45 protein-coding genes and 1 pseudogene (2 of these 46 cut by a window edge) are annotated in these 57,671 nt (G+C 59.0%); 40 read left to right on the top strand and 6 right to left on the bottom strand.

Annotated features, from left to right (window positions below):
• From PTZ19_RS16925 to PTZ19_RS16860, 14 genes are all read left to right on the top strand, one after another.
• Positions 1 to 719, top strand: the 3' portion of a protein-coding gene (locus PTZ19_RS16925) for a sialidase family protein (RefSeq protein WP_276356256.1). The gene continues 430 nt to the left of window position 1, outside the view; the window shows 719 of its 1,149 coding nt (coding positions 431–1,149); its start codon lies beyond the left edge, outside the window; the stop codon is at positions 717 to 719.
• 19 nt (positions 720 to 738) lie between these two features.
• Positions 739 to 1,425 carry a TerC family protein gene (locus tag PTZ19_RS16920; RefSeq protein ID WP_276356255.1) on the top strand — a complete coding sequence of 229 codons (687 nt, stop codon included), beginning with the start codon at positions 739 to 741 and terminating at the stop codon, positions 1,423 to 1,425.
• On the top strand, positions 1,391 to 2,665 hold the full coding sequence (locus PTZ19_RS16915) for an MFS transporter (RefSeq protein ID WP_276356254.1): 1,275 nt from the start codon (positions 1,391 to 1,393) through the stop codon (positions 2,663 to 2,665). The genes PTZ19_RS16920 and PTZ19_RS16915 overlap by 35 nt, the downstream gene beginning before the upstream one ends.
• Complete coding sequence (locus PTZ19_RS16910) at positions 2,662 to 3,612, top strand: phosphoglycerate dehydrogenase (RefSeq protein ID WP_276356253.1); 951 nt, start codon at positions 2,662 to 2,664, stop codon at positions 3,610 to 3,612. Before PTZ19_RS16915 ends, PTZ19_RS16910 begins: the two co-directional genes overlap by 4 nt.
• Positions 3,613 to 3,809: 197 nt before the next feature.
• Positions 3,810 to 4,859 carry an Ldh family oxidoreductase gene (locus tag PTZ19_RS16905; protein ID WP_276356252.1) on the top strand — a complete coding sequence of 350 codons (1,050 nt, stop codon included), beginning with the start codon at positions 3,810 to 3,812 and terminating at the stop codon, positions 4,857 to 4,859.
• Positions 4,860 to 4,891: 32 nt separating this feature from the next.
• Positions 4,892 to 5,803 (top strand): 4-hydroxy-tetrahydrodipicolinate synthase, encoded by a 912-nt coding sequence (gene dapA / locus PTZ19_RS16900; RefSeq protein ID WP_276356251.1) that lies wholly within the window; start codon positions 4,892 to 4,894, stop codon positions 5,801 to 5,803.
• Positions 5,804 to 5,925: 122 nt separating this feature from the next.
• Positions 5,926 to 7,008 carry a sialidase family protein gene (locus PTZ19_RS16895; protein WP_276356250.1) on the top strand — a complete coding sequence of 361 codons (1,083 nt, stop codon included), beginning with the start codon at positions 5,926 to 5,928 and terminating at the stop codon, positions 7,006 to 7,008.
• A gap of 16 nt (positions 7,009 to 7,024) precedes the next feature.
• Positions 7,025 to 7,498 (top strand): NanQ anomerase/TabA/YiaL family protein, encoded by a 474-nt coding sequence (locus PTZ19_RS16890; RefSeq protein WP_276356249.1) that lies wholly within the window; start codon positions 7,025 to 7,027, stop codon positions 7,496 to 7,498.
• A 374-nt stretch (positions 7,499 to 7,872) separates the two neighbouring features.
• Entirely contained in the window at positions 7,873 to 9,573 is a 1,701-nt protein-coding gene (locus PTZ19_RS16885) for a cadherin-like beta sandwich domain-containing protein (RefSeq protein ID WP_276356248.1), read from the top strand.
• A gap of 216 nt (positions 9,574 to 9,789) precedes the next feature.
• Complete coding sequence (locus tag PTZ19_RS16880; protein ID WP_276356291.1) at positions 9,790 to 11,031, top strand: PQQ-dependent sugar dehydrogenase; 1,242 nt, start codon at positions 9,790 to 9,792, stop codon at positions 11,029 to 11,031.
• A gap of 78 nt (positions 11,032 to 11,109) precedes the next feature.
• On the top strand, positions 11,110 to 11,427 hold the full coding sequence (locus tag PTZ19_RS16875) for a type 1 periplasmic-binding domain-containing protein (protein ID WP_276356247.1): 318 nt from the start codon (positions 11,110 to 11,112) through the stop codon (positions 11,425 to 11,427).
• Between the two features lie 134 nt (positions 11,428 to 11,561).
• A complete protein-coding gene (locus PTZ19_RS16870; protein ID WP_422615011.1) occupies positions 11,562 to 12,989 on the top strand; it encodes an ABC transporter substrate-binding protein in 1,428 nt (475 codons plus the stop codon).
• A gap of 108 nt (positions 12,990 to 13,097) precedes the next feature.
• Positions 13,098 to 14,189: a carbohydrate ABC transporter permease gene (locus PTZ19_RS16865; RefSeq protein WP_276356246.1), complete on the top strand. Its 1,092-nt coding sequence runs from the start codon at positions 13,098 to 13,100 to the stop codon at positions 14,187 to 14,189.
• 1 nt (position 14,190) lies between these two features.
• A complete protein-coding gene (locus tag PTZ19_RS16860) occupies positions 14,191 to 15,285 on the top strand; it encodes a carbohydrate ABC transporter permease (protein ID WP_276356245.1) in 1,095 nt (364 codons plus the stop codon).
• Positions 15,286 to 15,826: 541 nt separating this feature from the next.
• Here the strand turns inward: PTZ19_RS16860 and PTZ19_RS16855 are convergent.
• Positions 15,827 to 16,900, bottom strand: a complete 1,074-nt coding sequence (locus PTZ19_RS16855) for an RluA family pseudouridine synthase (RefSeq protein ID WP_276356289.1) — start codon at positions 16,898 to 16,900, stop codon at positions 15,827 to 15,829.
• Between the two features lie 19 nt (positions 16,901 to 16,919).
• Positions 16,920 to 18,347, bottom strand: coding sequence for an S-layer homology domain-containing protein (locus tag PTZ19_RS16850; protein ID WP_276356244.1), 1,428 nt, complete (start codon positions 18,345 to 18,347; stop codon positions 16,920 to 16,922).
• A gap of 339 nt (positions 18,348 to 18,686) precedes the next feature.
• Between PTZ19_RS16850 and PTZ19_RS16845 the strand changes: the two genes are divergently transcribed.
• From PTZ19_RS16845 to PTZ19_RS16770, 16 genes and pseudogenes are all read left to right on the top strand, one after another.
• The gene (locus tag PTZ19_RS16845; protein WP_276356243.1) at positions 18,687 to 19,412 is read left to right on the top strand and encodes a hypothetical protein; all 726 of its coding nucleotides are present in this window, start codon (positions 18,687 to 18,689) and stop codon (positions 19,410 to 19,412) included.
• Between the two features lie 55 nt (positions 19,413 to 19,467).
• Positions 19,468 to 19,881: a GntR family transcriptional regulator gene (locus PTZ19_RS16840; protein ID WP_276356242.1), complete on the top strand. Its 414-nt coding sequence runs from the start codon at positions 19,468 to 19,470 to the stop codon at positions 19,879 to 19,881.
• Entirely contained in the window at positions 19,874 to 20,791 is a 918-nt protein-coding gene (locus PTZ19_RS16835) for an ABC transporter ATP-binding protein (RefSeq protein ID WP_276356241.1), read from the top strand. The genes PTZ19_RS16840 and PTZ19_RS16835 overlap by 8 nt, the downstream gene beginning before the upstream one ends.
• Before the next feature lie 28 nt (positions 20,792 to 20,819).
• Entirely contained in the window at positions 20,820 to 21,722 is a 903-nt protein-coding gene (locus tag PTZ19_RS16830) for an ABC transporter ATP-binding protein (protein WP_276356240.1), read from the top strand.
• Positions 21,715 to 22,989 carry an ABC transporter permease gene (locus PTZ19_RS16825; protein WP_276356239.1) on the top strand — a complete coding sequence of 425 codons (1,275 nt, stop codon included), beginning with the start codon at positions 21,715 to 21,717 and terminating at the stop codon, positions 22,987 to 22,989. Before PTZ19_RS16830 ends, PTZ19_RS16825 begins: the two co-directional genes overlap by 8 nt.
• 304 nt (positions 22,990 to 23,293) lie before the next feature.
• A complete protein-coding gene (locus PTZ19_RS16820; RefSeq protein WP_276356238.1) occupies positions 23,294 to 25,105 on the top strand; it encodes a cache domain-containing sensor histidine kinase in 1,812 nt (603 codons plus the stop codon).
• Complete coding sequence (locus tag PTZ19_RS16815; protein WP_276356237.1) at positions 25,102 to 26,697, top strand: response regulator; 1,596 nt, start codon at positions 25,102 to 25,104, stop codon at positions 26,695 to 26,697. Before PTZ19_RS16820 ends, PTZ19_RS16815 begins: the two co-directional genes overlap by 4 nt.
• A gap of 205 nt (positions 26,698 to 26,902) precedes the next feature.
• Entirely contained in the window at positions 26,903 to 28,225 is a 1,323-nt protein-coding gene (locus PTZ19_RS16810) for an ABC transporter substrate-binding protein (RefSeq protein WP_276356236.1), read from the top strand.
• 66 nt (positions 28,226 to 28,291) lie between these two features.
• Positions 28,292 to 29,203 (top strand): carbohydrate ABC transporter permease, encoded by a 912-nt coding sequence (locus PTZ19_RS16805; RefSeq protein ID WP_276356235.1) that lies wholly within the window; start codon positions 28,292 to 28,294, stop codon positions 29,201 to 29,203.
• Between the two features lie 13 nt (positions 29,204 to 29,216).
• Positions 29,217 to 30,047 (top strand): carbohydrate ABC transporter permease, encoded by an 831-nt coding sequence (locus PTZ19_RS16800; RefSeq protein WP_276356234.1) that lies wholly within the window; start codon positions 29,217 to 29,219, stop codon positions 30,045 to 30,047.
• Between the two features lie 106 nt (positions 30,048 to 30,153).
• Positions 30,154 to 31,452: an ABC transporter substrate-binding protein gene (locus tag PTZ19_RS16795; protein ID WP_276356233.1), complete on the top strand. Its 1,299-nt coding sequence runs from the start codon at positions 30,154 to 30,156 to the stop codon at positions 31,450 to 31,452.
• A 139-nt stretch (positions 31,453 to 31,591) separates the two neighbouring features.
• Positions 31,592 to 32,746, top strand: a complete 1,155-nt coding sequence (locus tag PTZ19_RS16790) for a response regulator (RefSeq protein ID WP_276356232.1) — start codon at positions 31,592 to 31,594, stop codon at positions 32,744 to 32,746.
• Positions 32,747 to 32,906: 160 nt separating this feature from the next.
• Positions 32,907 to 33,893 carry a WD40/YVTN/BNR-like repeat-containing protein gene (locus tag PTZ19_RS16785; RefSeq protein ID WP_276356231.1) on the top strand — a complete coding sequence of 329 codons (987 nt, stop codon included), beginning with the start codon at positions 32,907 to 32,909 and terminating at the stop codon, positions 33,891 to 33,893.
• Positions 33,866 to 37,291, top strand: coding sequence for an S-layer homology domain-containing protein (locus PTZ19_RS16780; protein WP_276356230.1), 3,426 nt, complete (start codon positions 33,866 to 33,868; stop codon positions 37,289 to 37,291). The genes PTZ19_RS16785 and PTZ19_RS16780 overlap by 28 nt, the downstream gene beginning before the upstream one ends.
• A gap of 82 nt (positions 37,292 to 37,373) precedes the next feature.
• Positions 37,374 to 37,625 (top strand): annotated as a pseudogene (locus PTZ19_RS16775) (transposase); the annotation flags it as partial.
• Between the two features lie 435 nt (positions 37,626 to 38,060).
• Entirely contained in the window at positions 38,061 to 40,883 is a 2,823-nt protein-coding gene (locus PTZ19_RS16770) for an S-layer homology domain-containing protein (RefSeq protein ID WP_276356229.1), read from the top strand.
• Between the two features lie 103 nt (positions 40,884 to 40,986).
• Here PTZ19_RS16770 and PTZ19_RS16765 read toward each other — a convergent pair whose 3' ends face one another.
• On the bottom strand, positions 40,987 to 41,898 hold the full coding sequence (locus PTZ19_RS16765; RefSeq protein ID WP_276356228.1) for an AraC family transcriptional regulator: 912 nt from the start codon (positions 41,896 to 41,898) through the stop codon (positions 40,987 to 40,989).
• A 164-nt stretch (positions 41,899 to 42,062) separates the two neighbouring features.
• Between PTZ19_RS16765 and PTZ19_RS16760 the strand changes: the two genes are divergently transcribed.
• From PTZ19_RS16760 to PTZ19_RS16735, 6 genes are all read left to right on the top strand, one after another.
• Entirely contained in the window at positions 42,063 to 42,905 is an 843-nt protein-coding gene (locus tag PTZ19_RS16760) for a sugar phosphate isomerase/epimerase family protein (protein WP_276356227.1), read from the top strand.
• A 3-nt stretch (positions 42,906 to 42,908) separates the two neighbouring features.
• A complete protein-coding gene (locus PTZ19_RS16755; protein ID WP_276356226.1) occupies positions 42,909 to 43,922 on the top strand; it encodes a Gfo/Idh/MocA family protein in 1,014 nt (337 codons plus the stop codon).
• A 76-nt stretch (positions 43,923 to 43,998) separates the two neighbouring features.
• The gene (locus PTZ19_RS16750) at positions 43,999 to 45,015 is read left to right on the top strand and encodes a LacI family DNA-binding transcriptional regulator (RefSeq protein ID WP_276356225.1); all 1,017 of its coding nucleotides are present in this window, start codon (positions 43,999 to 44,001) and stop codon (positions 45,013 to 45,015) included.
• Between the two features lie 448 nt (positions 45,016 to 45,463).
• Positions 45,464 to 46,984 (top strand): extracellular solute-binding protein, encoded by a 1,521-nt coding sequence (locus PTZ19_RS16745; protein WP_276356224.1) that lies wholly within the window; start codon positions 45,464 to 45,466, stop codon positions 46,982 to 46,984.
• A gap of 11 nt (positions 46,985 to 46,995) precedes the next feature.
• Entirely contained in the window at positions 46,996 to 48,711 is a 1,716-nt protein-coding gene (locus tag PTZ19_RS16740) for a sensor histidine kinase (protein WP_276356223.1), read from the top strand.
• Between the two features lie 20 nt (positions 48,712 to 48,731).
• Positions 48,732 to 50,348 (top strand): response regulator transcription factor, encoded by a 1,617-nt coding sequence (locus tag PTZ19_RS16735; protein ID WP_276356222.1) that lies wholly within the window; start codon positions 48,732 to 48,734, stop codon positions 50,346 to 50,348.
• Between the two features lie 12 nt (positions 50,349 to 50,360).
• Here PTZ19_RS16735 and PTZ19_RS16730 read toward each other — a convergent pair whose 3' ends face one another.
• The gene (locus PTZ19_RS16730) at positions 50,361 to 51,635 is read right to left on the bottom strand and encodes a Gfo/Idh/MocA family oxidoreductase (protein ID WP_276356221.1); all 1,275 of its coding nucleotides are present in this window, start codon (positions 51,633 to 51,635) and stop codon (positions 50,361 to 50,363) included.
• A 263-nt stretch (positions 51,636 to 51,898) separates the two neighbouring features.
• Between PTZ19_RS16730 and PTZ19_RS16725 the strand changes: the two genes are divergently transcribed.
• The 3 genes from PTZ19_RS16725 (at position 51,899) to PTZ19_RS16715 (ending at position 55,050) form a co-directional block, all read left to right on the top strand.
• Positions 51,899 to 53,245 carry an ABC transporter substrate-binding protein gene (locus PTZ19_RS16725; RefSeq protein ID WP_276356220.1) on the top strand — a complete coding sequence of 449 codons (1,347 nt, stop codon included), beginning with the start codon at positions 51,899 to 51,901 and terminating at the stop codon, positions 53,243 to 53,245.
• 82 nt (positions 53,246 to 53,327) lie between these two features.
• A complete protein-coding gene (locus tag PTZ19_RS16720) occupies positions 53,328 to 54,197 on the top strand; it encodes a carbohydrate ABC transporter permease (protein ID WP_276356219.1) in 870 nt (289 codons plus the stop codon).
• Between the two features lie 13 nt (positions 54,198 to 54,210).
• Positions 54,211 to 55,050 carry a carbohydrate ABC transporter permease gene (locus PTZ19_RS16715; protein ID WP_276356218.1) on the top strand — a complete coding sequence of 280 codons (840 nt, stop codon included), beginning with the start codon at positions 54,211 to 54,213 and terminating at the stop codon, positions 55,048 to 55,050.
• A 263-nt stretch (positions 55,051 to 55,313) separates the two neighbouring features.
• On the opposite strand, the gene PTZ19_RS16710 is transcribed toward PTZ19_RS16715, so the two are convergent.
• Positions 55,314 to 55,481 (bottom strand): hypothetical protein, encoded by a 168-nt coding sequence (locus tag PTZ19_RS16710; RefSeq protein WP_276356217.1) that lies wholly within the window; start codon positions 55,479 to 55,481, stop codon positions 55,314 to 55,316.
• 188 nt (positions 55,482 to 55,669) lie between these two features.
• Positions 55,670 to 56,539, bottom strand: a complete 870-nt coding sequence (locus PTZ19_RS16705) for a helix-turn-helix transcriptional regulator (RefSeq protein WP_276356216.1) — start codon at positions 56,537 to 56,539, stop codon at positions 55,670 to 55,672.
• 115 nt (positions 56,540 to 56,654) lie between these two features.
• Here PTZ19_RS16705 and PTZ19_RS16700 point away from each other — a divergent pair, with 115 nt between their 5' ends.
• On the top strand, positions 56,655 to 57,671 hold the 5' portion of the coding sequence (locus PTZ19_RS16700) for a glycoside hydrolase family 31 protein (RefSeq protein WP_276356215.1). It continues 507 nt past the right edge of the window; the window shows 1,017 of its 1,524 coding nt (coding positions 1–1,017); its start codon is at positions 56,655 to 56,657; its stop codon lies beyond the right edge, outside the window.

Below are 57,671 nucleotides of genomic sequence, written 5' to 3'. Positions count from 1 at the left end.
GGTTGTCTTTGGACAACGGACGCACTTGGGAGCCGACGCGGACCTTCTCGGAAACGCCGGGTTCTTTTTGCCGGGCGCCGATCGTGGCGCTGAGCAACGGGGAATGGATTTTCCCGATGTGGATCAGCCGCAGGGACGCCGGCACCGTGTTCGGCAACGACACCAGCCTGGTCCGGATTTCGGGCGACGAAGGCCTTACCTGGCAAGAGTATCCCATTCCGGGAAGCCGGGGCCGGGTTCACCCGAATATCATCGAATGGGGCGAAGGGCGGCTCAGCGCTTTCTTCCGCAGCCGTTCCGCCGACTGGATTTACGTGAGCCGCTCGGACGACTGGGGCCGCACCTGGACGGAGCCGGAGCGCACGACGCTTCCGAACAACAACGCCTCGATCCGGGCGATCAAGCTCCAGAGCGGCAGGCTTGCCGTCATTTACAATCATTTTCAGGCCGGGGACGATCCGACGGCGACGATCTGGCCGAAAACGCGGTTCCCCGTCTCGATCGCGCTGTCCGAAGACGAAGGCCGCACCTGGCCGTACATCCGGCAGCTCGAGCAGGGCGACGGGTTTACGGGCGAGGCCAATAAGCATTTGAACCGCACTTACGAATATCCCTGGCTCCTCCAGACGAACGACGGGTTGATCCACGCCGCTTACGCGTACGGCAACCGGCAGGCGATGAAGCATGTCGTGCTGACCGAGCAGTGGATTACCGGTTGATCGGATCGGGAGGGAGCGCATGGAAGGGGATTGGCTGCTCGGTCTGCTGAAAATCATGCTGGTCAACATCGTCTTGAGCGGGGACAACGCGGTCGTGATCGCCTTGGCGTGCCGCCGCTTGCCCCCCGCGCAGCAGAAGCGGGCCATCTTCTGGGGCACGATGGGGGCGGTGCTGTTGCGGCTAGCCCTGACCGGCGTCGCCGTGTGGCTGCTTAAGGTGCCGCTCGTCGAAGCTTGCGGGGGGATTCTGCTCCTCTATATCGCCGTCAAGCTGCTGACGGGTCAAGAGGACGAGGAGGGCGAAGGCCGATCCGGCCTCTCGATCCGCCAGGCGATCCGCACGATCATTGCCGCCGACGTCGTCATGAGCTTGGATAACGTCGTGGCGGTCGCGGGAGTGGCGCAGGGCGACTGGCTGCTCATCGGAATCGGCCTCGCCGTCAGCATCCCGCTGATCGTTTTCTGCAGCAGCCTGCTGACGCGGCTCATGAAACGGTTTCCCGTCATTGTCTGGTTGGGCGCGGGACTGCTCGGCTACACGGCCGGCGAAATGCTGGTGAAGGACGAATGGGTGCACGGCCTGCTGGAGCCGGTGTTGGCGGGCGGCCTGCCGATCGTCCCCGCGGTGCTGACCTTGGCGGTCGTGGGCTGCGGGGCGATTTTGGCCAAACGTGCCGCCTCCAGGAGCATGCAGGAAAGAGGGTGAGGGTCTGGACTCGGTTTCCCGCAGGCAGCTCTGGGCGATCGTGGGCATCTCCTCGCTGCTGTCCGTCGTTTTCAGCGGTCTGGATGTCGCGTTTACCGTATTTTCCGTTAACCGTCTGGAACTGCCGGCTTCGGATTTGGCGCTGCTTCGTTCCTTGCGCCTCGCGGTTACGATTCCGTTCATTCTCCTGATGGGCGGGATCGCCGACGCGTGGGGACAGAAAAAGACGGCGACGGCCGCTATCGTCGTTCTGGCCGCCGCATCGGTCCTCACGGTCGCAAACCCCGGCAAAGGGATGTTGTTCGCGACTTTCCCGCTGTACGGAGGCGTGTCCGCCATCCTGCTCGTCAGCATGAACGTGTTCTCGCAGGGCGTAAAGAACGAGCTGAGGGGCTTGTCCAACACGTTGTACCGCTCCACGTTCATCGGATTCGCGATCGCCGGTCCGCTGTGCGCCGGCCTTCTCATCGAATCCGGATTCGCCGCCGCCTTCTTGGCTTTCGCCGCGATCGCGCTTCTCAGTCTGGCCGCCTTGTCGCTCTACCCGCAAGACCGGAGAGAGGCGGGGACATCCCGGGAGACGGTCCGGCAGACCGCGGCGCGGATGGCCGACGGTTGGAAGTCGCTGCTCCGCGACAAGCCTTTGCTGGCGTACATGTTGATGAACGGCCTGCTCAACCATACCCTCATGGTCAACTTGGTGCTGATTCCGGTCAAGCTGATGGACGACCTCGGCGTCAGCAGCGGCGACTACTCCCGGGTCATGACGCTGAGCTCGATCGTCGGGCTGCTGTTCACGATCGCGGCAGGCTTTCTGATGAAGAAACATTTATCCAAGCTCATTACGGTGCCGATGCTGCTGAGCGCGGCGTGCAATCTCGCTTCGGGGCTGGAGTCGAGCGCGTGGCTGACGATCGCGCTGTTTATCCTTTCCTCCGCCCTGTACACGGTGACCATGGCGCCGACCAGCCTGTGGCTGGGCGAAATGGCCAGGCGGCAGTTCGGCACCATTTTCGGCATCTTCAAAGTAATGTCGGCCGGCATCGGCTTCCTGGTGTCGGCCTCGCTGTCCGTCGTCCAGTCGGGGCTCGGCATCGATATGGCGCTCGTCGCCTACGGAATCTTCGGCGTGCTGGCGAGCTTGCTCTTCATGCGGCTCATGTCCAAGTGGCAAGCCGCGGCAGGCCGCACGGTTCCGGATTCCATTCGGCAGACCTCTCAGAAGGACGTGACAACATGAAAGTCGTGTCGACCTCATCTACGTTCGCCCGTTATTCCGACGAACCGATCCGGCTGCTCGAGGCGGAAGGGATCCAAGTGGTCCGGATCCCGCCGCAGGCCGAAGGGCCGGAGCTCTGGGAAGCGGTTAAGGACGCGGATGCGATGATCGTGGCTTACACGCCGGTCGACGATCGCCTGTTGGAGCAGGCGCCGCGGCTGCAAATCGTCTGCAAGCACGGCGTCGGCGTGGACAATATCGATTTGGAAGCGGCGAAGAGGCGGGGCGTATGGGTGACCAACGTCCCGGACGGCAACGCGACGGCGGTGGCCGACTTCACGTTCGGCCTCCTGCTTGCGCTGGCGAGGCGAATCGAGGAGACGAGCCGCCGCACGAAGGCCGGCGAATGGCCGCAAGTGTTGGGCGGGGAAGTCGGCGGCAAAACGCTCGGCGTCGTCGGCTTGGGGCGGATCGGGAAAGAAGTCGTGCGGCGGGCTCGAGGCTTCGGGATGAGCATCTTGGCCTTCGACCCGTACCCGGACCAGCGGTTCGCCGAGGAGTACGGCGTGTCCTTCGTGACGCTAGAGGAGCTGCTCCGGCAAAGCGACTATATCACGCTGCACATGCCGCTCACCGAGACGACCCGTCATCTGATCGGGGCCGCGGAGCTCGGGGTGATGAAGCGGGGCAGCTTCTTGGTCAACGCTTCAAGGGGCGGATTGGTCGACGAAAGCGCGCTCTACGGCGCCTTGAAGGAAGGCCGGTTGGCCGGGGCGGCGCTCGATGTGTTCGAGCATGAACCCGCCCGGGAGCATCCGCTGTTCTCGCTGGACAACTTCATCGCGACTCCCCATGCGGCGGGTTACACCCGGGAAGCGATCACGAACGTGGGCGTCGCCTGCGCGCGGAACGTCGCGGACGTCTTGGTGCGCCGGCTCCGTCCCGCGTCCGTCGTGAACGGTTTGTAAGGGGAATTTATGTTGCCCAGGACTGATGGATCGATATTTCCGGATCTCGCCGATCTGACTCGCGGGAAATAGCGGATGTGATCCACTAAATCGGGTCAGTTGGGTTGATTCCTGAGAATCACCCATTTTCACCCCCTTGGTGACGGGCGAGCGGCATGGATGAACTTTTGGGGATTCATTAGAAAGGGGGGCGAGCGATGATCACCATTCCGGTCGACTCCGTCCGTGGGTTTATCGAACAATGTCTGATCCGCCTCGGGCTCGAGCCCTTGCACGCGGAAATTTCCGCCCGGCATATGGCGTTCGCCGACGCCAGGGGAACGGATACGCACGGGATCATGCAGCTCCCCGTCTACGCGCGGCGAATCCGGGACGGCGGCATCAACCGCAAGCCGAACCTGGTTTGGGAGCGGGAGACCGAGCAATCCGCGGTGCTGGACGGGGACCACGGCATGGGCCACTATTCGGCCCATCTGGCGATGGAGAAGGCGATCGAAAAGGCGCGTTCGCAGACGATCAGCTTCGTGACGATCCGCAATGCCAGCCATTTCGGAGCCGCCTCCTCTTATGCCAAAATGGCGTCCGACGCGGGGATGATCGGGTTCGTCACGTCCAACGCCGCCGCCCTCATGGCCGCGACCGGCGGGACGGAGCGCGTGCTCGGGAACAATCCGGTGTGTTTCGCCGTTCCGAGGAAGGACGGCGACCCGGTCATCCTCGACATGGCTTGCAGCAACGTGGCGATGGGGAAGCTGGTGATGGCGCAGAACAAAGGGGAGTCCATCCCGCTGGGGTGGGCGCTGGACAAGAACGGCAATCCGACCTCGGATCCCTATGAAGGCTTTCAAGGCGGGGGCACCCTCGTGCCGATCGGGGGACATAAAGGGTACGGATTGGCGCTCATCATGGACATTCTGGCAGGCGTGCTCTCCGGCTCCAACTACGGAAAAAACGTCGGACGGATGGCGGATTCCGCCGTGCCGACCGGCATCGGCTGTTCCATGATCGTCTTGAACCTGGCGCGGATCCTTCCGTCGGACTTGTTCGGCGAGCGGCTTGAGGATTTGCTCGGCATGGTGCTCTCCTCCGGCAACGGGGAGAACCGGATTTATTTGCCGGGCGAGAAAGGCGCGGAGACGGCACGCGAACGCCGGGAGACCGGCGTGCCGATTCCGGAGGCGCTGATCGCGCAGCTGTCGGGCATCGCGGAAGAATTGGGCATCGACACGTCCGCTTACGGCTTTTAACCTGACCTGAGAGTGGAGAAAGGAAGACGAACATGACGAATCCAATCGAGCTGTCCACCGGCATCATTCCCGCCATGGTGACGCCGTTTAACGAGCGGGAGGAACTAAACGAGCCCGCGCTGCGGGCCATGACGCGGCGGTTGGTCGCGGCGGGCGTTCACGGCCTGTTCTGCCTGGGGACGAACGGCGAGTTTTTCAACCTCTCGTTCGAGGAGAAGATCCGCATCGCGGAAATCATCGTCGAGGAAGCCGGGGGCAAGGTGCCGGTGTACGCCGGGGCGGGGTGCGCGGGCACCGCGGAAACCGAGGCTTTGGCCGTACGGCTGGAGAAAGCCGGCGTCGACGCGCTGTCGGTCATTACGCCGTATTTTCTCTCCTATACGCAGCCGGAGCTGATCGCCCATTTCGAGACGGTCGCCGCCTCCGTGTCCATCCCGGTGATCCTGTACAACATCCCGGCCCGGACGGGGAACGCGCTGGCGCCCAAAACGGTCGGCCAGCTGGCGAAGGTGCCGAACATCGTCGGGATCAAGGACAGCAGCGGCAGCTTCGACAACATCCTGCAGTATATCGACCAGACGCCGGACACGTTCTCCGTGCTCGCCGGCACGGATTCCCTGATCCTGCCGACCCTGATGGCCGGAGGCAAGGGCGCGATCGCCGCCACGGCGAACGTGTTCCCCGAAGCGGTGGCGTCCATTTACGAGTTTTGGAAAGCGGGCCGTTTCGCCGAGGCGGAGGAAGCCCAACGGGTTCTCCGCGACTTGCGGAGCGCCTTCGGTCTTGGCACGCTGCCTTCCGTCCTGAAGGCGGTGCTGAATTACATCGGCGTGGAAGCGGGACCGGCGAGACGTCCGGTGGCTCCGCTCACGCCCGCGGCCGACCAAGAGGTTCGGCAGATGGTCGAGAATTACAAGCGGAAGGGATTGCTCGCGGATTCGTAAGCGGCGGAGCCGCAAGAGCCAAGAGCCGTTATCCGAACAGCCGATATTCCGAACAACCGAAGTCCGAACAACCGAAGTCCGAACAACCGAAGTCCGAAGATATCAAGCGGGAGGGGAACAACTTGAAATACGCGAAACCGTTCAAACCAGAGGGCATGGTGCAGGTCGAGCTTTACCGCAACGACAAGGAATTCTGTTCGTGGCCGTTCAACGCGGGCATGTGGAAAATCGACGAAAACAACATCCTGGTCGGCTTCATGAACATTCCGTGCGACTACTCCGTACCGGGGACGCTGAACCACGACCGGGTGGAGACGTTCGGCAAGATCAAAGCCGTCCGCACCCGAGACGGCGGTCGGACGTGGAGCGGCCCGATCGAGATCGCGGACAACATCCGCTTGCAGGACGAGCTGCGTTACGGCCGGCGTCATGAATTCTCTGAACCGTTCGATTTCCGGGACAAGAACACGCTGCTCGAGTGCTGGTGCACGCCGAACTCGGCGGTCGACTGGGCGCAGCCTTGGGTGAAAATGTCCCGGGACGGCGGGGAGACGTGGAGCGAAGCCGTGATGCTGCCCGATTGCGGAATCCCCCGGTATCAAGGCCGGCCTTCCTACATCGTAAGGCCGGACGGCGTCGTGCTGCTGTTCCTGACCGCGCGGCCGAAAAACAACCCGCACGACCGGCCGGTCGTGTTCGCTTCCTTCGACGACGGGCGGAATTGGTCTCTCGTGTCCATGATGCCGAACGCCCAGGAATACCGGATGATTTGCCCGTCTCCCGTGATCCTGAAGGACGGGACGATCCTGGTCGCGGTCCGGGTGAAGCCGGCCATGACCGCCGCTTGGGACGAGTTGTTCGCGTCGGACGACGGGGGGCTGACCTGGCGCTTCGTCTCCCGCATCAACGACCATGGCGACACGGTGCATCTGACTTTGCAGGAGGATGGCAGACTGTTCGCCGTATACGGTTATCGCCGACCTTCGTTCGGCATCCGGGCGAGGGTCAGCGAGGACAACGGCTTGACCTGGGGACCGGAAATGATCCTGCGCGACGACGGCGGGAGCATCGACCTGGGCTACCCGCGCGCCGTCGAAGTCCGGCCGGGCGAAATCCTCGCGACTTATTATTTCAACGACAAGGATGACCCGATTCAGCAGCGGGGCGGCGTGCGCTACATCGGCGGGACGATTTTGAAGGTGTGAGGAGGCCGGTTCGTTCATGATCATCGGGGATTTGAAGCACTGGAGGGACGAGATCGCGGGGTTGAGCCCGGTTCTGCGGCAAGCGTTGGAGTGGCTGGAGCAGAACGTGACGGCGGAAACCCCGGCTGGACGATATGAGATTGACGGGGACCGGATGTACGCCATGGTACAGCATCTGACCACCGAATCCGAAGAGCGGCGGTTCGCCGAGAGCCATCGCCAGTACGCGGACATTCAACTGCTGCTCAGCGGGCGGGAGCTGATCCTCGCCGCCCGGGACGACGAATCGGCGGAGATAGCGGCGGACGAGCTCGCGGCAAAGGATAAGCTGTCCTACCGCGAGGTGCCGGGCGAATCCCGAATCGTCCTGAATCCGGGCATGTTCGCGGTTTTCTTCCCGATGGACATTCACCGGCCCTGCTGCAGCATCGGGGAACCCGGCGACATCCGCAAAGCGGTGGTCAAGATCGACCTCGCGTCGTTCGCATAAGAAAGAACATATTGGGTAAAGCGAATTGCACCTCGCCAATCGAGGTGCTTTTTTTACTACGACTGATCTATTGACGTGCGATCGCCATGTTATGCAGGGGTAAGCGGGTTGTAGGCGCAAAATTTGGAGTTCGAACGGATGGACGAAGGAGTGGCACACCAATCCCACGCTGTAACCGGTTAAAATCGGGTTACGGTTCAAAGCAATTGCGCTTTAATGCGATACAGCGCGATTTTGGACGGGAGTGACCCCAATTAGTTGACCGATTCGCAAGCGATTGAGCAACGGGCGCTCCGGGAAAAGGCCGAAATGCCCGCCAGGAGGAAGAGAAGCTTCGACAGGCGGAGGAAGCGGAGCGTCAGCGGAACGCGGCATTGCTGGATGAGCTGAAGAAGCGGGAATCGGAGAAGGGACAAGCCAACCGGGAAGCAATCCGGAAGGCGCAGGAACAGGCGGAAAAGGCGTATTTGGAGCATCTATCGCAGGCGGAACGCGAGCGGTTTGCGGACAATAAGCAGAAGCTGACGGAATCAACCCCCGCTCCGGCTCCTTCAACTTCGCCGACGAACGCTTCGGAATCCCGTTCCCGCGAGGCGGGACTCAGCGGGCTATCGCTAGAGGACGGCGTGCGGGACGAGGCGATTCCCTTGGCCGGTTTCGATGCGGAAACGCTGAACTACGACGTCACCGTTCCATACGAAGTTTCGATCGTTCGAGTCGTGCCGACCGCCAAGCACGCCAGGGCGTCGATCCTCGTAAACGGCGCCCATACGGCGAGCGGAACGGCGAGCGACGCGATCGCGCTCCCTGCAATATCGACCACGGAGCTGGCGGTTCAAGTCACCGCGGAGGATGGCGCGACCAAGCGGACCTACAAGGTGAAGGTGACGCGAGCGCCTTCGACGAACGCCGCGCTCGCCGGCATCGCCGTGAACGGAGCAAGCATCCCGTCTTTCACGCCGTCCGTCACTTCCTACAGAGTCGAAGTGAACTACGAAGTGGAGACGGCCGTATTGACGGCGGAACCCGTGGACGGCGCGACGGTCGTCTCCGGAACGGGGACCGAATCGCTCGAACCGGGGGACAATATCTTCACGATCGTAGTGCAGGCCATGAACGGAGCGACGAAAACGTACCAACTGAACGTGCACAGGGGTTCGAACGAAGCCGCGCTGAGCGACCTCAAGCTGCTGGACCCGAACGGTGCCGAAATCGCCTTTGCCCCGACGTTTGAATCAGGCATCACCGATTACACGGTGTCCGTTCCTCATGATATCTGGAGGATTCGCGTTCGTCCCCAAGCAAGCCAGACGCATGCGGTGCTTTCCCAACGGCGCTACGGTCGCTGGAGGGGGCCAGTCGGAACCGATCCTTCTGACCGCGGCGCGGAGACGGTCGTCGAAACGGCAGTCACTTCGGAAGACGGAACGGCAACCCGCACCTATCGGGTCGCGTTCACGAGAGAAGAGCTGGAGACGGATGCGGCGTTAATCGGATTTACGTTTACCGATGACAAATCGAATCCGATTCCGCTCGCGCAGACAATCGATCCCGCTACAACCGACTATACGGTCGCGGCTGCCGTGTACGCCGTGAACTATACGGTGGACACCGTCAAGCTCACGCCGGTGGCGAGCGGATCCCATGCGACCATTAAGGTGAACGGGACGCATGTGGCTAGTGGGGGTACGATCTCCCTCCCGATCAACCCCGGAACGAATACGATCTCGATCGTCGTTACGGCCAAATATGGAGTCACGACCCAGACGTATACGTTAACGGTGAAACGCAAACCTTCGCTTAACTTTCAAATTAGCCAGACGCCGAATCAGAAGATCGTATCAGGATGGACGGGACTCGATCCTGACGTCTATGTTTACCATGTTACGATTGACACGACAAAAAGCCAACTCACGGCTGGCTGGGGTCCAGTGCCGGGTTGCACGAATACAGGTCTCTCCAATTCCGGGATTCTGACCGGCACGACAACGGAACTGACGATTACCGCTAAATCCCAGGACGGCACGATTGAACAGACGTATACGTTCTACGTTACGAAAGCAAGCACAAGCTGATCATGGGCGCTCTCGCGGGAACACGGCGGGAGCGCTTTTTTACGTGTGTGAACAAGTGGACTATGAGAAATTGCACGATGTGCACCCCGTCATTCGGGGTGCTTTTTTTTGCCGAAAGGATTGGGGGCGTACCTAGGGTGCATAAAGGCCCCAAATGTGAGAGAATGGAAGAAGATTCCATTTCAAAACCGAAAGGCGGCGATCGGATTGATCGGGATGAAAAAACGGTTTTTGGCGGTTGCGTTGCTGCTGGCATTCGCGCCGGCTTGCGATTCGGATCGGAACGGCGGTACGTCGGCCTCGGCTGTGCCCGACGATCCGGGCGTCTCGGCCTCGACCGCCTCCGACGATCCGGTCTCTTCGGCCTCCGCCGTTTCCGACGATTCGGCCGTGCCGGTTCTCATCCGGCTGGAGGAGATCGCGCCTAAGGGAACGTACGACCGGCCGACGGGACTAGAGAGACGCTTCGACCGTCCGGATGTCCTTTACGTCGTGGAACAGGCGGGCCGGATCCGCCTTCTCGATCCGAGCAGCCGGGAGGCGACGCCGGAGGCTGTGCTGGACATTACGGACCGCGTGAGCGACGACGGCAACGAACAAGGGCTGCTCGGTTTGGCGTTCCATCCCTCCCGTCCCGGCGAAGCGTACGTGAATTACACGACGAAGACGCATACGGTCGTTTCGCGTTTCGCCGCGGATCCGTCCGCTTCCGATCGGTTAGATCCTTCCAGCGAGAAGGTGATCCTGACGTTCCGCCAGCCGCGTGCCAACCACAACGGAGGCCAGCTCGCCTTCGGACCGGACGGTATGCTGTATATCGCGACGGGCGACGGCGGAGGCGCGGGAGACCCGCAAGGCAACGGGCAAGACAAGCACTCGCTGCTGGGCAAAATCCTCCGCATCGACGTCGACCGCACGGACGGGGAACTCGCCTATTCCATCCCCGGGGACAATCCGTTCGCCGGAGGAGGCGGGGCTCCCGAGGTATACGCATACGGCCTGCGGAACCCATGGCGGTTCAGCTTCGATCCGGCGACCGGACGGCTGTGGGCGGCGGATGTCGGGCAGGACCGATGGGAGGAAATCAACCTCGTCGAGAAGGGCGGCAACTACGGCTGGAACGTACGCGAAGGCCTGGACTGCTACAAGCCGGCCGAGGGCTGTCCGTCGGACGGCCTGATTCCGCCGATCCACCAATACGGCCGTGAAGACGGGGTCTCCGTCACGGGAGGATACGTCTACAGGGGCTCGTCCATTCCTGAGCTGAAAGGCTGGTACGTCTTCGCGGATTATGCGTTCGGAACGATATGGGGGCTGCGCCTCAAGGGAGACGGAACCGCTTCCCATCGGGTGCTTGCGGAATCGGGTCTGCAGATCACTTCTTTCGGAGCCGGCTCCGACGGGGAAATTTACGTATGCGCGCAGGACGGCGGCATATTCAGAATCCGAAACGGATAGCTTTTCGGACAAGCCGAGAAAGATTGGGCTTGACAGTCTTGTTTCGGCCATCGACGCATCGGATACATCGGGCTCGGTTTGACCGACAGCATCGCCGGACAAACCCGATATCGCGGCTACCTTCGCACGCTGCGAGAATATGAATCGGAATACGCGCGGGAGCATATCGTGTTCATGGACGGATGGATGTACGATCCGTACGAGGCCGCGGCGGAGCTGTTCGCCCAGTGCTTCGGCTTAACCGCCGTCTTCACGACGTCCGACGAACTCGCGATCGGGTTTGTACAAGATCGGCACCCGGGCGGTCGACAAGCTGCACGCCGCATCAGCGGGCTGGAAGATCCGGTCCTTATGCTTGAGGTTGAAAGGCCTTTCACGATCGCGGACGACCCATGAACTCTATAAGGAGGTGGGGCAGGGACATCCGATTTCCCGAAACCATTCGCATGCGACTGACGGCAGGCACAAGGGGCCTTGAAACGGAAAGGCCGCAGCATCACTTTATTATTCCCATAAAGGGGCTGAGTCGATTGATCAGACAAAAGAAATTCGTGATTGGACTCATTTTGGTCATGGCGTTCTCCATGCTGCTCGCGGCATGCGGCGGCAAGAAGGACAACACGGAAGCGTCCCCGAGCGCAAGCTCCCCGGCGCCCGCGAGCTCCCCGGCGGCATCCCCGAGCGATTCGCCTAGCGCGTCTCCGAGCGCCAGCGCGGCGGACGGCGGTCCGCTCGCCGACGCTTACGCCGGCAAATTCAAAGGCACGAAAGTGACGATGGCCGGTCCGTTCGTCGACGTGGACCAAGTGAAATTCGAAGAAGCGATCAAAGACTTCGAAACGAAAACCGGCATCGATATCGCCTACGAAGGCTCCAAGGAATTCGAAGCGACGATCTCCGTCCGCGTGAACGGAGGCAACGCGCCGGATATCGCCGACTTCCCGCAGCCGGGCTTGCTGGCCAGCCTCGTCAAGGCGGGGAAAGTCATCGACGTCACCACCTTCATGGATAAAGCGAAGCTGGAGAAGAACTACAACAAGAGTTGGCTGGACATGGCGACCATGGACGGTCCGAACGGCAAAGTCATGGCCGGCGTCTGGAACCGCAGCAGCGTGAAGAGCCTGGTCTGGTACAACAAGAAGGAATTCGACGCGGCAGGCTACAAAGTGCCGCAGACGTGGGACGAACTGCTCGCGCTGACCGAACAGATCGCCAAAGACGGCGACCCGGCTTGGTCGATCGGCATCGAATCCGGCGCCGCCACCGGCTGGCCGGCGACCGACTGGATCGAGGACATCATGCTGCGCACGACGACTCCGGAAAACTACGACAAATGGGTGAAAGGCGAGCTTCCGTTCACCGATCCGATCGTCAAAAACGCCGTGCAGAAAATGGCCGACCTGTGGTTTAAGGACGGAGCCGTGTACGGCGGACGGAAGTCCATCGTCACGACGGCGTTCGGCGACGCGCCGAAGGTGCTGTTCGACAACCCGCCGAAGGCATGGCTGCATCGCCAAGCGGGCTTCATCACGAGCTTCTTCCCGGAAGGCCTGAAAGCCGGCGAAGATTACGACTGGTTCCCGCTGCCTTCGATCGATCCGCAATACGGCACTCCGGCTCTCGTCTCCGGCGACATTTACGCGATGTTCAACGACCGTCCGGAAGTCCGCGCCGTCATGGAATTTTTCACGACGGGCGAGTCCATCAAGACCTGGGTGCAATCCGGCGGCGTCATCGCCCCGATGAACGACGCGGATCCGTCCTGGTACACGACCGACGTCGAACGCCGCATGGCCGAATTCATCCAGAAAGCTTCGGCGCTCCGCTTCGACGGTTCCGACCTGATGCCGGGCGCGGTCGGCGCGGGCACGTTCTGGAAAGGCATGACCGACTTCGTCAGCGGAACGGTCGACCTGGATAAAGCGATGGAAGAAATCCAAGCGGGCTGGAAGAAGTAATCCGCCGCGAATAGGAAACGTGAGGGCGCTGAAGTATCCGAGTTTTCGGCGCCCTTCGTCCGGCGCGACGGCCAAGAAGCCGCAGCGATTGGAGAAAGGAAGATTCCGATGACGACATCTGCCGCCGCAGCAACCAAACGGAGCGTACCCGGAATCGTTTTTTGGTCGATCCTGGTTCCCCTGTTGAACGCCGCCCTGCACGCCGGTATTTTCATCGTGCTGCGCGACGCCCAACTTCAACCGATCCTCCACGCGATCCTTGCCATTCTCTGGGGAGTCGGAGGCGTATATACGATTTATTGGTCCCTGAACTTGGTGATCGAGCTGTATCCGGAGAAGTGGAAACGGAGAATCCAGCCGTTCCTGTTCATCGGTCCCGCGATCGGCCTGCTCGGCTGGCTGCTGCTCGTCCCGACGGTGCGCACGCTCATCATGAGCTTTCAGGACGCCGGTTCCAGCAAGTTCGTGGGATTTGCCAACTATGCCGCCGTTTTCACCAACCGCCTGCTGCTCACCGCGCTTCGGAACAACCTGCTGTGGGTCGTCTTCGGCGCCACCGCGTGCATCGTGTTGGGACTGCTGATTGCCGTCCTGGCCGACCGGAGCAGCTTCGAACGGCTGGCCAAAGCGATCGTGTTCATGCCGATGGCGATATCGTTCGTCGCCGCCGGCGTCATTTGGAAATTCATCTACTACTATCAACCCGGCGATGAGCAGATCGGCTTGCTGAACGCCATCGTCGTCGCCTTCGGCGGAGAGCCGCAGGCCTGGACCAGCATGACGCAGCCCTGGAACAACCTGTTCCTGATCGTCATCCTGATCTGGATGCAGACCGGATTCGCCATGGTGATTTTGTCAGCCGCCCTGAAAACGGTGCCGGAGGACATTCTCGAAGCGGCCCGCATGGACGGAGCCGGCGAAATCCGCATCTTTTTCCGCATCATCATCCCGTTTATTTCCGGAACCTTGTTGTCCGTCACGACCACGATCATCGTGTTCACGCTGAAAATTTTCGACGTCGTCATGGTCATGACCGGCGGACAATACGACACCGAGGTCGTGGCGACCCAGTTCTACCGCCAGTTCTTCATGTACCAGAATTTCGGCTACGGTTCCACGCTGGCGATCGTCCTTCTGATCGCCGTCATTCCCGTGATCGTGTTCAACCTGCGCCAGATCCGGAAACAGGGGGAGATCTGACATGAGAAGAAAATCCCGCCGCACCGGCTCGAAGACGCTGGTCAACGCGATTCTGGCTTTCATTTGCCTCATCTGGCTCGTTCCGACGGTCGGACTGCTCATTTCGTCCTTCCGCCCCGCCAGCGACATCCTGAAAACCGGTTGGTGGACCGTGATCCCACATCGGGAGGACGTCACGCAGGACCGAATCCAGCTGCCTAAGGATACCGATCTTCGTCAGCCGATCGAAGTAAACGGCAACACCTACACGGACGAGCAGCTGCGCAGCGGGGTCAAAGCCCCGGACGGTTCCACGCTGATTTGGGAAAACCGGCGCGGCCGGCTGATCGACGTGCAGAAGCCGGGGTGGACGATGAGCAAAAACTTTACTTTGGACAATTACGCGGGCGTACTGACCGGCAAAACGTACGTGCTGAAGCAGCCGGACGGAAGCGAGCGGACGGAGAAGGGCAGCAACATGTCGCGGGCGTTCCTCAATACGATCGTCGTTTCGATCCCGGCGACGGTCATTCCGATCCTGATCGCCACCTTCGCCGCCTACGCGTTCGCGTGGCTGAAGTTCCCGCTGCGCAAAACGCTGTTCATCGTCGTGATCATGCTGCTGGTCGTTCCGCTCCAGGTGGCCCTCATACCGGTGTCGAACGATTTCGCGGCGCTTCACTTGAACGGCACGTTCCTGGGCATCTGGATCGTACACGCCGGCTTCGGCCTCCCGCTTGCCACTTATTTCATGTATTCGTATATCAGTCAGTTGCCGAAAGACCTGTTCGAGTCCGCCTTCATGGACGGAGCGTCGAATTTCACGATTTTCACCCGGCTCATCCTGCCGTTGGCGGTTCCGTCCATCGCTTCGATCTGCATTTTCCAGTTCCTCTGGGTGTGGAACGACTACCTCGTCTCGCTGATCTTCCTCGGCGGACAAGAAGACGTGCAGGTACTGTCGATGCGGATCGCCAACCTGGCCGGTTCCCGCGGCGACGCTTGGCACCTCATGACCGCGGCGGCGTTCGTGTCGATGCTGATGCCGCTGGCCGTATTCTTCGGCATGCAGCGGTACTTCGTCCGCGGATTGATGGGCGGCGCCGTGAAGGGATAAAGCCTGAGTATTGCGTCAAGAAATAAGCGGTTGAACAGAAGCTCCCTTCCGTTCAACCGCTTTTTTCTTGACCTATGAGAATCTAAAACTTTTCGGGGTTGCTGCGTCCCTTTCTTAGAGCGACCAGACGCCGGCTGCCCCATTCGCTGAGGCGGTAAGGCTAACGGACATAGCGTACGTTATGGGGGGGGGATCTTCGGCAAATCGCATTTTAACGGACACAGTTGCGCTTATTGGGTGAAAAGCCCCACGTATAACCGTAACGGGTAACGGATAAGGGCCGCGGTGTCCGTTACGTTTTGAAAATGAGGGGATTTGATCCAATAGCGGCTTCAGTGTCCGTTAGAATCAGAACCCGTGGCGGGGGAGGATGGGCAACAGCTGATTAAGCCTGCCGAGCAAGCTTATCCCCCGCCCCTCTGGACGAACGGGGATTGAAGATGTTCGTGGAAAAGTTGCTGAAGAGTGACTTCATTGGCACGAAACACTAGGACCGTCTGGTACGAATTTCTCCCTGGCGGTTTTTCTTATCCCCGTGCGTCTACGCTTCCTCTTTGAACACGCTCAGGAACGTCTTCGGGATGTCCGCCTTGAACCGCATTTCCCGTCCCGTCGAAGGGTGCAGGAACGCCAGCACGCTGGCGTGCAAGCCCAGGCGGCCGATCGGCTTCGTTTTCGCGCCGTATTTCTTGTCTCCAGCGATCGGATGCCCGAAGTCCTGCATATGGACGCGGATCTGGTTTTTGCGGCCGGTCTCGAGTCGCACCTCCAGCAGCGAATAGCGGCGGTTCGACCGCAGCAGCTTGTAATGCGTGATCGCATGCTGCCCGTCGTTCGGCCGGGGGCTGGAGTACATTTTCATCGCGGCGTTCTCCTTGAGCCAGGACTCGATCCGGCCTTCCGGCTCGCGGACCTGTCCTTCCACCAAAGCGACGTAGACTCGCTCCAGGACGACGTCCTTCCAGGCGTCCTGCATCTTCTTCTGGACTTGCTCGCTCTTCGCGAACATCATGACGCCGGACGTATCGCGGTCGAGCCGGTGCAGAATGAAAACGCGCTGCCGGGCATCCTGTTTCTTCACGTAGTCCATGAGCTGGCGGTAGGCGGTCAGCTCTTTTTCCTGTTCGGTCGCGATCGACAGCAGCCCCGCCTCCTTGCGGATGACGATGAGATCGTCGTCCTCGTGGAGAATCGAAAGTCCGACGAAACGGACCTCCTCCGGAGGCCGTCCCTTGCGGATTTCGACCGCGTCGCCCGGCCGGAGCGGGTGGTTGTAGGCGGTGACGGTCCGGCCTCCGATCGAGATTTGTCCGCGGGACAGCATCGCTTTGACGGCGTTGCGTCCTTGATTCGGATGCGCCTGAAGCAGGAAGGCCAGCAATTCTCCCGGCTCCCGGACCGTGAGGGTGCGGGAGGTCGGGCCGCCCGGGCGAAGCTGCGGATGGGTGGAGGATGCCGCCTTGCGGGCTCGCGGTGTGTTCGCGGGTGCCGCCTTGCGGGCTTGCGGCGGGCTTGCGGGTGCCTCCTTGCGGGCTCGCGGTGTGTTCGCGGAAGCCGCTTTGCGGGTTCGGCCGGGGGCCGTCCCGGTTTTGCGGCCGGTTGGTTCTCTCATGATGGGAAACTTCCTCTCGTCTTTAAGGGGTAACGGACGCCGAGGCCAGCTTGTACCCCGCGTCCAGCGCGTTCTTGATGAATTGGACGGCCTCGGCGCGCGTCAACGTGTCGGCGCCCCGGTAACCGTCGACCGTCGCGGCGGTTTTGCCCTTCGAATAGCCGTTGTCCAGCATGTACCGGATCGCCTCGTCGCCGGTGAGCGGCTGTCCGGCTCCGGATGCGTACAGCTCCGCGACCGCTTCGCGGTCGATGGGCGCGGACCGGGCGTCGGCGTCATCGAAGCCTTGCAGCGCGAAGCCGCGCTCGGCCGCGAAGGCGTAATATGCGTCCGACCAAGGTATGGTCGGAGCGGGATTCGCGCCCGCCGCCGCCGCGAACATTTTCAGGAACTCCGCTTCCGTGACGGTGCCGGAAGGCTTGAAGGTCCCGTCCGGATAGCCGGAGGCGATGCCCCGTTCCGCCGCCCAGTCGATCGTCTGGCGCGCCCAATGCGCCGCGGTGTCGGAGAACTTCGCGGCCGCCTGCGCCGGAGCGGGATTCTTGGCGCTGACGAACTCGACCTTATATGTGATCGTCGCCGCATCCCCGTCGTTCCGCTTCAATCCGTCGATCCGCACTCGGTACACATCGCCTGCCTTGTAGGCACCGACGTTCGCCGGCCGGAAAATGATCGCGGGACCGGTGCCGTATCCGCTCGTTTCGACGCCCAAATAATTTCCGCTCTCCGTCACCCGGCTTAACCCCGAGCCCAGCCGCCAGGTCTTTCCGTCCCGCAGCCTCTGCAGCGTCACTTTGACGGCGGAGCGCGAAGGAAGATCGTACTCGTCCGGGTTCACGCTGACGGACCAAGCCGTCGTCGGCTTCATGACCTCGATCGGGAACGCTCCCCGTGCCGGATAAGGGATATAGTGGTAGTCTACGTTCTCCTTACGGCTATCGTCGAACACCTGGAGGGCCGTATAGCTGAAACCGTTCGTTCCTTTCGCCAGCCCCATGCCGGTCAGTTTCAGAGGAGGATTCAGAATCCAGCGCCGATGGCCGAGCCGGTCCAGGTTGTCCGTATCGGAATCTTCCATGTAGGCTTCGACGGAAGCGAACAAGATATGATTATCATATCCATAGGAAGCGTAAATATTGGCGGTGGAAGTGGATGCCAAGCCGATGTCGTAAAAGTCCGGGTCCATGTCGTCGGGGCGTTCCTGCTCGTGCTCGAACACGCCTTTGGACGCAAGCAGCACGGCGCCGTAAGCTGCTTTCACGTTCAGTTCGTCCGCGGCGGCGACGTCCGCGGGCAAACCGCTGATCCACCGGTAGAAGTTGACCGCGTTCAATCCGTCCCGGATATAATCGGCCTTCAGCTTTCCGGCTTTGTAGGGAGCCGTAACCGAAGGCGCCGTGAGGAACGGGCGCTCGATATCGGCTTTCGGATTCATGTTCTTCCGCCACATGTCGGCAATCTCCTGCGCGGTACGGACCGGAAGTCCGGTATCCGTATCCGGATCGGTGGACGAAGCCGCGCCGGCGGGTCGGGACACGCTCGTGAGGAGCGCGAGCAACAGCATAAGCGCAAGTAGGGTACGTCCGGCCGTCGTTCTGCGAATCTCAGCTCACGCCTTTCTATGGGTATTCGAATCTCTCATCTCTATTGTCTTCGATTCGATAGGTTCGGTCTATGCTTTTGAGAACATTTGACAATGAAAATTTGCTTAGGTATAGTGTGTATATAGATATACACACATTAACAATCGTGGGCGTGGCCCATTGCAGGCCGGAAGGAGTCGAGGCGTATGCGCGGATGGAGTGCGGCGTGGCGGATGGCCCAGATCGGATGGAAAAGGGAATGGCCCGGCATGCTGTTCACGTTTCTGTTCGCCGTATACTGCGGGTGGATCGGCGGGTTTACGCTGGGCGAGATTCTCCGATACGAAGATACGATTCGGTCCACGTACATGATCACCGATTGGTTCTACCTGTTGGTCCTTCCGGTGCTCGGTCAACTGATGAACTGCACGGTGTTCGCCATCAGCCGGGGCGATATCCATACGAAGAAGATCGCGCATTGGCGGACGATGCCGATCCCGCTGGAGACGATCGCCGGGACGCGTCTGCTGAACGCCGTGCTGCTCACGGCGGTAAACGGCCTTGTCTTCCTGGGGCTTCAATACGCGGTTTCTCCCGCCATCCGGGAACAGCTGCCCCTGGCCGGGTGGCTGTGCGCCGGCCTGGTCTGGATCGGTTACGCGCTGGCGGTCAACGCGGTGTTGATTTGGTTCGAGCTGGGCTGCAGCGGCAAGGTGTACGTGCGTTTCTACTGGGCGTTCGTCGGCTGCTGCCTGCTGCTCTCGGGCGTGCTGACGCTATCCGGCGTCCATTTGGTCAGGGCCGTGATCCGCGAGATGCAGGCAGGGCACTACATCTGGCTTGTGATCAGCCCGGTTGCGGCCGCGGCTGCCCTGTACGCGGGCTATCGGTTGACCTTGCGCCGGATGCGCGGGCGCAGCTTCGCCCTTTAAAGAATCTTTAGGCTTCGGCGGCCCTGGCATGCTGTACCCTAAAGGAGGTGATTCCGTGCAGCTGCCGATCAAAGTAGACGAACAACGTCCGGAGCCGATGTACCATCAGATCGAGTCGCAGCTTCGCGGACTCATCCTCGGCGGTCAACTGGCGGAAGGAACGCCGCTTCCTTCCATCCGGGAGCTGGCGATGTCCCTCAAGTGCAGCTCCATTACGATTCGCAGAGTCTATCAGGATTTGGAAAGCGAAGGATATATCCGAACCCGGCAGGGATCCGGCACGTTCGTGGCCCGTACGGGCGGCGACGACCGGCGGCAGCATCGTCTGCGCCGGGCGGCGGAGGAATTGGAACGCGCGGTGGACGCCGCGTTCCAGCTGGGATGTTCGGAAGAGGAAATCGAAGAGCTCTTCCGGAAGGCGGTCCGAAACCGCGTCCCGGAACCGAAGGGGGGGATCCAAGATGAATGATTTCGAACGGCCCGCCATCCGGATGGAAGGCTTGACGGCCGGGACGGGGGACTTCCGCCTCGGCCCGCTCGACGTGTCGATCCCGAGGGGGACGGTGACGGCCGTCGTCGGTTCGAACGGTTCGGGCAAAAGCACGCTGTTTCGCGCGCTGCTCGGGCTCGAGCCTCTGACGGGCGGCGCCTTGCAGGTGCTGGACTCGGCCGTCGGACCGTCCGGCGACGAGCGCTATAAAGCCCGGATCGGCTTCGTTGCGGAAAACCCCCACGCCTACGAGAATTCGGTTACCGTCCGGGAGAAGGCGGAGTTCGCCTCGATGTGGTATCCGGGTTGGAGCTGGGAGAGGTACCGCCGGCTGATGGAACGCTTCGACATCCGGGACCAGGTCAAGCTTTCTAAGCTGTCCAAGGGACTGCGCCGGAAAGCCGAACTGGCGGTTTCCATGGTTCACGATCCGGAGCTGCTGATCCTGGACGAACCGACTTCGGGGCTGGACCCCGTGATCTGGAAGGTTTGGCTCGAGGAAATGCAGGCATACATGGACAGCGGGGACAGAACGGTGCTGATCGCCACCCACGTCACCGAGGAAGTGAAGCGTCTGGCCGATTACGTTCTCATTCTTCACCGGGGAAAATGTCTCGGATTTTACGAGAAAGACCGGCTGTTCGAGGAATGGCGCACGGTGCTGGCCGAACCCGTGGACGGGCGGCCGGACACCGGCACGCTGAGGCGCGCGGACGGCTGCAGCCGGATCGAGGAGCTGGAGAACGGCCTCTATCGGATCGATTGGAGCGGATCCGGGGCGGCGGAGCAAGAAGCGGCCATGCGCGCCTGCGGCTTGCGGCCGCTGGACAGCCGGCGCCTGGAACTGGAAGAAATCTTAAGCCGTTTCATACAAGAGGAGAAGGTTTGAATTCGTCAGATAGAGGAGGAAGGTCGCGTTGAATCCGCTTAAAGTCGAGAGCGTGGTCAAGCAATACGGGGAGAAGACGGCCGTGAACCGGCTCAGCTTCGAGGTGGCCGAAGGGGAAATCTACGGCTTGCTCGGCGCCAACGGAGCCGGCAAAACGACCACCATGCGCATGGTGCTCGGCCTTATTCTCCCGGACGAAGGGGACATCCGGTATTTCGGCAACCCCTATAGCAAAGAGCAGCTCAGCATGCTGGGGTATTTGCCGGAGGAGAGAGGCATGTACCCGAAAATCAAGGTGAGCGACCAGATTCTCTACCTGGCCCAGCTTCGGGGCATGCCGCGCAAGAACGCGGAAGCGAATCTGCGCAGGTGGCTGGACAAATTCGAGGTGCCCGAGTACTACGACAAGAAAGTCGAGGAGCTGTCCAAGGGCAACCAGCAGAAAATCCAGTTCATCGCGGCCGTCATCCACGAGCCGAAGATCGTCATCATGGACGAGGCGTTCAGCGGACTCGATCCGGTCAACGTGGAGATGCTGAAGAAAACGGTCAAGGAGCTGCGCGACGGCGGCACGAGTTTCGTGTTCTCGACCCACCGCATGGAGCACGTGGAGGAGCTGTGCCGCAACATCACGATCATGCACAAGTCCAATCCCGTGCTGCAGGGAGCGATCCGGGACATCAAGAAGAAGTTTCCGCAGGAGCGGGTCCTGCTGTCGGCCGACGAGCCGATCCAGGGCCTCGAGTCCGTTCCCGGCGTGACGTCGGTCGTCCGGCACGAACACGGCTGGGAGCTGAAAGTCCGGGAGCCGGAGGCGGCCCAAGCGGTGCTGCGCCACGCCCTCGCGCAAGGCCCCGTCCGCCGCTTCGAACTGATGGAGCCGACGCTGAACGAAATCTTCATTAAAACGGTAGGTGAGCGCCATGAATAAAGTGGGGACCGTCATCGCATTCACGATGCGCAACAAAGTGCGCAGCAAGTCGTTTCTGATCACGACGCTCGTGCTGGTCCTTCTGGTCGTCGTCGGCGGCAACGTGCCTTATTTGATCAATAAACTGGGCGGCGGGGACAAGGCGAGCGACGTCGGGTACGTCTCCGGCTCGAACCCGGAAATCGTGCAGCAGCTCCAGGCGCTGTACGCCCAGCAGGAGAAGCAGCAAGGCCATCCGGACGTCAACCTGCAAGTATCCGCGGACGAAGGGCAGCTCAAGCAAATGGTCGAGGACAAGACGCTGGACGGCTATATCACGCTCCAGGACAATCCGGCAACCGGATTTCCCGACGTGACCTACCATTCGAAAAACGCGCTCGGCTCCGGCACCTCCTCGTCGCTTCAAACCATGCTGCAGCAGGTGAAGACGAACCTGCTGGTCAAGGACGCCGGATTGTCGGAAGAGCAAATCCGCAGCCTGCTGACGCCGGTCGAGCTGAAAAACGAACAAGTCACGCTGGGCGACGGCTCCGGCAAAACCGCGGAGGAGCAAGGAACGGCCATCGGCTTGACCTACGTCGTCGTGATCCTGCTGTTCATGGGCGTCATGATCTCCGGCCAGTTGATCGCGACGGAGATTACGGCGGAGAAGAGCTCCCGCGTCATGGAGATCATCGTCACGAGCGTCTCGCCGCTTGCCCAAATGTTCGGCAAGGTCATCGGCACTTTCGTCATCGCGATCCTGCAAATCGCGGTGATCGTCGGGGCGCTCGTCGCCAACCTGAACCTGCCGCATAACGCCGAAGCGCTCCAAGGCTTCGGGATCCGACTGGATTCGATCGACCCGGCCATGATCGTGATCGCCGTCGTTTTCTTCCTGACCGGTTTCTTCCTCTATGCGATGCTGTTCGCCGCCGTCGGCTCCATCGTGAGCCGGACCGAGGACCTGGGCCAGGCGGTCATGCCGATCACGATGCTGACCTTGGTCGGTTTTTACGTGGCGATGTTCGGCCTTACGCATCCGGACAGCCCGCTGATCGTCGTCTGCTCGTACATCCCGTTCTTCTCGCCGTTCCTCATGGTGCTGCGGGTCGGACTTTCCGATCCCGCTTGGTGGGAGATCGCGCTTTCGATCGGAATCCTGCTCGCCTCTACCCTGCTGCTGGGCTGGCTCTCCGCCAAAATCTACCGCACGGGCGTGCTGATGTACGGCAAGCGTCCTTCCGTGAAAGAGCTCGTGAAGGCGATGAAGGCGTACAAGGTGTGAAGTCAAAAAAAGAACGTATCGAGTAAAGAAAGTGCAAGCCGAAGCTTCGGTCGAGCGTATCGCCGAACCTTCGGGCAAAAAAATCATGGAACCGGTAAAGAACGTTCATTTTGCGATCCGCCGTCAATCTATATAATCAGGGATAGGCAGACGCGAAACGAGAGGCTGATCCGGCAACCGCCCGACCGATAACCCTGGATGTCCAGGGTTATTTGGTTTTCTCCTTCCCGTGCCCGCCGGATGCCCGGTTCGATCGTTATGCTATGATAGAAACAGCACGGCAGCCGAATGCGGAGGGAATCCGGTGTTCCGATTTTTCCGGTTTATCAGCATTAAAACGAAGATGATGCTCTTCTATCTGCTGGTCATTCTGGTGCCGATTTCGGCGATGTTCGTGAATTCGTATTTTTCGTCTCAATTAATGATCGAGCGGAAATATACCGATTTGCTGTTCGACATTACCCGGCAGTCCAACATCCGCATCGAGGAATTTCTGGACGATACGCGGAGAATCTCGCTGATTTCCAGCTATGGCATCAACAGCTATTCCTCCGCGATTTCGCAGGAAAATTACCCCGTGCAAAACTACTTGCGCGAAAGCTCGAAAAGCAACGAAGACCAGGCGGCTCAGCTGCTGATGAACTATATCACGATGAAAGACCGGGCGTTCTCGATTTACGTCTACAACCTGAACGGCGGCAAAGACCTGTTCGTCAGCCCGAACAAACCGGTCGACTATACCTATAGTCCCCGCGAAGAGAAATGGTTCCGGGATTTTTTGATATCGGAAGAGATCACGAGGGACGAGCCGACCCGGTTAGATCAACAGACGAAAAAGGACGATAACTGGACGATTCACCACCTTCGCAAAATTTTCGACATGGAGAACGGCAAGCTGATCGGAATCATGGTGATCAGCATCGACATCGAATTCGTCAATAACCTCAACAAAAGCCTTCAGGCCAGCAGCCGTTCCGCGTACACCATCGTGGACTCCGGGGAGAACGTCATTTTCAACAGCGATTACGGACGCATCGGCGCTCCGTTCCGCGAGGGGTTTCCGTTGAATTCGGCGGTCGGCCAGACGGTCAAAGACCGGCAGGTGGTTACCGCCGGAGACGAGGATTACATCTTGATCCGGTCGCCGTTCGCGGCGCATCCGTGGACGGCTTATATGTATATGCCGATCGACGAGCTGGCCGTGGAGGAGAACATTCTCAAGCGCAATCTGTGGACGCTCGTGATCGTCTTGGTTTTTTTCGCGATGATCAGCTCGCTTTATCTTTCGAATCTCATCACGCGTCCGATCAAGCGGCTGATGAAAAACATGACGCTCGTGGAACAGGGGAAATTCGACAACTTGCCCGCCGTGCGGTCGAACGACGAAATCGGCCTGCTCGCGGCCCGTTTCGAGCAGATGTCCGGCGAGCTCAAGCAGCTCGTCGAGCGCATCTACCAGGAGCAGGAAGAGAAGGCGGAAGCGGAAATCCGGGCGCTTCAGGCGCAGATCAATCCCCATTTTCTGTACAATACGCTCCATTCTCTCAAGTGGATCGCTTCCATGCAGCGTTCCGACAAAATCGTCGAAATGACGGAGGCGCTGATTTCGATTTTGAGATACGCATCGAAGACCGAAAACGGCATCGTCCCGATCCGCGAGGAGTTGGAAAACATCCGCCATTACGTAACGATCCAGAAAGTCCGGTATTTTAACCGGATTTCGGTCCGTTACTCGGTCGACGAGGCGCTCCTGGACGATTCGATCCTTAAGCTGAGCGTGCAGCCGATCGTGGAAAACGCGATTTTCCATGGCATTGCCGACCTGGAAGAGGAAGGAAACATCGAGATCGGCGTCTCTGCGTTAGGCGGCAAGGACATCGAGATCACGGTGCGGGACAACGGCAAAGGAATGGACGCGGAGACGGCCGAGAGGCTGCGTGCCCAGCTGTACGGGGCGGTTCGCGGGGAAGGCGGGATCGGCGTCCGCAACGTGCATGACCGCATCCGGCGGGTGTTCGGAGAAGGGTACGGCGTTTCGTTCGCCAGCGAACCGGGGTTGGGGACGACGTTTACGATTACGATTCCGAGAAGACGGCAAGGAGGCGATGCGGCTTGATCCGCGTCATGATCGTGGACGACGAACTACTCATGCGCATCGGCTTGAAGTCGATGATCGATTGGGAAGCCCACGGCTTCCAAATCGCCGGCGAAGCCGCGAACGGCAAGGAGGCGCTGGAGCTGGCCGCCGGCCAGCCGCCGGATTTGGTCATTGCCGATATCAAGATGCCCGTCATGGACGGGCTGGAATTGATCCGGCAGTTGTCGAAATCGCATCGCGCCTGCCAATTCGTCATTCTCAGCTGCCTGGACGAGTTCCAATTCGCGCAGGAAGCGCTGCGGCTTGGAGCCGTGGATTACTTGATCAAAAGCGATATCAAGCAGCAAGACCTGCTGAACGTGCTGGAAGCCGTCCGGGCGAAAATCGAACAGGCTTCCCGGCGGGAGGACGGCTCCGTTTTCCGGGAGCGAATGAAAGAGAGCATCGGCTACTTGAAGGAATCGTTGTTCAAGGAACTGCTGAGCGGATTTCTCGACGAAGAGGAAATCGTCCGCCGGGGCGAAACGCTCGGGATCGGCCTGGCGCAGGGGCCGATGGCGCTGGCGAAGCTGAAGGTCGACCGGTTCGACGACATCAGGCGGAAATACGTCGAACCGGACGAGAAGCTGCTCCGGTATGCGGTCGTGAACATCATGGAAGAGGTTATCCCGCGCAAATGGCGCAAGGAAATCGTAACCCTGAACTCGGCGGAATATTTGCTCATCGCGAACCTGCCGGAACCGGATGGAGAACCGTTCCGGGAAACGTTGGACCGGCTGTTCGGGAAGATCGCGGCGGCGATGAAGGATTTTCTCAATATCACTTTCTCGATCGGCGTCAGCCGTACGGTGCCCGGATTCGCCGGGCTGAAGGCGGCTTGCCGGGAAGCCGACGCGGCCCTCCGGAACTTGTTTTTCGAAGCCGAAACCCGAATTTTCCATTACGAGGAGGAGGCGGGGAGGATCGAACGCGCGCTGGACCGGTACCCGTGGACCCGGGAGGAGGAGAGGGAGTTCCGGCACGCCGCGGAGTACGGCGGAGACGAGGCGGTTGCGTTGCTGGAACGTTTGAAGCACCGGCTTCGCCATGAAGGCTATACCGAACAAGCCGCCCGCAAAGCTTATTTCCGCGTCCTGTCGCTCGCCGCTTCTTGTTTCCCGAGCATTCCGGAATTCGGAGCCGACGGCCGGACGCCCTACGAACAGTTGTTGAAAGAAGAAAACCTGGAAGGACTGCATCGGCTCGCGCTGCTGTTTCTCGACGAGTGCCGGCGGCACAGCCGTTCGATCGAAGACCTGCCGAAAAGCTACGCCGAGCAAGCGAGCGCCATCCTCGAAGCGTTATACGCGGAGGACGTTTCCCTGCAGTCGGTGGCCGACCGGATCAATGTCAATCCGTCTTACCTCAGCCGGGTGTTCAAGCAGGAGACCGGGGAAAATTTCGTCAGCTACCTGACCCGCATTCGGATCGAAAAGGCGCGTCAAATGCTGAGGAACCGAAACGTCAAAGTGTACGAGGTCGCGAGCCGAGTGGGATATCCGAATACGGCTTATTTCACGAAAATCTTCAAAAAGACGACCGGGGTGACGCCCGAAGAATACCGGGGCTGACGGGGTTCGCCGGCCGGGGTAAAAAAAGAAAAAGGAAGGTAAAGGAAGTGCATCGTCCGCGATGCGCTTTTTTTCTTGCGGAAAACGAAAACCGTAAAGAAAGGAACGGTTCTCGTAAAGAACGTTGATTTCGCCTGGGATAGGGATTCGTTAACATAACGGGCAAGAGGTGATTCCGCCTCAATTCGAACCAGGGGGAATTTCGGTGAGGAAAAAAAGCTTGTCCCTGATTTTAACGCTAGGCCTGGCCATGGCGGCATTGACGGCCTGCGGCGGCAGCAAAGGCGCGGTATCGACGCCGCCGGCCGACGGGAAGACGTCTCCGACGGCGTCGGCGGCAGCGCCGGCAAGCTCGCCCGCGGCGGGCGGCGAACAAGTCGCGCTCCGGTTCGCGATTTGGGACTCGAACCAGGAGAAAGGCTTGCGCAAGATGGCCGACGAGTTCGAAGCGGCCAACCCGAACATCAAGATCAACATCGAAGTGACGGGCTGGTCCGATTACTGGACGATGCTCGAAGCCGGCGCGACCGGCGGATCGCTGCCGGACGTGTTCTGGATGCATTCGAACGAAATTTACCGCTACGCCTCCAACGGCATGCTGCTGGATTTGACGGACAGAATCAAGGCCAGCCAGAAGGCGAGCCTGGACAACTTCCCGGAAGGACTCAACCAAATTTACAACTTCCAAGGCAAGCAGTTCGCGATTCCGAAAGACTTCGATACGATCGGCTTGTGGTATAACAAGACGCTGTTCGACAAAGCGGGACTGAAATATCCGGACGAAACGTGGACCTGGGACGACCTGCACAACGCGGCGAAAACGCTGACGAAAGACGGCGTGTACGGCTTCCTCGCCCCGCTGCACAACCAGGAAGGCTACTACAACTTCGTTTACCAAAACGGCGGCACGATCATCACCCCCGACAAGAAATCGGGGTACGACGATCCGAAAACGGTCGAAGCGTTGAAATATTACGTCGGTTTCGTGCGCGAAGGCTTGTCCCCGGAAGTGTACGGCGACGCCGAACGCGCCGACCTGATCAAGAACGGCAAGGTCGCCATGGGACTGTTCGGCTCCTGGAACCTGTCCGGCTTTACCGAGAACGAATACATGGCCCAAAACTTCGATGTCGCCGTGCTTCCGAAAAAAGAAAAGCAAGCTTCCATCTATAACGGACTCGGAAACGCCATCGCCCACAACACGAAACACCCGGAAGAAGCTTGGAAATTCGTCGAATACCTCAGCTCCAAGGAAGGCCAGGAAAGGCAGGCGCAGCTCGGCGTCGCGATCTCGGCGTACAAAGGCGCGGCCGACCTGTGGGTCAGCTCCAACCAGACGTTCCACGTCAAGGCGTTCGTCGACATGGTGGGCTACGGCGTAATCCGCCCGTACTCCAACACGACCGCCGTCTGGGAAGACAAAGCTTACGAGGCGTTGAAACCGGCGTTCTCGGGACAATCCTCCGTCGAAGACGCGGCCAAGAACGCCGCGAAAATCATGAACGAGAGCCTTGCGGAAGAGAAATAAACTTCGCGAATCGTCGATTGCGGCAACCTTCACCCGGTTGCCGCAATTTGATAGGAGAGGAAGAAGATGAGCAAGGAGCACGGAAGAGCATTTCGCAGCCAGACGCTTAGCGAATGGTTGTGGGGCTGGTTCCTGATCGCGCCTACGATCGTCGGCCTGATCGTGCTGAACATCGTACCGATCGGCCAAACCGCGTATTTGAGCCTGTTCAAAAGCGGGGATTTCGGCAAAGGCAACGTATACGTCGGATTCGACAACTACCGGAAAATGGCGCACGACCCGCAGGTTTGGCACGCGCTTGGAAACACGCTGTTGTACGCCCTGCTGGTCGTTCCGCTCAGCATCGCGTTCGCGATGCTCGTCGCCGTCCTGCTGAACGGCAAGACGAGAGGGAAGTCGCTTTACCGCACGGTCTATTTCATTCCCATGGTCGCGGCGCCGGCGGCGGTCACCATGGTGTGGAAATGGCTGTACAACGAACATTTCGGCTTGTTGAATTACGGGCTGTCCCGGCTCGGGATGTCCGCGGTCGACTGGACGACCGATCCGAACGTCGCGATGTTCTCGATCGCGGTCATCGGCATCTGGAGCGTCGTCGGCTACAATATGGTGCTCCTGCTGGCGGGACTGCAGGAAATCCCAAGGGATTTCTATGAAGCTTCCGACATCGACGGAGCCGGCAAGCTCCAGCGGTTCTTCGTCATCACGCTGCCGCTCGTGTCGCCGACGCTGTTCTTCGTCGTCGTGACCTCGATGATTCAGGCCATGCAAGTATTCGACGTCATCTACATGATGATCGAAGTGACGAATCCGGCCTATGACCATACGGTATCCCTGGTGTACCTGTTCTACAACAACGCTTTCAAATACTTCAACAAAGGCTACGGCTCGGCGATCGTCATGCTTCTTCTCGTCCTCATCCTGATCGTGACGGCCATTCAAATGAAGGTGCAGAAAAAATGGGTCCAATACTTGTAGGAGGCACGATCCGATGACGGCGTCTCACCGATTTTCCCGAATCCTTGTCCAAGCGATCTTGCTGGCGGGCGGTTTCGCGATGGTTCTGCCTTTTCTCTGGATGGCGCTGACTTCGTTCAAAACCGCGACGGAATCGACCTCTATGAACCCGTTCGTCATTTTCCCTTCCGACTGGAAATGGGAGAACTATACGGAAGTGCTGCGGCAGTACGATTTCGTCCGTCTCTACTGGAATACCTTCGCCATGATGGCGCTGCGGATCGTCTGCTCTCTTCTGTTCAGCGCGATGGCCGCTTACGCCTTCGCCAGGCTGAAGTTTCCGGGAAGGAGCCTTTTTTTCGGGCTCGTCCTGTTCCAAATGATGGTGCCCACGCAAATCTTCATCATCCCGCAATATTTGATGGTCGATGCCCTCGGCATGCGGAACACGATTTTCGCGCTCGTGTTTCCGGGCCTCGTCAGCGCCTTCGGCACGTTCCTGCTCCGGCAATTTTTCATGGGCTTGCCCAAGGAGCTGGAAGAGGCGGCCAAGCTGGACGGCTGCAGCATCGGGCAGACGTTCGTCCGGGTCATGCTCCCGCTGGTCCGTTCCGGCCTCGTCGCCTTGGGCATTTTCACCGCGCTGTTCGCCTTCAAGGATTTGATGTGGCCGATGATCGTCAACACGAGCGCGGACGCCGCCACGCTGTCGTCCGCGCTGGCCAAAATCCAAAGCGCCTATTCCGTCCATTACCCGCAGCTCATGGCGGCCGCCGTGCTGGCCATCTGGCCGATGCTGCTCGTGTACGTCATTTTCCAGAAGCAATTCATCGAAGGCATCGCGACGTCCGGCGGCAAACTGTAACCCGCCTATCGGCAGACTATCGATTGGCGGCGGCATTGTCCCGCGGATTCACCGAATGCTATGATGAAGCGGCGAGAGGTTGAATGGCGGCGAGGGGGAGAGCCGGGTGGCAGGAAGACGGGGGCGGGGAGTTGGGCTGACGATCTTGGCGATCGCGCTTTTGTTGGGGGCTTGCGGCGGTCCGGGCAGCCGTCTTGACGTGTCCATGCTGAACGGAGGCGATCGGGACGACGGCTCGAAGGAACCGGTTACCCTCCGTTATTCCAGCTATTTGCTGGATACGGCCCAGGCCGGCAAAGTGTACTACGAGGCGATTAAGGAGTTCGAAGCGCAAAATCCGGACATCAAGATCGAACCGGATTTCATCCAGAACAACAATTATATGGCCGGCATCAAAATCCGCCTGCTGGGCGGCGAAAAGCTGGACGTCTTCGACACCTGGTCTCCGAGCCTGTTCGAGGAATTCCGCGCCCTGCGCAAGGATTTGTATCTCGACCTGACGGGTTCGGGCTTCCTGAACGAGTTTTTCCCCAGCTCGCTCCAACCGGTCACGATCGGCGGCAAAGTATACGGCGCTCCCGAAGTGATGCACAGCGACGGCTTGTTATACAACAAGACGTTGTTCGGGCAGCTCGGCCTGCGCGTTCCCCAGACGTGGGACGAGTTCATCCAGGTATGCGAAGCCTTGAAGCAGGCGGGCTACATCCCGATCGCGATGGATTCCGAATGGTCTACCGCGCAATTTTTCTGGGGTTCCATGATGTCCAACAACGGCGCGGACGAAGGCTGGACGAGGAAGCTCGAGAGCGGTCAAATCCTCATTTCGGACGACGCGTTCGTAGACGCGGTCAAGAAGCAGAAGGAGATCATCGTCCGGGGCTACGTTCCGCCCGATTGGTCCGGCATGAAACACGAGCAGTCCAAAGACTTGGTCGGCCAGGGCAAAGCGGCGATGATCATTACCGGCACCTGGGACATCCCGAGCATCACGGCGCGCAATCCCCATTACGATATCGACTTCATGCTCGTTCCCGGCAGCGACAAGACGGTGCCCAACATTAACGTCGGCACGTACCGCGTCATCAACGCCAAAACGGAGCATCCGGAGGAAGCCAAGAGGTTCGTGGCATTCATGAGCAGCAGGGCCAACCAGGAGAAGCTGGCCGCGGGCGCGTTGGCCGTGCCGTCCGTCGTTTCCGCCCGGATCGACAATCCGGTCGTGGCGAAAATCGCGGCGGTGGTCACCCGTCCGGACGCCACCTTGTATTGGCCGCATACGGTGTCCACGGAGTCGCTGCAGGTGAAGATCCAGGAAGGCGTGAACCGGTACTTGTCCGGGCAAAGCTTGGAATCGGCGCTGCGGGAAATTCAGCAGGCGGTGGATGCAGTCGCGGACAGGCGGTAAGGCGATGGATGGCAACGGGATCGGGATCGCAGAAATTCCATGACGTTCTATTAAAGAATGGCTTGACGCTCCTCCATAAACATTTACTATCAGAAGTAGAGGCCAATCGACAAAGATTGACAATCTATGGAGGAGTACGATGCTTCGAGTTTGGCTCGTGGATGATGAGGTCCATGCTTTGAACCTCTTGGAAATCTTGCTGCTGGAAATCGGGAATATCGAGGTGGCCGGGAAGTCGCAAAATCCCGTTGCCGCCGTCGAGCAAATTCGCGCGGAGCGGGTAGACGCCGTTTTCCTGGATGTCGATATGCCGGTCATGAGCGGGGTGGAAGTCGCCAAAGCGCTGAAGCTCGTCCGCCCGGAGCTGCAAATCGTTTTCTCGACCGCCTATGCGGATTTCGCCATCGAAGCTTTTGAAATCCGGGCGCTGGACTATATTTTGAAACCGTTCAAAATCGATAGAGTGCGCAACACGGTGAATTGGCTCCAAGCGGCCGTGACCCAACATTCGGTAAACACCGACCCCGGAGCCGGAACGAAAATTTCCTGTTTGGGCGGCTTCTCCGTTCATCCGGGTTACCCGCACGGCGGCCGGCTTTCGTGGCGGACGAACAAAGTCAAGGAGCTATGCGCCTTTCTGGTGCATTGCCGCGGTCAGGCCGTCGAGCACTCCGTCATTCTGGAAGCGCTGTGGCCGGACGCCGACGTCAAGAAGGCAAGCGGCTACCTGTACGCCTGCGTTTCCATGCTGAGAAAAAATCTGCGGCAAACCGGTTTAGAGTCGCGGATCAAGCTGCAAAAAACCAACAGCGGATACGCGCTCGAACTTGAGAATGCGGCATGCGATGCCGATGAGCTGCAGGAGCTGCTGGACGAGACGATCGGGGGAGAGGGACTCGGCGAGCGGCGATTGAAGCAACTCGCCGCTCTATATAAAGGAGATTACTTGGGGGACTGCGATTACCGCTGGGCTGCCGAGCGAAGGGAAAAGCTGGCGGCCCAGTACGTGCAAGCGCTGCGGGAACTCATCCGCCATTTCAGGATAACCGGCCGGCATTCGTTCGTCATGGAGGGTTTGCAGCTCCTGCTTGCCGTTTCGCCGGACTGCGAGAAAGACGGGCGCGAGCTGATCCGGTTTCACTTGGAGAACGGGAACCGCAACGAGGGAATCAAGGTGTACCGTCAATTGAAACATGCCGTCAGGGAGCGTCTCGACGCGGAACTGGAGGACGAGACCGTCGAAGTGTACCGTCAGTTGGTTTCTTCCGGTGACCGGACCAGGGGCATCACTTGAAAAGCAACGTTAGCCATTCTACCGTTCAACCTCATCTACCTGACCGTAGATGGGGTTGTTAAGGTTTTGTTAAGGTTTTGTTAAGGTCCTTCATTTTACAATGGGAGGAGAGTAAGCGGAGACAAAATGGGGCAAAACTTTGCTCTTGGAGGATCTTTGAATGAAGAAGCATCGTTTTTACGTTTGCATGATTATCCTTCTGTTGTTGGCGCCCGTTATTCCTGCAAGCGTCTCGGCTCAGCCTTTGAGTCAGTGGCATGTGCGCAGTCCGCTGCCAACGCCGGTGCCGCTTACTTCGGTCGTTTATGGAGGCGAAGACGGAGACCAGCTGTTTGTGGCGGTAGGCAACAACGGAAAAATGGCCACTTCGCCGGACGGTGTCAACTGGACGAGTCAAAATTCGGGTACCGCGAATGAGCTTAACGGCGTCGTCTTCGCCGGCAGCCAATTTGTGGCGGTGGGCGCCGGCGGCACGATTCTCACCTCCGCTGACGGATTGACCTGGTTCCCGCAAAATTCGGGAACCGATGCCGCCCTGCAACATGTGGTCTACGGCAAGGGGATGTTTGTGGCAGTCGGATTTGCAACGGATTATACAGATGATTTCGAACTCGTGATCACGCCGGTCGTCTTGACCTCCTCAAATGGTACCGGGTGGACCGTGAAGACGCTGGATCCCGGGTTCGTGCCGTACGGCGCCGCTTATGGCAATGGAACTTTTGCAATCGTAGGGGCAAGCGGCATTGGGCCGAGCGCAACCGCAGCTATACTCACCTCTGAAGATGGTTCCAATTGGATGAATCGTTCTCCCTTTGCGTCAGGCCAGCTATATGACGTGGTATATGGGAATAACCAATTTGTAGCGGCCGGCTCCAACGGTAAGATTCTGACGTCAAGCGACGGGACGTTCTGGATGAGCGGGTTTTCCGGCAGCACCGCTGCGCTCAAAGGACTTTATTATAAGAATGGCACGTATGTGGCCGTGGGTTCTTCCGGGACGATTCTCACCTCCGCGAATGGGATCACGTGGACAAGCCGCAGCTCGGGTACGTCCTACGACCTTGATGCGGTGGGCTACGGCGGTTCGACTTCGTCGCGACCGGCGCGACCGGAGCTATCGTGCAGTCCGACCCGTTTTATATGGTGACGTATGACGGCAACGGCAGCAACGTCGGAAGCCCGCCGATCGACGGCATCCTGTATGAACAGGCAGATACGGCGACGGTGGCAGGAGCGGGAAGCATGGCCCGCAGAGGCTATATTTTCGCAGGCTGGAGCACGCAGCCGGACGGCGGCGGCCTGAGTTACTCTGCAGGCGACACGATCAGTATAGAAACGGACAATGTGACGCTGTATGCGAAGTGGACGGCTGATCCGTCGGTACCCTCCATCAGCGGCAGCGGCACCGCCGAAGACCCGTATCTGGTGACGTCGGCGGAGCAGCTGGCTGCGATCCGCGACAGTTACCCTCTGGATAAAGCGTACAAGCTGATGAACGACATCGATTTGACGGATTATTTGGCAAGCGGAGGTCCCGGCTACAACGGGGGGAAGGGCTGGCAGCCGATTGGAGCGAATACGGCCGGCCTCGCGTTCACCGGCACGTTCGACGGCAACGGGAAAAAGATTACCGGCTTATGGTCAAGCCGCAGCGGCGAAGATTATGTCGGGCTGTTCGGCTATGCGGACAAAGGGGCGAAAATTACCCGCCTAACGGTCGAATTGGCCGCCCCCGGCATGACGGGCGAGGAATACGTGGGCGGACTGGTCGGATATTTGAAGGAAGGTACGGTGGAGTACTGCCGGGTGGACGGTACGGTCACCGGCGCCGGTACGAGCTCGTTTCATGTCGGCGGACTGGTCGGCCATGTCGGTCCCGGCGGGTCGGGCGCTCCGCTGGCGACCGTGCGGGCAAGCTTCTCGACCGGAAAGGTGATCGGCACCGGCACGATTGACATCGGCGGGCTGGTCGGCATGAACGATGGCCGGGGAACCGTAATTGACAGTTACTCCTTAGCCGAAGTGCAGGGCGGACTTCAGACCGGCGGTCTGATCGGCGAAAACCGGGGTACGTTGACGAACTCGTTTGCGGCGGGCAAAGTTACGGGAAGCAGTTCGGTTGGCGGGTTGATCGGGCAAAACAACAACATGGGCGATCCGTTCCTCGGGTCTTACTGGGATAAACTTGCGAGCCGACAAACGGCAAGCTCGGGCGGCACTGGGCAAACGACCGCGTTTTTGCAATCGGGTACGGTTTTGAGCGGTTGGGATACGTCGGTATGGGCGTTCTCCGAAGGCAGCTACCCGCAGCTTCGCTGGACGCTGGTTCCGACTCCGCCTGCGGCGCCGGTCGATCTGACGGCGGTGGCCGGAGACGGGCAAGTCGCGTTAAGCTGGAGCAGCGTGACGGGAGCTGCTTATTACGACATTTATCAAGGATCGGCGACCGGCAGCTATGGAGCGAGTCCGATCAAGACCGTTACCGGAACGACTTACACCGTAACCGGCTTGGCGAACGGAACCGTGTATTACTTCGCGGTTAAGGCAGGCAACGACGGGGGCGCCAGCGACGCTTATTCCAACGAAGCGAGCGCAATGCCGATGGCGGAAGCGCCCCTCGTACTGACGCCGGTAAGCTTATCGAGCAGCAACCCGGCTCCCCGATTCGCGAAAACCGGCGATACCGTTACATTGACGTTTGCAGCCAACAAAGCGCTGGGCGGCACTCCGGTCGTCACGATAGCAGGCCGGTCCGCGGATGTGGCGACGGTGAGCGCGAACGTATATCAAGTGTTGTATACGTTCGCCGGGACGGAAGCCGAAGGGAATATCCCGTTTACGATCGACTTTGAGGATGCGCAAGGGAATGCCGGCGCTCAGGTCGCCGCGACAACGGATGGCAGCAGCGTCATGTTCGATAAAACCGCTCCGACGGGAACGCTTAGCATTAACGGCGGAGCGGCGGAAACCGGCTCCGCCTCCGTCACCTTGACAGCAGCAAGCAATGACGGCATGGGATCGGGAGACGTACAGATGCGTTTCTCCGGCGACAACCTTACGTGGAACCCGTGGGAGCCGTTTGCTTCGGCAAAGAGTTGGATGCTCTCCCCCGGCGACGGCAGTAAGACCGTGTATATGCAGCTGCGGGATGCAGCAGGTAATATTACCGCCCCGGCGATCACGGCTACGATCAGGCTACGGACGTCATCGTCGTCGTCGTCGTCTTCGACAACCGACAGCAGCGCAGCATCCGACCCGCAAAAAGAGACGATCAAGATTAATGTAGAGGATGGAAAAGGCGGTAAAGGGGCGGTTGTATCGAACGCGCTGATTAGTCGGACGACGGACGCCAACGGCAGAAAGAAGGATGAAGTGAGTTTTACGCCCGAACAGGCGGCAATCACGGTCGTGCAGCTTGCGGCAACGGGTTCCGACTTGGCACGCCTGGTCATACCCGATCCGAAGGATGAAGTGGCGGAACTGGTCGTAACGCTTCCCAAATCGGCAACGGAGCAATTGGCGGGCGCGGGAATCGGGCTGGAAATCCACACGGTCAACGGGCGAATCGACATTCCGAAAGAATCGCTCGCCGAGCTCAAGGATGACATTTACTTCCGCGTCGTGCCGATCAAAGCGGAAAACGAGCGCAAAACCATCGAAGAGAGGGTGCGGACGGAACGGCTAGTGCGTGAAGCGGCGGGGAACGACGGCATCGACGTCGTTGGCCGTCCGATGACGATCGAAACGAACCTGTCGAGCCGCCCGGTTTCGCTCGTGCTGCCTTTGGGAGACTGGACGACGAGTGAGCAACGAACGAAAAGCTTGGGCGTATTCATCGAGCATAGCGATGGAACCAAAGAGTTGGTCAGGGGGCAAATCGTCGCTTACGACGATACCGGCAAGCCCGGCATCCGCTTCACGGTCACGAAGTTCAGCACCTTTACGGTCGTGGGGATGAATGACATGCACAAAGCCTATATCGCCGGGTACCCCGACGGCACTTTTGGTCCGGACAAGTCCATTACCCGGGCGGAAATGGCAGCGATATTGGCAAGCATGTTCCATACCGAAAATCACCGGAGTACGCCCGCTTATCAAGATGTAACCGAGGCCCACTGGGCGGATGAAGCGATCGTTCAGGCGGCGCAGTCCGGCCTCATGCAGGGATACCCCGACGGCAGCTTCAAGCCGGATCAACCGATCAGCCGCGGGGAAATGGCGAGCATTGCAGCCAAGCTGCTAAGCGGCCACGCGTCCGGCGGCGGAATTTTCCCGGACGCCAAGGGGCATTGGGCGAAATCGTTCATCGCTCAAGCGGAGGCGGCCCGGGTGATGAGCGGCTTTCCCGACGGAACGTTCCGCCCGGACCAAGCGCTGACCCGCGCTGAAGCCGTGACGATCATTAACAGACTGCTTGGCCGAGGCCCTCTGTCCGGTACGGAGCCAAGATGGGCGGATGTCCCGCCTAAGCATTGGGCCTATGAACAAATCCAAGAGGCCTCTGTCGATCACGCGGCGGAGCCAAAGCCCGCCGAACGGAATTAAGGTTCATATACCATTGCGGTCGGGGCTGTCCCAAAAGGTCACGAAGTGACCTGAGGGACGGCCCTGTTTTTGCTTTTTGCAAAGAGAGAAGCTTCGGAGCGAGGAAGGCTATGCATTATCGGTCCGGAGGATGATCGAACCAGAAAGCGTGTTTGGTCAAATGAAGAACGACCGGGGGTTCCGGAGGTTTCTGCTTCGCGGCCTGCCAAAGGTAAGCTTGGAGGTCGGATGGCTCTCGCTTGCCCATAATTTGCTTAAGAAGGCAGTTGTGCGAGCTGTCTGCCTAGTGAGCAAAACTTACTTTTGGGACAGCCCCTTGTTAAGGTTTTGTTAATGTCCTTCATTTTACAATGGGAGGAGAGTAAGCGGAGACAAAAGGAGAGATTGCGCAGTGAATGTGTTTCATCTTGGCAGAAAAGCATCCAATCGCGGGTTAGCCATCATTTTGGCATTCGTGATCGCACTTCCGTTTCTACCCTTCCCTCGGGCCGCGGCGGCGGATTCGATTCCGTTCTGGTCCGCTGCCGAATCAAGCATCCCTCCAGCTTTCCCTCTGAGTACGGGCTGGGCTACTCGGACAATCGTCACTGAAGCAGGCGATTTATATGTCTCTTACTATGGCGCTGGCGTGAGTCATGTCAAGGAGCTCCCGGCCGGGAGCAACGAGTGGAAGGATCTAACCTATGATTTAGGCTTCAACTCCACTTTTCCCATCAAAAGTATCGCCGTAGATGCCGCAGGCAATGTTTACGCCATCGCTGAATTTACCGTGAAGAAGCTAAACGCAGGGGAAGAAAACTGGACCGATATCACTTATAGCGAAACCGGCAATCCTGGCGATCCTTTCACCAATCTGACCAGCATTGCCGTGGATGCGGCCGGGAATCTCTACGTTGCCGATTACTACTACCAAAAGGTGTTCAAGCTGTCTGCCGGAGATCACGCATGGTCCGTGTTTCTCGATATGTCAGGTTCGGGACGTCCGGCTGATATGCGGTTCGGCCCGGACGGCGCTCTTTACTTGATGGGAATCGTTACGGGCGGCTGCGGGGGTTACGGTGGTCCCTGTTCAAGTCAGGTCAATTTGATGAAGCATACGGATTCGGGACTGCAGCTCGTCGTCAGCAATTATGTCTACAGCATTTCCGAAGATCAAGTTTCCTTTGATTTTGATTTTCGCGGGCTCGCTTACGTAAAGATCGTCAATAATTTATACGTACTAGACATGCAGAAGGAACCGTTAGCGCTTCAGAATCTTGACTGGAATTCAGGCGGTATGAGCAAAATCGACGTCGGTCCTGACGGCGCCGTGTATGCAACGGGAAGAAGCAACGGACTCCCGTACAAGCATATGGTTAATCCGATCGTGTCCACTGCCGTTCCCGCGAACGTAACCGATGTCGGGGCAACCGCCGGCGGGAACGTATTGGCGGACGGCGGGGCGAACGTAACCGAGCGGGGGGTCGTCTACTCGGACACGGTAACCTTGCCGACCACGGCTGACGGCAAAGCGGTCGCGGGAACGCCCGGGAGCGGGACGTTTTCCGTTGCGCTCGCGGGATTAGCGCCGGAGACGACTTATTACGTGCGAAGTTACGCGACGACCATCGTCGGAACGAGTTACGGCGAGGTCAAGACCTTCACGACTCTCGCGGTGCCTCCGCCTGCCGCGCCGGCGAATTTGACGGCAATTGCCGGCGATACGCAGGTCACCCTGAATTGGATCGCCGTAGTCGGTGCGGCTAACTATTCGGTTTATCAAGGCAATGTCAGCGGCACTTATGACAGCACGCCGATCGCGACCGTAACGGAAGCGACGTATCGGGTCACCGGGCTCACGAACGGGACGAAATATTATTTCGCGGTCAAAGCCAACAACATTGCGGGCGGAAGCAGCGATTATTCGAATGAGGCCGCCGCTACGCCTTCCGCGGTGCCGCCGCCTGCCGCGCCGGCGAATCTGACGGCGGTCGCCGGGGATTCGCAGGTCACCCTGAATTGGATCGCCGTAGTCGGTGCGGCTAACTATTCGGTTTATCAAGGCAACGTCAGCGGCACTTATGACAGCAGGCCGATCGCGACCGTAACGGAAGCGACGTATCGGGTCACCGGGCTCACGAACGGGACGACCTATTATTTCGCGGTCAAAGCCAACAATACTGTGGGCGAAAGCAGCGCTTATTCGAATGAGGCCTCCGCCACGCCCGCTGCCGTTGTAACTCCGCCGCCGTCATCGTCGTCGGGCAGCTCCTCGCCGCAACCTCAGACGGAGATCATCACGGTCGACGTGGAGGATAACGGCAGCGGCAGCGGAGGGGTCGTTTCCAAAGCGACGATCAAACGGACAACCGATGCGAACGGACGCAAACGGGATGAAGTCGACTTTACGCCGGAACAAGCGGCCGATACCGTCGAACGGCTTGCCGCGGCCGGCTCGAAGTCGGCGAAAATCGTCATTTCGGACGCGAAGGACGAGGTAGCGGAATTATCCGTCAAGCTCTCCAAGGCCTCTGCCGATAAGCTGGCGGACGGGGATATCGGGCTCGAGATCAATACCGTCAACGTGAGAATCGACATTCCCAGCGAATCTCTGAAGGACTTGAAGGAAGACGTCTATTTCCGGGTAGTGCCGCTGAAGACGGAGAGCGAACGGCAGGAAGCGGAAAAGCGGGCGAGAACCGAACAGGCGGTCCGCGCTGCGGCAGGCGACAATCGTGTAGTAGTCATCGGCCGTCCGATGACGATCGAGACCAATATGCAGAGCCGGCCGGTCACGCTGGTACTGCCGCTCAGGGATCGATCGCTCACGGAGAAACAATTGAAGCAATTGGGTATTTTCATCGAACATAGCGACGGGACGAAAGAGCTGGTGAAAGGCGAGATCGTGCCGTACGACGAGCAAGGGAATTCGGGAATCCGTTTTACGGTCCGTAAATTCAGTACGTTTACCGTGATCCATATGGACGCGCCGGATCAGGTGCACAAAGCGTATATTTCAGGATATCCGGGCAACGTGTTCGGACCGGATCAACCGATTACCCGCGCGGAAATGGCGGCTCTGCTGGCACGGGTAATGGAAGGAGAAGCGCCGGCAGACTTCGCCGCCGACTACAACGACGTAGCGCCGACCTATTGGGCCGTGGATGCCATCGCCGAGGTCACCTCCAAGGGATGGATGACCGGTTATCCGGATGGCAGCTTCCAGCCGGAACAGCGGATCACCCGCGCCGAAATGGCCGGCATCGCCGCGAAATTGGCGCCGGGGTCTAAGACGCAGGCTCCTGCTGCCTCGAGCTTCACGGACGCGCAAGGCCATTGGGCGGAGAACGCCATCCGGCAGGCGGCTGCCGTCGGCATTCTCAGCGGTTACAAGGACGGCACGTTCCGTCCCGGTCAGAATTTAACCCGTGCCGAGGCGGTAACGATCCTCAACCGGCTGCTTGACCGGCACCCCTCCGCCGAAGAAGTCGCGCCGCAGTGGTCGGACGTGCCGAAACGGCATTGGGCCTATGACGATATTCAGGAAGCATCCGTCGATCATGCTTTCGAAATCACGTCGGCCGGGGATGAGCGTTGGATTCCGTCGAAGTAGTCTTATAATGTAGTGCTTACAGACATCAAAAAAGGGTGTCCCCTAGTCATCTACGATGGCTTTTGGGACACCCTTTGTTTGGTTTAGAAGGGATGAATCGATTTCATAAAATCCGGGACAGCTTGCGGTAGTCGGTCGGCGAGATGCCTTCGCGACGGCGGAAAACGCGGCTGAAGTAATGGATGTCGCCATACCCGACCATCCCGCCGATTTCCTCGACGGTCAGGTCGGTCTCCCGCAACAGCCGCCTGGCCTCGCGGTGGCGGATCGCGTGGATGAAATCGCCGGGAGAGAGACCGGATGCCTGCTTGAACAGCTTGGCCGCATGGTCCAAGCTCAGGTGAAGCCGGTCGGCGATGTCGCGGTTGGTCCACGGACGGGCGGGGTCGGCTTCGATCGCTTCCATCAGGGAGTGCAGCTTGGCGTCGTGCGGGGAAGAAGCCGCGGCGTTGAGCCGGCTCCGCACGAGCCGCGCCAATTGCGAGAGCAGGCTCAGCATCAGCGCTTTGCACGCCAGCTCGCAGCCCGCCGGACGCATCTCGAATTCCTGGACGACTTGCTCCATCGTCTGAACGAAGACGAGCGGAACATGATAGACCGCGACGGAAGACAACGGAGGGAAGGCGTCCGAAAGCGCCTCGCGGGCGAATTTGTCCGGCTGCGGCGATTGCTCGTTCACCACCAGGTCCGATTCGGTCTGAATGTCCAGTTCGTCGAAAAAGTCGAAGTGGATGCCGATAAACCGGGCCCCTTGCTTCGAGACGACTTCGTTCTGATGATAGACGCCGGAAGGCAGGAAGATCAGCTGTCCGGCCGTCAGCGCGTACCGTTGGCCGCGCATCGTCGTCGCCGCTTCCCCCTGGCTGACGTACAGCAGTTCGAAGTCGTACAGTCTCCGCGGCGGGAGCACGTCGGCCGGAAGCCGTTGATGACGGGCGTAATGGACGCTGGGCGACCACTCCCGGAAAGGGGCCGTCCGTTGTAGCGGATATCCGGAATCGGCCGGCTGTTCCATTCGCATCCCCCCGCCTTTCCCTCTTCGCAATATCGCGGAATCGTCCAAACAATCTCTTTTATGGCTAAAGAAAATCCCGATTTCTTCATCTATGATGAAGATATTATGGCATAACCCCGAGCGTCCAACAATATCGGAATCGGCTAAATGGAGGAGGAATCGGCATGAAGAAAGGGATCAGCATTTGGTCGTTCCGGGAAGGAACGCCGATCGCGGACTGCATCCGGCTTGCGAAAGCGGCGGGCTTCGACGGCATCGAGCTGAGCTTGAACGAGGAGGGCGAGCTTGGACTGGATGCGACGGAGCGGGAGCTTCGCGACATTCTCGCCCGCCTGGAGGAAGCGCAGCTGGACATCGCGGGGCTGGCGACCGGCCTGTACTGGGCCTATCCGATGACGAGCGGCAGCGCGGCGACACGGGAGAAAGCGATGGACGTCTGCAAGAAGCAGCTGGAGTTCGCTTCGATCCTTGGCGTCGACGCGATTTTGGTCATCCCGGGCGCCGTCGGCGTGGACTTCATTCCCGGTTCGGAAGTAGTCGATTACGAATACGCGTATGATCGGGCGCTGGAGGCGATCTCCAAGCTGGCTCCATTCGCTCAGCAGGCGAGCGTGTCCATCGGCATCGAAAACGTATGGAACAAGTTCCTGCTGTCTCCGCTCGAGATGCGCGCCTTCCTCGACGCGGTCGGCTCGGATTACGTCGGCGCTTACTTCGACGTAGGCAATACGGTAGCGAACGGTTATCCCGAGCACTGGATCCGCATTCTCGGCCATCGGATCAAGAAAGTCCACTTCAAGGATTATCGCCGTCAAGCGGGCGGGCTTCACGGCTTCGTGGATTTGCTGGCCGGCGACGTCGACTATCCCGCGGTGATGGAAGCGCTGGCCGCGGCAGGTTACGACAATTACGTTACCGCGGAGATGATTCCGCCTTATACGCATTATTCGGAACAGATCATTCTCAATACGTCCGCCGCGATGGACGCGATTCTGGGGAGGAAATAAAGGATGCTCAAGATCGGACTCATCGGCTTCGGCTTCATGGGCAGGATGCACTTCGACAACTACGTGCGGCTGATGGAAGAAGGAGCGGACATCAAGCTCGTCGCCGTCTGCGACATGCAGATCGAGCAATTGAAGCATGCGAAGACCGGCGGCAACATCGCGACCGGCAGCGAGTTCTACGATTTGACGCCGTACCGGCTGTACGACGACATCGAGAACATGCTGTCGAGCGAAGAGTTGGACGTCGTGGACCTTACGCTGCCGACGGACCTGCATGCCGAGCTGGCATGCGGGCTGCTCGAGCGGGGATGCCACGTGCTTTGCGAGAAACCGATGGCCAGGAGCGCCGAGCAAGGGCGGAGAATGGCCGAGACGGCGGCCCGCACGGGCAAGACGCTCATGATCGGACAATGCCTCCGGTTCTGGCCGGCTTACGAGTATTTGAAGGCGTGCGTCGAGGACGGACGTTACGGGGCCGTCACGGCCGGGTATTTCTTCCGCGGCTCGGACGCGCCGCAGGGCTGGTTCCTGAACGGCGAACGGAGCGGAGGCTGCATGCTGGACATGCACGTCCACGACACGGACATCGTTCATTGGCTGTTCGGCAAGCCGGAGCGGGTGTCGTCGATCGCGCGCAACGTCATTCCGGGCAGCGCATACGACGCCGTTTCGACGAATTACCACTATCCCGACGGCAAAGTGTTGAACGCCCAAGCCGATTGGACGCTGCAGGGCGACGCGGGCTTCTCGATGACGTTCCGGGTCAACTTCGAGCGGGCGACCCTCCTATTCGCGAACGGCGAGCTGAACGTGCATCCGGCCGGAGAGCCGGGCTTTACCGCCGACCTTTCGCCGGACATGGGCTACTATCGCGAAATCAAATATTTCCTGAACGCGGTCGCCGGAGGCACCCCGGTGTCGGTATGCTCTCCGGAGAGCGCGGCCGGCACGCTGGAGATCATCGAAGCCGAAATCCGCTCGGCCGATCAGGGCGGCATTCCCGTCGCGATCCCGTAAGCAACCGTTTGACTCCTTTTTGCGCAAATTTTAGAATGAGTGTGATGAGTTTGCGCCGGAAGGGGAATCCCCGCTCTTGAAATTGAAGGAAATCGCCGCCAAGGCCAACGTTTCGATCAGCACCGTCTCCCGGATCATCAACAACCAGGGCAACTTCAGCGAAGACACGCGCCGCAAAGTGATGGACATCGCCAAAGAGTATTTGAAGCCGGGCGCCGCGCCGGCCAAGATCGCCGGCCTATCGTACACGATCGCCGTCTTCGTGCCGGAGGTTCACGATTTCGTCGACAACGATCCCGCCAATTCGACGGATCTCAGCCATCTGAAGGAAGAATTCGAAGCGCACGGGCACCGGTTCCTGCTCGCGACGCATGCCCGCGGAGCGCAGGCCGGCGGCCCCTCTTACCGTTTGTTGGCGGATCAACATATCGACGCCGCCATCGTGTTCGATCCGTTCGCGGAAGACCCGCTCGTCGACGAGCTGGCGGCGCGGGGCATTCCGTACTTGGTGACGAACGGCAGAAGGTACGATCGCAGCCAGAACTATATCGATTACGATAATCGCAGGGGAGCCTACGAGGTCATTTCCCATTTGCATCGCCTCGGGCACCGGAAGATCGGACTGATCGCGGGTCCGGAGGATCATCTCGTCAGCTTGAACCGGTTGGACGGCTGCAAGGACGCCTTTCGGGACTTGGGCCTCGCCTGGAACGACCGTTACGTGCTTGCGGGAGCGTTCGATCCATCCCACGGCCACCAGGCGGCTAAGCGGCTGATCGGCCAAGACCGCGGCATTACCGCGCTGTTCGCTTTCAATGACATCATGGCTTTCGGAGCCATGAAGGCGCTGGCGGAGCTCAAGCTGAAGATTCCGAAAGACGTTTCCTTGGTCGGCTTCGACGACTTGAAGCTGTCCGAATACATGACGCCGCCGCTGACGACCGTCCGAAGATTCCGGTACGACATCAGCGGGCTGATCGTGAAGATGCTGACCGAGCTCATCACGAACAAAACGATATCCGAAGTCCACATCAGCCTGAAGACGGAGCTGATCGAGCGCGAGTCGTGCGGCCCGGCGCCCGCCAGAGGATAAATCCGATCAACCTTAAGCAAACCGGCAGCGGAAGCCGGTTTGTTGTTTTTTTTGTTAAAAAGTTGTCGCGTTTCTTAAATTCCCGGCATCGCGGGGGAAAGGACCGAGTGGGATAATGGGTAAAAGACGATTGCGCAAGGTTTTCCTGCCAGAAGATTGGGGGAATTCACAACGTTTCGCGAGGAAACCGGCAAACCCATTCCGAGAAATCGGAAGGAACAGGCGATGATACGATTGAACTTAAAAACGCCATCATTTTTGCTTGCGACCGTTTTGCTTGCCGCATCTTGGGCGCAGGCTACGAATGCGGCGTCCGCCGGCGCGGCGAACGCAGCCCGAAAGCAAGCGGCTTCCTCCGCCGGTCCGCGGTTTCGGGGCCGGAGGTTCAATTTTACGGCAAGCCGTGTTATCGTGTTGTCAACAGCCATCTGGGGGGCTTGCGTCGCCGATGATCAATCGAACGTTGCGCCGGTTCGCGGTACCCGTTCTCCTCGCGTTCGGCATGCTGATCGGAGCCTGTGACGGAACGCCCGACGGCGCGGAAGCTTCGTCGGGCGGCGGCGCCGCATCCGGCGTTCCGGACAACTTCGTGACCTTGAAGATGCTCATGCCGGGAGACGAATCGGCCCGCATGCGGGAATTCGCCGATAACGAGCTGAACGAACGCTTGGGGAAGGAACTGAATCTCAAGCTCGAATTGACGTACGTTCCATGGTCGGACTATCAATCGAAGCTGGAGCTCGCGTTGGCGACGGGCGAAGATTACGACTTGGTCTGGTACGGCACGCCGTTCGTTTCGGACTATAAAGCCAAAGGATATATCCAGCCTCTCGACGAACTGCTGCGGAAGTTCGGGCCGGATTTAACCGCCAACATCCCGGCGGACAATTTCAAGCTGGATCGGATCGACGGCAAGCTGTGGGCGATTCCTTCCCAGGCTTTTACGTCGGCGGGCAAATTCACATCGGTCCTCGTCCGCCAGGATTTGCTCGAATCGGTCGGCATGAAGGACATTCGGACGATCGCGGATTTGGAATCGTTCTACGCGAAAGTGCGCGCCGCGGATCCGGGTTACTACGGGTATTTGGAGACCGACCGGGGCCAAGACGTCTTATGGCGCGAGCTCTCGGACGAGCCGCTGACCTTCCTGGACGAGAATCAGATGTTCGCCGTCAACGAGAACACGGGGGAACTCGTCGATTACCTCGCATCCGCTCTTTACGAACGGGTGGCGGACGTCCGGAAGAGATGGGCGGACATGGGGCTCATCGATAAACGGCTCGTCGGCAATTTGTCCGCGAATATCGACCAGGAGAACGCGGGCAAGCTGCTGTTTCGGGTCGGCGCCGTTTCCCGGGCGATGGAGAACCTGCAGACGGCCCAGAATGCGGATCCGTCGGCCAAGCTGCGGGAGTATTACTTGTCGCCGGACAAGCCGAAGTATATCGTCGCGCCTTCCAACGAAGCGTATATGATCCCGGCGAAAGCTCCCCATCCCGAGCGCGCGATGCGGTTCATGAACTGGATCCTGCAAAGCCGGGAGCATTACAATTTCATCATTTACGGCGTGGAAGGCAAGGATTATCGGGTCGAGAACGGCAAAATCCGGCTGCTCACGAAAGACCAGTTGATGTACGAATGGATGTGGCGGAACAAGAAGTACTTCATGGCTCCGGCGAACGTCGACGATTCCGTCGTGCAGGACATGATGCATAACGACGATAACGCGCGGATCTCCCGGATTTTCGGGTTCCATTTCAATCCGGAGCCGGTGAAGAACGAGTACGCCAAGGTGCTTGCGGTCTACAACGAGAAGTTCGTTCCGATCAACATGGGCATCGTCGATTACGAGAAGCAGTACGGCAGCGCGATGGCCGCGATGAAGAAAGCCGGTTATGGCGAAGTTTGGGCCGAGCTGCAGCGACAATACGCGGCATTCCGGGCGGATCAGCCGGCCCTTGCGGAATAGGGGGAATCCGGGTGCGATCCAGCATTTTCACGAACATGGTTATCGCTCTGCTCCTGCTGTTGACCCCGATTATCGCGCTGTACGCCTATTCCAACCAGACGAGCTCGCGCGTGCTGACCGAGGAAATCGTGAAGGCGAAACGCGCGCAGGTCGATACGTTCGTCGGACAAATCGGGCAATTGTTCGCCCAGTTCGACTCCTACCAGAAGATGCTCTATCAGAGCAAGGAAGTCCGCAATCTGGCGTATCCCGATCTGCTCGGCGACGATTTGCTGCATTTCCGCACCCTGAAAACCGTGTCCGAAGAAATCAACCGGCTGGTCGGATACGGCGGGAGGAAAGGGGTCATCGCGGTCGTCTATCCGAAGGCGGGCATGGTCATCAAAAGCGATTCCAGCCTGGGCGCCTTACCGGCCGCGCTGCCGGATATCGACGGTTTCTGGCACTACGAGAAGAAAGCGAACGGCGACTCCTATTTCATCGAGACGATTTCCAGTCCGGCCAAAACCTCGAAGGGAGAGGAGGCGGATCTGACGGTCGTCGCGAAGGTGGATGAAGGGGAAATCAAGAGCGATCTGTCCGACATGAAGATCAAGGGTCTGGAGGATCCCTTCCTATATAAGCCCGGCCAAACTCCGATTTACAACTATACGGCCAACCAGGCCTTGATTCGGCAGTTGCTGCCCAAGCTCACGCCCGGAGAGCGCGGAGGGAACGATCGGCCTCTGCTGATCCGCACGGAAAACGGCGCCTACCAGGTTCATATGGAATTGGTTCAATCGCTCGGGTGGTATTTGGTGGATTACGTGCCGATCGACACCATCATGGCCCCCATCAAGCGGAACCAAGCGATGTTCTACACGATCAGCGGCATGATGCTGTTCATGGCCTGCATTCTAAGCTTTATCCTCTACAGAAACATCCGCATTCCTTTCCGGAAGCTGATGCAAGGAATGAACTTCATCGAGAAAGGCATGTACAAGAGCCGGATGGAGGATCCGCCGAAAGGCGAATTCCGGTATTTGTACCAACGCTTCAACTCGATGGCCGCCAGAATCGAAGAGCTGATCGAGGACGTGCTCAAGGAGCAGATCCGAACGAAGGAAGCGAACGTCAAACAGCTGCAATCGCAAATCAATCCGCATTTCCTCTACAATACGCTGGCGTACATCAAAAGCATGGTGGAGCTCGGCGAGAAGGAAGCGGCCGTCTCCATGACGATGAATTTGAGCAAGTATTACCGCTATACGACCAAGACCAGCCGGAGCTTGGCGACGCTCGACGAAGAGATGGGGCTGGTCGTCAACTATTTGGACATCCATCGCATGCTGACGGACGACTTCGAGTACGAAATCGAGATCGAACCGTCCATGCTGGAGATGGAAATCCCCCGTTTGTCGCTGCAGCCCCTGGTCGAGAACGTGATCGTGCATGCCTTCAAAAAACGCGTTGCATTCGGGATCGTCCGGATCCGGGGAAGCGTGGAATCGGGCATCGCCCGCCTGTCGGTCGAGGACAACGGACCGGGCATCCCGCAGGCGCAATTGGATGCGGCGTTGTCGAAAATCCGGATCGCGGCGAGCGGCGAAATCGATTCCGGCTTGCAGAACGTGCATCAACGGTTGATCCTGCTCTTCGGCGAAGGCTCGGGGCTCTCGCTCGGCGTTTCCGAGTGGGGCGGGCTTCGCGCGGAAATCAGCTGGCGGATTCAGGAACGGACCGCGTGAGCTTCGGAGGAGGCGTGGGTATGTACGAAATCTTGATCGTGGACGACCATACGCATTTGGTGGACAGCTTGGCGGACGGACTCCCGTGGGAGCAGATGGGCGTTTCGGCCGTGCATAAAGCCTACTCCGGCGAAGAGGCGCTGGAGCTGCTGCAGGTCCATTCCGTCGACATTATCGTCACCGACATCCAGATGCCGGGCATGAGCGGACTCGAGCTCGTATCGGTCGTCAAAGACAAATGGGTCAAAATCAAATCCGTGATCTTAACGGGGCACGACGAATTCCAGTACGCGCAAGAAGCGATTCGGCAAGGCATCTGCGAATATTTGCTGAAGCCCGTGGCCAACGAAGAGCTGGAAAAAACGATTCGCGCCTTGATCGCCGGCATGCAAAAGGAAGGGGAGCAGCTCGTCAATCAGCAGAAGCTTGCGTATTTGTTCCGGGAAAGCCTGCCGAAGCTGCGGGAATCGCTGCTTGCGGAGCTGCTGGGAGGCAAAATGCCGCCGGCGCCCATGCTGCGCGATAAGCTGAAACTATACGAATTGCCGTATCGGGAGTCCGATCCGGTGCTCATGCTGTGCATGCGGATCGAGGAGGATTTCGCCGGGACCGATCTGTACAGCGTGTCGCTGCTCGAATATGCCCTGACGAACATCGCGGACGAAATCTTCTCCCCCCGCTTTCACGTTTGGCATTGCAAGGACGACCACGATTACCTGGTTTTCCTGGTCCGTCCGGGGCAGCCGTCCGAAAGCTCCGAGAGGGAATGGCTGGAGGAAGCGGAAAGGCTGGCCCGCCTCGTGCAGCACCAGATCAAGCGTTTCTTGAAAATCAAGGTTTCCGTGGTCATGAGCAACTGGAGCTTGTTTCCGAACGAATTGTCCGCCGTTTACCATAACTTGCTTTCCTTGTTCACCGACTACATCGGGTTTCAGACCGAGAGCTTCTTCCATGACCTCCAGGAGCGGAACGTAGAGGAAATACGCCCATTGTCCGAATTGTACGCGTCCCCCACGTTCATGCAATTGCTGGAAGTCGAGCAATGGGACGCCGCCGAGCGGAAACTGACCAAGGTGTTCGAGGAACTGGAAAGCCGGGAAAACAAAACGAAAGAGCACGTCTTCGAAGCGTACGTCACGATCATGCAGGCTTTCGCCTATTACGTTCACAAGAAGGGCAAGCGTTTCAACGACATCTACGGCCGGGAAGCCGAGAAAATGCTAAGGCTCGATGCCGGCTGGAGCATCGAGCCGTTGCGGGAGTGGTCCTTCCGCGGCTTGCGGCAGCTGAAATCGTACAGCGGCAGCTTGTCCGACAGCTTCCGGAACGACCTCATCAAGCGGATCATCCGTTTCGCGGGCGAGCAGGTAAAGGACGTGACGCTGCAGTCCGTCGCCGACCACGTTCACCTGCATCCCGTGTACGTCTCCAATCTGTTCAAGGCCGAGACGGGAGAAAACTTCTCCAACTACGTGCAACGCGTGCGCATGGATGCGGCGATGCGGCTGCTGAGACGGAAGGAGCTCAAAATCAACCAAATCGCGCAAGAAGTCGGGTACCAGAAACCGCAATACTTCATCAAGCTGTTCAAAAACCATTACGGCATGACGCCGCAGGAATACCGGAGCGGGCTGTAGCCGTCGGCGAGCTCAGCGTACGTCGGCGGCGATCGCATCGCGGAAGCTTCTCAGCTCGACCGCTTCACCGCGTCGCTGCCTGGAGGCTTCCGCCGCGAACGCCATCAGATGGCTTTCGAGGGAAGCTTCCGCCGACGTCAGCGAACCGGAGAACTTCTCCGCGCGCAAGTCGGCGATGAATTGGCGCAAGACGCCCTCGTCTCCCCCTTGATGCCCGCCTTCTTCGCTCGGCGTCCGGATCAAGGTCCGTTTGGCGCCGGCGAATTCGAAGAGATCGATCTCCTCCTTATGCAAATCCCCGCGGATTTCCCCTTTCGTCCCCATGATCTGCACGATGCGGTTCGTATCGCGCGTGAACCCGCACATGCTGAACATGGCCGTCGCACCGTTCACGAATTCCATGGCCACGACCTGATGGTCGACCACGTCGTTATCCGTTCGATAGACGCATTTGCCGTAAGGACCGCTCTTAATCGCGTCCATCCGGTTCTCGAGCGTCGGCGGATCGGCGATCAGCCCGGCGTACGGATTCGCCTTCAGGTCTTGCGAGTAGAAACGCAAGGCGGAATAAGGACAGGACGCTTCCGCGGCGCAGCCGTCCGCGCACCGATCGGCCGCGCCTTCCGGGGCGTTCTCCGGGCGGAAGTGGGTCAGCGACCCGAAGGAACTGACGCGCGCGCATTCGGAATCGACCAGCCAGCGGATCAGGTCCATATCGTGGCAGGATTTGGCCAAGATCATCGGACTGGACAGCGAGGCGTTCCTCCAGTTGCCTCTCACGAAGCTGTGGGCGTAATGCAGGTAACCGACGTTCTCGTTGTGCTGGATCGATATGACGTCCCCGATCGTCCCTGCGGAGAGGATCGTTTTCAATTGCCGCCAAAACGGGATATAGCGGGAAACGTGGCAGATGGTCAGCAAACGGCCGGTTCTCCGCGCCATCTCGGTCATGGCGATGCACTCGGAAGGGCTGTTCGACATCGGCTTCTCCAGCAGCACGTGGTACCCTTGCCGCAAGGCGGCCATCGTCGGGGCGAAATGCATCCGATCCTGCGTGCAGATGAGGAGAGCGTCGCAGAAACGGGGCTGGGCCAGCAGCTCCTCCCATGAGGCGAAGATGCGCTCGTTCGGCAAATCGAAACGTTGCGCGAATGCCGTTCTTCTTTGCTCGTTCGGTTCGGCGACGGCGACGATCTCGGCTTCTTCCGGAAAACGGCTGAAGTAGGGAGCGTAGGCGATCAGCCCCCTTGCGCCTGCTCCGATGATGGCCAGCGTTGGCTTTCTCATGAAGGATCCTCCTCTTTAATGCAAAAGTTTGCGCAATATAATGCAATCAGTTCTGCAAAATCATTATGGATCGGGCGTCCTGTCGTTGCAAAGCGGATCTTAATTTTTGGGTCGCAATCTTTAAAATGAGGCATTTATTGCCCGTAATCTCGTGATTTATGATGAAAGCACAAGGGACGCCTTGTCAGGCGCCATTCGGGAAAATCTGCGCAAAATTTTTCCGGAACGTTGCCTGCAAATCATGATCTCGAGGGGGAACTACAGTGGCATTCGGCAAAAAAACTTGGATTTCCGCACTGAGCTTGCTGGTCGTGACCGCGCTGGCGCTGACGGGCTGCGGAGGCAGCCAATCGAATGACGGCAGTGAGGCAAGCTCGCCGGACGGCAGCAAGGGGGCAAGCGCCCCGGCCAGCCAAGCGTCAGACAAGCCGAAAGAGAACGTTACCTTGACGTACACGATTTGGGATCAACTGCAGCAACCGGCCATGGAAGCGATCGCCAAAGAGTTCACCGCCGAAAACCCGAACATCAAAGTCAAAGTAGAAGTCATTCCGTGGGGAGATTACTGGACCAAGATGTCCGCGGCCGCTCCGGCCGGAACGCTGCCGGACGTGTTCTGGATGCACAGCGGCCAGTTCGTGAAATACGCTTCCGGCAAATTCCTGGAGCCGATCACGGGTAAAGTGCAAGCCGGAGAGATCGACCTGAACGACTACGCGGCGAACCTGGGCTCGATCTACACGCTGGATAGCCAAAACTACGCGATCCCGAAAGATTTCGACACGATCGGGCTGGCGTACAACAAAGAACTGTTCGACCAAGCGGGCGTTCCCTACCCGGACGACACGTGGGATTACGCCAAGCTGGCGCAAGTCGCGAAACAATTGAGCCAACCGGATAAAGGCATCTACGGCTTCGCGGCCAAGATGGATACGCAAACGGGCTACTGGAACGATATGCTCGCGAACGGCGGATCGATCGTGACCGCGGACGGTTCGAAGTCCGGCTATGACGACCCGGCCTCGATAGAGGCATTGAAAGCCCGGTATCAAATGATTCTCGACAAAGCTTCTCCGACCCATCAACAAATGACCGACACGGACTCCACCGAGATGTTCAAATCCGGCAAAATCGCGATGATCTTCGAAGGCGACTGGAGAACGACCGACATCGACGGCAGCGACATCATCAAGGGCAAATGGAACTGGGCTCCGCTGCCGAAAGGCAAATCGAAGCGCGGCAACATCATCAACGGCCTCGGCAACGTGATGTCGGCTTCCGGCAAGCACAAAGACGAAGCTTGGCAGTTCCTCAAATTCCTCGGCTCCAAACGCGCCGCGGAAATCACGGCGCAGATGGGCGCGGCCATTCCGGCCTTCAAGGATACGCAAGCGGCATGGGTGCAATCCAAGCCGCATCTGAACTTGAAAGTGTTCATCGATCAAGCCGCGGACGCGGCGCCTTACCCGGCCGGCTCGAAAGCTTATCCGGTCTGGTTTCCGAAAGAAGCGGAAATCATGGCGCAAGCATGGGGCGGCAAGATTTCGATCGAAGACGGGGCCAAGCAAGTGGCGGCGATGATGAACCAAGCGATTGCCGACAACAAATAAGGCATCCGCACGGGTTGCGATCCAAAAGTCCGAGGCATTCCGGAGTTCCGGAATGCCTCGAATGAATGCGGGGAGGTTGGCCATGAATTCGAAAAGCAGGTACGTTTGGGCATATGCCATGATTGCGCCTACCCTGCTCGGCACGGTCTTGTTCTGGAGCTGGCCGGCCGTATATTCGATCTACCTCAGTTTTTTGAAATCCGAGAATTTCGGGCTGGTCAATCATTGGGTCGGGTTCGCGAACTACGAGAGGCTGTTCCAGGATCCGGAATTTTGGCGCAACCTGCGGAACACGCTGTATTACGCGGTCTTGTTCGTGCCGCTGACGCTCGTGTTCTCCACGTTTTTCGCGGTGCTGCTGAACGCCAAGATCCGCGGGTTGTCCGCGTACCGCGTCTTTTTCTTCTTGCCTCAGGTGACGATGCCCGCCGCGGCGGCCATGGTTTGGGTCGTGCTGTTCGCGCAAGACTACGGGTTCATCAACTATGTGCTCGGAACGCATGTCGCATGGATTTCCGATACGAGGTTCGCGATGTTCGCGCTGGTCATCGTCGGGGTCTGGGGAGCGATCGGCCTGAACATGCTGCTCATCCTGGCCGGCTTGCAAGGCATTCCGAGGGTGCTGTACGAAGCCGCGGAAATCGACGGGGCCGTGCGGTTCCGCAAGTTCCGTTACATCACCTTGCCGTTGCTGACGCCGACTTTGTTTTTCACGTCGGTCGTGCTGATGATCGGCGCGACCCAGATATTCGATTCGATCTACTTGCTCATCGGCAAGACGAACGTCGCGCTGCCTGCCGTACGTTCCCTTGTCTACGCGTATTACCAAAACGCGTTCGTCTATTACGATCAGAACTACGCGGCGGCCATCGTCGACGTTCTGCTCGTCATCAATTTGATTTTGACGGGTCTGCAGTTCGCGTTCCAGAAAAAATGGGTCATCTACGACTAAGGGGGGATAGAGAATGGCGACACGATCGCAGGCCCGTTCGGGCAAATCCAATTGGCCGATCCACCTGGTTCTTATCGCAGCGTCCGTTGTCATTATCGTCCCCTTCCTGTGGATGGTCCTGACGTCTCTCAAGACCGTGACGGAAGCGACCCAAATCCCGGTGAAAATTTTCCCGTCCCATCCCGATTGGAGCAGCTACGCGAAGGCATTCGAAAAATCCGATTTCAAGCACTATTACTTGAATACGGCGTTCAGCGCGTTCATGAAGACGGTGTTCCCCGTCATCTTCAGCTCCATGGCGGCCTACGCTTTCGCGAGAATCCGGTTCCCGGGAAGAACGATTCTGTTTTTCGTCGTCATCTCCGTCATGATGGTGCCGAATCCCGTCTTCTATACGCCGCAATACTTGCTCATGAGCCAATGGGGATTGGTCAATACGGTGACCGCCCTGTGGATTTGTTCGCTGGTCAGTCCGTTCGCCACGTTCATGCTCCGGCAATTTTTCCTCGGCATTTCCAAAGAACTGGAGGAAGCTGCGATTCTGGACGGCTGCAATCCGTTTCAGACGTTCCGATATATCATGCTGCCTTTGGTCAAATCCGCTTTGGTCGCGATCGTGATCATTCACTTGCTCTGGTCCTGGAACGAATTGCAATGGCCGCTCATCATCAACAGTTCGCCGGATAAGCTCACGTTGTCTTCCGGTTTAGCCACGCTCGTCTCCATGTTCAGCACGAATTATCCGATCTTGATGGCCGGGGCTTTCATGGCCGTCATTCCGATGATCGTTCTCTTTTTCATCTTCCAGAAGCGGTTTATCGAAGGCGTGGCGTTCAGCGCGCACAAAGGATAATCGGGGTCTCCATCCGCGTTTGCGGGAACCGCAAGTCCGAGGGCTATCCTTTACGGGATGGTCCTTTTTTGGCCGTGGAGGGTATTCGGAAGGGAATTCCAGGTGGGTAGATACGGAGTTGTCGCTTTCGACGGCCGAGTTATTGCGCAAAAGCAAAAATTCCTAGGTGAGCTCGTTCGCATGGAAGTGAATGGCCGGGAGGCGGGCGTGCGAATGTGGAAGCCCTACTCTTCGAAGCGGGTCGTTAGCTCAAGCCGGGGCATTCATAGCTGAGGAGTCTGTTCCAGCATGTCAGGCGGCACCGGCAGGCTTTGCACGATCTCGTCCATACTGAACGAGGCGCAGGGAACCGTCCGCGAATGGATCGTATCGTCTCCGGCATAAACCTCGGCAAGTTCGTAACGGCCTCCATCCAGTACATATTGCTCCAAGGCTCATCGGCTCCAAGACGCCGTCCGAAATCTCGTAACGGTTGCCGTCATCGATCATATTGGCATACATCTCATACGTAACGGGAGACTCCTGAATGACTTCTTCATACGTTTTTTTCTTCATTCCGATCCCTCCGCTTCACGATAAAAATAGCCCCACCGGGTTGTCAACGATCCTGCATCCGTGATTACCCGTAATAGACGGCGTCATACGGGAATTCGAGCTTCTTCTCCCGATACTCCTTCGGCGTCATGGACATGTACTCGCGGAATACTTTGCCGAAGTAGCTGGGGGTGTCGAACCCGCAACGCGCGCCGATCTCCCGGATGGGCAAGTCGGTCGTCCGGAGCAAGGCCAGCGCGGCTTCCACCCTTCGGTCCCGCAAGTAGGCGAGCGGCGAAGTGTGCTCCGACTTCTGGAACAGCCGGCACAGATAGTGCTTGTTGATCCCGCACTGCTCCGAGATGGCATCCAAAGTAAGGGGGGATGCATAATGTTCCCGGATGAATGTCTTGGCTTTGTCCAGGACGGAGCCGGGCTGGGCGCCTATCTCCTTGCCGAGTTCCCTGCTGGACTGAATCAAGGTCAACATCCAATCATAGGCCAGAGCGGATAACCGATACTTATCGGTTACTTTCTCTTCGGCGATCATCCGGAACAGCTTCCAATAGTGAACGATGAGAGAAGAATCCGCCCCTCTCCGAATAACCGGTCCCTCTTGTTCCGTCACGAGATCCCAAATGCGATTCGCTTCGTCCCCTCGCAAATTCAGCCATAGGATTTCCCAAGGTTCGTCCGCTCGCGCGTAGTAGTAGCAGTGCTTGCTGGGCACTTTGACCAAGAAGCCCGTGCCCGGCGGCAGGGCGTGGGTTTGCTGTTCGAGTTCGAGATAGCCTTGTCCGCTAAGCGTATATTGAAAGATGACATGCCCGCTGTCGGGGCGTTCGTCGCCGGCGAAACGATAGGCGGGGCTGTTGATCTTCTGCCAGCCGATGGAGTCGAGCGTGACGATCGACCGGTCGTCGTTGCGAAACGCGTAAGAAGCAGGAGCAAGCATGCGCGACCTCCGTTACGAAAAGTCAATTTTGTTCTATTATAGGTCACAACTTTCAGATTGTCGCTCTGGATTCGATAGCGGTAAGATCGAACCAGATAAAGGAGCGTGGCCTATCATGACGACTCGAGAACTTATGATTCAACTGCTGCCCGGCGAGTATTGGTGGGGCGGACGTGCCGCAGACGGGAAACACATGCCTTATGGGGCATCTCTGTTCAGCGTTGACTTAGCGGAAAGCAATAACGCCAATCAGGCCTCTCCCTTGCTGATTTCCAGCAAGGGCCGATACGTATGGAGCGAGGAACCGTTCTCTTTCCGCTTCGATCGACAGAGTCTGAGCGTGAGCGGCACGGAGGGGGAACCGATCGTTGGCGAAGGCCATGAGACGTTGCGAGGGGCGTACCTCCACGTCTCCCGGACCTTTTTCCCGCCGGTGCCTTCCCTCCCGGAAGAGCTGCTGTTCACGGCACCCCAGTACAATCTTTGGATCGAGTTGCTCTACGAACCGACGCAAGAGAAAGCGTTGCAATATGCGCGAAGCGTGCTCGCCCAGGGAATGCCTCCGGGCGTCATCATGATCGACGACAATTGGCATGAACCGTACGGAACTTGGACTTTCCACTCGGGACGGTTTCCCGATCCCAAGCGCATGGTCGACGAACTGCATGCGATGGGCTTCCAGGTCATGCTGTGGGTATGCCCGTTCGTCAGCGCGGATTCCCAGACGTTCCGCAAGCTTGAGCCGGAAGGGATTCTCTTGAAGGACCGGGATGGCAACACGGCGATTCGCAAGTGGTGGAACGGGTACAGCGCCGTGCTGGATGGCACGAACCCCGCTGCGGTCCAGTGGATGCACGGGCAACTGGATGCTTTGCAATCGGAATACGGGATCGACGGCTTCAAGCTGGACGCGGGCGATTTCGATTTTTACGAGCCGGACGACCGAAGCTTCGTTCCGACGACCCGCAACGGGCACTGCGAAGCTTGGGCCCGGGTCGGCCTGAAATATCCGCTGAACGAATACCGGGCATGCTGGAAGCTCGCCGGCCAGCCCCTCGTCCAGCGATTGAAGGATAAGCGGCATGAATGGGGGGGAGACGGGCTCGGCGCCCTCATTCCCGACGGATTGGCG

Source organism: Cohnella caldifontis (genome assembly GCF_029360585.1).
Lineage (GTDB): Bacteria > Bacillota > Bacilli > Paenibacillales > Paenibacillaceae > Cohnella > Cohnella caldifontis.
The sequence above is the reverse complement of the archived record's forward strand: the minus strand, read 5'-3'. Positions and strand labels throughout refer to the sequence as shown.

Coding starts and splice junctions, on each gene's coding strand:
- PTZ19_RS16920 (WP_276356255.1), top strand. CDS start 739: ATGGAAGGGGATTGGCTGCTCGGTCTGCTGAAAATCATGCTGGTCAAC.
- PTZ19_RS16910 (WP_276356253.1), top strand. CDS start 2,662: ATGAAAGTCGTGTCGACCTCATCTACGTTCGCCCGTTATTCCGACGAA.
- PTZ19_RS16905 (WP_276356252.1), top strand. CDS start 3,810: ATGATCACCATTCCGGTCGACTCCGTCCGTGGGTTTATCGAACAATGT.
- dapA (WP_276356251.1), top strand. CDS start 4,892: ATGACGAATCCAATCGAGCTGTCCACCGGCATCATTCCCGCCATGGTG.
- PTZ19_RS16890 (WP_276356249.1), top strand. CDS start 7,025: ATGATCATCGGGGATTTGAAGCACTGGAGGGACGAGATCGCGGGGTTG.
- PTZ19_RS16880 (WP_276356291.1), top strand. CDS start 9,790: ATGAAAAAACGGTTTTTGGCGGTTGCGTTGCTGCTGGCATTCGCGCCG.
- PTZ19_RS16865 (WP_276356246.1), top strand. CDS start 13,098: ATGACGACATCTGCCGCCGCAGCAACCAAACGGAGCGTACCCGGAATC.
- PTZ19_RS16860 (WP_276356245.1), top strand. CDS start 14,191: ATGAGAAGAAAATCCCGCCGCACCGGCTCGAAGACGCTGGTCAACGCG.
- PTZ19_RS16850 (WP_276356244.1), bottom strand. CDS start 18,347: ATGTGGCGGAAGAACATGAATCCGAAAGCCGATATCGAGCGCCCGTTC.
- PTZ19_RS16845 (WP_276356243.1), top strand. CDS start 18,687: ATGCGCGGATGGAGTGCGGCGTGGCGGATGGCCCAGATCGGATGGAAA.
- PTZ19_RS16835 (WP_276356241.1), top strand. CDS start 19,874: ATGAATGATTTCGAACGGCCCGCCATCCGGATGGAAGGCTTGACGGCC.
- PTZ19_RS16825 (WP_276356239.1), top strand. CDS start 21,715: ATGAATAAAGTGGGGACCGTCATCGCATTCACGATGCGCAACAAAGTG.
- PTZ19_RS16805 (WP_276356235.1), top strand. CDS start 28,292: ATGAGCAAGGAGCACGGAAGAGCATTTCGCAGCCAGACGCTTAGCGAA.
- PTZ19_RS16800 (WP_276356234.1), top strand. CDS start 29,217: ATGACGGCGTCTCACCGATTTTCCCGAATCCTTGTCCAAGCGATCTTG.
- PTZ19_RS16790 (WP_276356232.1), top strand. CDS start 31,592: ATGCTTCGAGTTTGGCTCGTGGATGATGAGGTCCATGCTTTGAACCTC.
- PTZ19_RS16785 (WP_276356231.1), top strand. CDS start 32,907: ATGAAGAAGCATCGTTTTTACGTTTGCATGATTATCCTTCTGTTGTTG.
- PTZ19_RS16765 (WP_276356228.1), bottom strand. CDS start 41,898: ATGGAACAGCCGGCCGATTCCGGATATCCGCTACAACGGACGGCCCCT.
- PTZ19_RS16760 (WP_276356227.1), top strand. CDS start 42,063: ATGAAGAAAGGGATCAGCATTTGGTCGTTCCGGGAAGGAACGCCGATC.
- PTZ19_RS16755 (WP_276356226.1), top strand. CDS start 42,909: ATGCTCAAGATCGGACTCATCGGCTTCGGCTTCATGGGCAGGATGCAC.
- PTZ19_RS16745 (WP_276356224.1), top strand. CDS start 45,464: ATGATCAATCGAACGTTGCGCCGGTTCGCGGTACCCGTTCTCCTCGCG.
- PTZ19_RS16735 (WP_276356222.1), top strand. CDS start 48,732: ATGTACGAAATCTTGATCGTGGACGACCATACGCATTTGGTGGACAGC.
- PTZ19_RS16730 (WP_276356221.1), bottom strand. CDS start 51,635: ATGAGAAAGCCAACGCTGGCCATCATCGGAGCAGGCGCAAGGGGGCTG.
- PTZ19_RS16720 (WP_276356219.1), top strand. CDS start 53,328: ATGAATTCGAAAAGCAGGTACGTTTGGGCATATGCCATGATTGCGCCT.
- PTZ19_RS16715 (WP_276356218.1), top strand. CDS start 54,211: ATGGCGACACGATCGCAGGCCCGTTCGGGCAAATCCAATTGGCCGATC.
- PTZ19_RS16705 (WP_276356216.1), bottom strand. CDS start 56,539: ATGCTTGCTCCTGCTTCTTACGCGTTTCGCAACGACGACCGGTCGATC.